58 protein-coding genes (2 of these 58 running past the window's edge) are annotated in these 55,195 nt (G+C 64.3%); 32 read left to right on the plus strand and 26 right to left on the minus strand.

Features of this window, described 5'->3' with window-relative positions; all coding sequences use genetic code 11:
- Both K5H97_RS09500 and K5H97_RS09505 read right to left on the minus strand, forming a co-directional pair.
- Positions 1-895 carry the 5' portion of a carboxyl transferase domain-containing protein gene (locus tag K5H97_RS09500; protein WP_028692513.1) on the minus strand. It extends 713 nt beyond the left edge of the window, so only the first 895 of its 1,608 coding nucleotides appear in the window; it begins with the start codon at positions 893-895; its stop codon lies off the left edge, out of view.
- 19 nt (positions 896-914) lie between these two features.
- Positions 915-2,078 (minus strand): isovaleryl-CoA dehydrogenase, encoded by a 1,164-nt coding sequence (locus K5H97_RS09505; RefSeq protein WP_028692512.1) that lies wholly within the window; start codon positions 2,076-2,078, stop codon positions 915-917.
- Positions 2,079-2,363: 285 nt separating this feature from the next.
- Between K5H97_RS09505 and K5H97_RS09510 the strand changes: the two genes are divergently transcribed.
- A complete protein-coding gene (locus K5H97_RS09510) occupies positions 2,364-4,034 on the plus strand; it encodes an AMP-binding protein (protein WP_028692511.1) in 1,671 nt (556 codons plus the stop codon).
- Here K5H97_RS09510 and K5H97_RS09515 read toward each other — a convergent pair.
- A complete protein-coding gene (locus K5H97_RS09515) occupies positions 4,009-4,269 on the minus strand; it encodes an acyl carrier protein (protein ID WP_036986668.1) in 261 nt (86 codons plus the stop codon). The genes K5H97_RS09510 and K5H97_RS09515 overlap by 26 nt on opposite strands.
- 223 nt (positions 4,270-4,492) lie before the next feature.
- Positions 4,493-4,654: a hypothetical protein gene (locus K5H97_RS09520; RefSeq protein WP_167388392.1), complete on the minus strand. Its 162-nt coding sequence runs from the start codon at positions 4,652-4,654 to the stop codon at positions 4,493-4,495.
- A gap of 138 nt (positions 4,655-4,792) precedes the next feature.
- Between K5H97_RS09520 and K5H97_RS09525 the strand changes: the two genes are divergently transcribed.
- The 7 genes from K5H97_RS09525 to K5H97_RS09555 all read left to right on the plus strand — a co-directional run bounded on the left by K5H97_RS09525 (position 4,793) and on the right by K5H97_RS09555 (position 15,888).
- A complete protein-coding gene (locus K5H97_RS09525; RefSeq protein ID WP_028692509.1) occupies positions 4,793-6,811 on the plus strand; it encodes an alpha-1,4-glucan--maltose-1-phosphate maltosyltransferase in 2,019 nt (672 codons plus the stop codon).
- Between the two features lie 158 nt (positions 6,812-6,969).
- The gene (treS, locus tag K5H97_RS09530) at positions 6,970-10,287 is read left to right on the plus strand and encodes a maltose alpha-D-glucosyltransferase (protein ID WP_028692508.1); all 3,318 of its coding nucleotides are present in this window, start codon (positions 6,970-6,972) and stop codon (positions 10,285-10,287) included.
- Positions 10,288-12,498 carry a 1,4-alpha-glucan branching protein GlgB gene (gene glgB / locus K5H97_RS09535; protein ID WP_028692507.1) on the plus strand — a complete coding sequence of 737 codons (2,211 nt, stop codon included), beginning with the start codon at positions 10,288-10,290 and terminating at the stop codon, positions 12,496-12,498. It begins immediately after the preceding gene.
- A gap of 130 nt (positions 12,499-12,628) precedes the next feature.
- Positions 12,629-12,949, plus strand: a complete 321-nt coding sequence (locus K5H97_RS09540; protein WP_028692506.1) for a hypothetical protein — start codon at positions 12,629-12,631, stop codon at positions 12,947-12,949.
- A gap of 21 nt (positions 12,950-12,970) precedes the next feature.
- Positions 12,971-14,119, plus strand: coding sequence for a PQQ-dependent sugar dehydrogenase (locus K5H97_RS09545; RefSeq protein ID WP_028692505.1), 1,149 nt, complete (start codon positions 12,971-12,973; stop codon positions 14,117-14,119).
- A gap of 72 nt (positions 14,120-14,191) precedes the next feature.
- A complete protein-coding gene (gene zapE / locus K5H97_RS09550) occupies positions 14,192-15,292 on the plus strand; it encodes a cell division protein ZapE (protein ID WP_028692504.1) in 1,101 nt (366 codons plus the stop codon).
- Positions 15,293-15,303: 11 nt separating this feature from the next.
- Positions 15,304-15,888, plus strand: a complete 585-nt coding sequence (locus K5H97_RS09555) for a DinB family protein (RefSeq protein ID WP_028692503.1) — start codon at positions 15,304-15,306, stop codon at positions 15,886-15,888.
- A 7-nt stretch (positions 15,889-15,895) separates the two neighbouring features.
- Here K5H97_RS09555 and K5H97_RS09560 read toward each other — a convergent pair whose 3' ends face one another.
- Positions 15,896-16,264: a CesT family type III secretion system chaperone gene (locus K5H97_RS09560; RefSeq protein ID WP_028692502.1), complete on the minus strand. Its 369-nt coding sequence runs from the start codon at positions 16,262-16,264 to the stop codon at positions 15,896-15,898.
- Positions 16,265-16,572: 308 nt separating this feature from the next.
- Between K5H97_RS09560 and K5H97_RS09565 the strand changes: the two genes are divergently transcribed.
- Genes K5H97_RS09565 through K5H97_RS09620 form a run of 12 tightly spaced genes read left to right on the plus strand, consistent with a single transcriptional unit; the run spans position 16,573 to position 23,538 of the window.
- The gene (locus tag K5H97_RS09565; protein ID WP_028692501.1) at positions 16,573-17,346 is read left to right on the plus strand and encodes a helix-turn-helix transcriptional regulator; all 774 of its coding nucleotides are present in this window, start codon (positions 16,573-16,575) and stop codon (positions 17,344-17,346) included.
- A 32-nt stretch (positions 17,347-17,378) separates the two neighbouring features.
- Complete coding sequence (locus tag K5H97_RS09570; protein WP_036986666.1) at positions 17,379-17,801, plus strand: CesT family type III secretion system chaperone; 423 nt, start codon at positions 17,379-17,381, stop codon at positions 17,799-17,801.
- Positions 17,798-19,309 carry a type III secretion system outer membrane ring subunit SctC gene (gene sctC, locus K5H97_RS09575; RefSeq protein ID WP_088851405.1) on the plus strand — a complete coding sequence of 504 codons (1,512 nt, stop codon included), beginning with the start codon at positions 17,798-17,800 and terminating at the stop codon, positions 19,307-19,309. The genes K5H97_RS09570 and sctC overlap by 4 nt, the downstream gene beginning before the upstream one ends.
- 1 nt (position 19,310) lies before the next feature.
- Entirely contained in the window at positions 19,311-20,210 is a 900-nt protein-coding gene (sctD, locus tag K5H97_RS29845) for a type III secretion system inner membrane ring subunit SctD (RefSeq protein ID WP_051555753.1), read from the plus strand.
- Positions 20,200-20,397 carry an EscE/YscE/SsaE family type III secretion system needle protein co-chaperone gene (locus K5H97_RS09585; protein ID WP_028692500.1) on the plus strand — a complete coding sequence of 66 codons (198 nt, stop codon included), beginning with the start codon at positions 20,200-20,202 and terminating at the stop codon, positions 20,395-20,397. The genes sctD and K5H97_RS09585 overlap by 11 nt, the downstream gene beginning before the upstream one ends.
- 1 nt (position 20,398) lies before the next feature.
- On the plus strand, positions 20,399-20,659 hold the full coding sequence (locus tag K5H97_RS09590; RefSeq protein WP_028692499.1) for an EscF/YscF/HrpA family type III secretion system needle major subunit: 261 nt from the start codon (positions 20,399-20,401) through the stop codon (positions 20,657-20,659).
- A 2-nt stretch (positions 20,660-20,661) separates the two neighbouring features.
- Complete coding sequence (locus tag K5H97_RS09595) at positions 20,662-21,012, plus strand: YscG family type III secretion system chaperone (protein ID WP_028692498.1); 351 nt, start codon at positions 20,662-20,664, stop codon at positions 21,010-21,012.
- On the plus strand, positions 21,009-21,230 hold the full coding sequence (locus K5H97_RS09600) for a hypothetical protein (RefSeq protein ID WP_028692497.1): 222 nt from the start codon (positions 21,009-21,011) through the stop codon (positions 21,228-21,230). Before K5H97_RS09595 ends, K5H97_RS09600 begins: the two co-directional genes overlap by 4 nt.
- Entirely contained in the window at positions 21,227-21,565 is a 339-nt protein-coding gene (sctI, locus tag K5H97_RS09605; protein ID WP_028692496.1) for a type III secretion system inner rod subunit SctI, read from the plus strand. Before K5H97_RS09600 ends, sctI begins: the two co-directional genes overlap by 4 nt.
- 7 nt (positions 21,566-21,572) lie before the next feature.
- Entirely contained in the window at positions 21,573-22,313 is a 741-nt protein-coding gene (sctJ, locus tag K5H97_RS09610; protein WP_155952724.1) for a type III secretion system inner membrane ring lipoprotein SctJ, read from the plus strand.
- Entirely contained in the window at positions 22,310-22,924 is a 615-nt protein-coding gene (locus tag K5H97_RS09615; RefSeq protein ID WP_036986665.1) for a SctK family type III secretion system sorting platform protein, read from the plus strand. The genes sctJ and K5H97_RS09615 overlap by 4 nt, the downstream gene beginning before the upstream one ends.
- A complete protein-coding gene (locus K5H97_RS09620; RefSeq protein WP_028692493.1) occupies positions 22,903-23,538 on the plus strand; it encodes an HrpE/YscL family type III secretion apparatus protein in 636 nt (211 codons plus the stop codon). Before K5H97_RS09615 ends, K5H97_RS09620 begins: the two co-directional genes overlap by 22 nt.
- A 409-nt stretch (positions 23,539-23,947) precedes the next feature.
- On the opposite strand, the gene sctU is transcribed toward K5H97_RS09620, so the two are convergent.
- Genes sctU through sctN form a run of 8 tightly spaced genes read right to left on the minus strand, consistent with a single transcriptional unit; the run spans position 23,948 to position 30,239 of the window.
- Positions 23,948-24,994, minus strand: a complete 1,047-nt coding sequence (gene sctU / locus K5H97_RS09625; protein WP_028692492.1) for a type III secretion system export apparatus subunit SctU — start codon at positions 24,992-24,994, stop codon at positions 23,948-23,950.
- The gene (gene sctT / locus K5H97_RS09630; RefSeq protein WP_028692491.1) at positions 24,991-25,779 is read right to left on the minus strand and encodes a type III secretion system export apparatus subunit SctT; all 789 of its coding nucleotides are present in this window, start codon (positions 25,777-25,779) and stop codon (positions 24,991-24,993) included. The genes sctU and sctT overlap by 4 nt, the downstream gene beginning before the upstream one ends.
- On the minus strand, positions 25,776-26,042 hold the full coding sequence (sctS, locus tag K5H97_RS09635) for a type III secretion system export apparatus subunit SctS (RefSeq protein ID WP_028692490.1): 267 nt from the start codon (positions 26,040-26,042) through the stop codon (positions 25,776-25,778). The genes sctT and sctS overlap by 4 nt, the downstream gene beginning before the upstream one ends.
- A gap of 1 nt (position 26,043) precedes the next feature.
- Positions 26,044-26,697, minus strand: a complete 654-nt coding sequence (sctR, locus tag K5H97_RS09640) for a type III secretion system export apparatus subunit SctR (RefSeq protein WP_028692489.1) — start codon at positions 26,695-26,697, stop codon at positions 26,044-26,046.
- Complete coding sequence (sctQ, locus tag K5H97_RS09645; RefSeq protein ID WP_028692488.1) at positions 26,694-27,617, minus strand: type III secretion system cytoplasmic ring protein SctQ; 924 nt, start codon at positions 27,615-27,617, stop codon at positions 26,694-26,696. The genes sctR and sctQ overlap by 4 nt, the downstream gene beginning before the upstream one ends.
- Complete coding sequence (locus K5H97_RS09650; RefSeq protein WP_081791638.1) at positions 27,614-28,456, minus strand: type III secretion system needle length determinant; 843 nt, start codon at positions 28,454-28,456, stop codon at positions 27,614-27,616. Before K5H97_RS09650 ends, sctQ begins: the two co-directional genes overlap by 4 nt.
- A complete protein-coding gene (sctO, locus tag K5H97_RS09655) occupies positions 28,450-28,920 on the minus strand; it encodes a type III secretion system stalk subunit SctO (protein ID WP_051555751.1) in 471 nt (156 codons plus the stop codon). The genes K5H97_RS09650 and sctO overlap by 7 nt, the downstream gene beginning before the upstream one ends.
- Positions 28,911-30,239: a type III secretion system ATPase SctN gene (gene sctN / locus K5H97_RS09660; RefSeq protein ID WP_028692486.1), complete on the minus strand. Its 1,329-nt coding sequence runs from the start codon at positions 30,237-30,239 to the stop codon at positions 28,911-28,913. Before sctN ends, sctO begins: the two co-directional genes overlap by 10 nt.
- 208 nt (positions 30,240-30,447) lie before the next feature.
- On the opposite strand from sctN, the gene K5H97_RS09665 reads away from it, so the two are divergent.
- The 11 genes from K5H97_RS09665 to K5H97_RS09715 all read left to right on the plus strand — a co-directional run bounded on the left by K5H97_RS09665 (position 30,448) and on the right by K5H97_RS09715 (position 39,808).
- Positions 30,448-31,290 (plus strand): HrpJ domain-containing protein, encoded by an 843-nt coding sequence (locus K5H97_RS09665; RefSeq protein WP_028692485.1) that lies wholly within the window; start codon positions 30,448-30,450, stop codon positions 31,288-31,290.
- Complete coding sequence (locus tag K5H97_RS09670; protein ID WP_028692484.1) at positions 31,271-31,555, plus strand: TyeA family type III secretion system gatekeeper subunit; 285 nt, start codon at positions 31,271-31,273, stop codon at positions 31,553-31,555. The genes K5H97_RS09665 and K5H97_RS09670 overlap by 20 nt, the downstream gene beginning before the upstream one ends.
- A 2-nt stretch (positions 31,556-31,557) precedes the next feature.
- Positions 31,558-31,929: a type III secretion system chaperone family protein gene (locus K5H97_RS09675; protein WP_051555750.1), complete on the plus strand. Its 372-nt coding sequence runs from the start codon at positions 31,558-31,560 to the stop codon at positions 31,927-31,929.
- Positions 31,926-32,282: a type III secretion apparatus assembly protein SctX gene (sctX, locus tag K5H97_RS09680; protein WP_028692482.1), complete on the plus strand. Its 357-nt coding sequence runs from the start codon at positions 31,926-31,928 to the stop codon at positions 32,280-32,282. The genes K5H97_RS09675 and sctX overlap by 4 nt, the downstream gene beginning before the upstream one ends.
- Positions 32,283-32,286: 4 nt before the next feature.
- Positions 32,287-32,616, plus strand: coding sequence for a type III secretion apparatus assembly chaperone SctY (gene sctY / locus K5H97_RS09685; protein WP_028692481.1), 330 nt, complete (start codon positions 32,287-32,289; stop codon positions 32,614-32,616).
- Complete coding sequence (gene sctV, locus K5H97_RS09690) at positions 32,613-34,712, plus strand: type III secretion system export apparatus subunit SctV (RefSeq protein WP_028692480.1); 2,100 nt, start codon at positions 32,613-32,615, stop codon at positions 34,710-34,712. The genes sctY and sctV overlap by 4 nt, the downstream gene beginning before the upstream one ends.
- Before the next feature lie 234 nt (positions 34,713-34,946).
- On the plus strand, positions 34,947-35,819 hold the full coding sequence (locus tag K5H97_RS09695; protein WP_028692479.1) for a virulence-associated V antigen: 873 nt from the start codon (positions 34,947-34,949) through the stop codon (positions 35,817-35,819).
- Positions 35,820-35,827: 8 nt separating this feature from the next.
- Positions 35,828-36,334: a SycD/LcrH family type III secretion system chaperone gene (locus K5H97_RS09700; RefSeq protein WP_081791636.1), complete on the plus strand. Its 507-nt coding sequence runs from the start codon at positions 35,828-35,830 to the stop codon at positions 36,332-36,334.
- Positions 36,324-37,484 carry a type III secretion system translocon subunit SctE gene (gene sctE / locus K5H97_RS09705; RefSeq protein WP_158216128.1) on the plus strand — a complete coding sequence of 387 codons (1,161 nt, stop codon included), beginning with the start codon at positions 36,324-36,326 and terminating at the stop codon, positions 37,482-37,484. The genes K5H97_RS09700 and sctE overlap by 11 nt, the downstream gene beginning before the upstream one ends.
- 14 nt (positions 37,485-37,498) lie before the next feature.
- On the plus strand, positions 37,499-38,320 hold the full coding sequence (locus K5H97_RS09710; protein ID WP_139121072.1) for a hypothetical protein: 822 nt from the start codon (positions 37,499-37,501) through the stop codon (positions 38,318-38,320).
- 255 nt (positions 38,321-38,575) lie between these two features.
- A complete protein-coding gene (locus K5H97_RS09715; RefSeq protein WP_028692476.1) occupies positions 38,576-39,808 on the plus strand; it encodes a hypothetical protein in 1,233 nt (410 codons plus the stop codon).
- Positions 39,809-39,862: 54 nt separating this feature from the next.
- Here K5H97_RS09715 and K5H97_RS09720 read toward each other — a convergent pair whose 3' ends face one another.
- The 5 genes from K5H97_RS09720 to trhP all read right to left on the minus strand — a co-directional run bounded on the left by K5H97_RS09720 (position 39,863) and on the right by trhP (position 44,843).
- Positions 39,863-40,300, minus strand: a complete 438-nt coding sequence (locus K5H97_RS09720) for a YqaA family protein (RefSeq protein ID WP_028692475.1) — start codon at positions 40,298-40,300, stop codon at positions 39,863-39,865.
- Positions 40,300-40,728, minus strand: coding sequence for a DUF411 domain-containing protein (locus K5H97_RS09725; RefSeq protein ID WP_028692474.1), 429 nt, complete (start codon positions 40,726-40,728; stop codon positions 40,300-40,302). Before K5H97_RS09725 ends, K5H97_RS09720 begins: the two co-directional genes overlap by 1 nt.
- A 66-nt stretch (positions 40,729-40,794) precedes the next feature.
- The gene (locus K5H97_RS09730; RefSeq protein ID WP_028692473.1) at positions 40,795-41,700 is read right to left on the minus strand and encodes a copper resistance protein B; all 906 of its coding nucleotides are present in this window, start codon (positions 41,698-41,700) and stop codon (positions 40,795-40,797) included.
- The gene (locus K5H97_RS09735) at positions 41,693-43,429 is read right to left on the minus strand and encodes a copper resistance system multicopper oxidase (RefSeq protein ID WP_028692472.1); all 1,737 of its coding nucleotides are present in this window, start codon (positions 43,427-43,429) and stop codon (positions 41,693-41,695) included. Before K5H97_RS09735 ends, K5H97_RS09730 begins: the two co-directional genes overlap by 8 nt.
- A gap of 79 nt (positions 43,430-43,508) precedes the next feature.
- Positions 43,509-44,843 carry a prephenate-dependent tRNA uridine(34) hydroxylase TrhP gene (trhP, locus tag K5H97_RS09740; protein ID WP_028692471.1) on the minus strand — a complete coding sequence of 445 codons (1,335 nt, stop codon included), beginning with the start codon at positions 44,841-44,843 and terminating at the stop codon, positions 43,509-43,511.
- A 124-nt stretch (positions 44,844-44,967) separates the two neighbouring features.
- Between trhP and K5H97_RS09745 the strand changes: the two genes are divergently transcribed.
- Positions 44,968-46,032 (plus strand): AI-2E family transporter, encoded by a 1,065-nt coding sequence (locus K5H97_RS09745; protein WP_028692470.1) that lies wholly within the window; start codon positions 44,968-44,970, stop codon positions 46,030-46,032.
- A gap of 44 nt (positions 46,033-46,076) precedes the next feature.
- On the opposite strand, the gene K5H97_RS09750 is transcribed toward K5H97_RS09745, so the two are convergent.
- From K5H97_RS09750 to nuoH, 8 genes are all read right to left on the minus strand, one after another.
- Positions 46,077-48,128: a TonB-dependent receptor family protein gene (locus tag K5H97_RS09750; RefSeq protein ID WP_028692469.1), complete on the minus strand. Its 2,052-nt coding sequence runs from the start codon at positions 48,126-48,128 to the stop codon at positions 46,077-46,079.
- A 151-nt stretch (positions 48,129-48,279) separates the two neighbouring features.
- On the minus strand, positions 48,280-49,749 hold the full coding sequence (gene nuoN, locus K5H97_RS09755; RefSeq protein ID WP_028692468.1) for an NADH-quinone oxidoreductase subunit NuoN: 1,470 nt from the start codon (positions 49,747-49,749) through the stop codon (positions 48,280-48,282).
- Between the two features lie 7 nt (positions 49,750-49,756).
- The gene (gene nuoM / locus K5H97_RS09760; RefSeq protein WP_028692467.1) at positions 49,757-51,289 is read right to left on the minus strand and encodes an NADH-quinone oxidoreductase subunit M; all 1,533 of its coding nucleotides are present in this window, start codon (positions 51,287-51,289) and stop codon (positions 49,757-49,759) included.
- A gap of 40 nt (positions 51,290-51,329) precedes the next feature.
- On the minus strand, positions 51,330-53,183 hold the full coding sequence (gene nuoL / locus K5H97_RS09765) for an NADH-quinone oxidoreductase subunit L (protein WP_028692466.1): 1,854 nt from the start codon (positions 53,181-53,183) through the stop codon (positions 51,330-51,332).
- Entirely contained in the window at positions 53,180-53,488 is a 309-nt protein-coding gene (gene nuoK / locus K5H97_RS09770; protein ID WP_008096201.1) for an NADH-quinone oxidoreductase subunit NuoK, read from the minus strand. The genes nuoL and nuoK overlap by 4 nt, the downstream gene beginning before the upstream one ends.
- 3 nt (positions 53,489-53,491) lie before the next feature.
- The gene (gene nuoJ, locus K5H97_RS09775) at positions 53,492-53,992 is read right to left on the minus strand and encodes an NADH-quinone oxidoreductase subunit J (protein WP_023631348.1); all 501 of its coding nucleotides are present in this window, start codon (positions 53,990-53,992) and stop codon (positions 53,492-53,494) included.
- Positions 53,993-54,002: 10 nt separating this feature from the next.
- The gene (gene nuoI / locus K5H97_RS09780) at positions 54,003-54,551 is read right to left on the minus strand and encodes an NADH-quinone oxidoreductase subunit NuoI (RefSeq protein WP_003251442.1); all 549 of its coding nucleotides are present in this window, start codon (positions 54,549-54,551) and stop codon (positions 54,003-54,005) included.
- Between the two features lie 11 nt (positions 54,552-54,562).
- A protein-coding gene (gene nuoH / locus K5H97_RS09785; RefSeq protein WP_028692465.1) for an NADH-quinone oxidoreductase subunit NuoH crosses the window boundary here: on the minus strand, positions 54,563-55,195 show its 3' portion. The gene runs 375 nt beyond the window's last position; 633 of the gene's 1,008 nt are visible here — the last part of the coding sequence; the start codon falls outside the window, past its right edge — the gene reads right to left on this strand; it ends in the stop codon at positions 54,563-54,565.

Here is a 55,195-nt window from a genome sequence, read left to right on the forward strand (position 1 = left end):
GCTTGGCGTCGGCCGGGACCACGCCGTACAGCTCCTCGGCGTTGTACAACGGCGCGATCGGCGCCTGGCACTGCAGCTTGCCCTGCTTGTGCCAGTTGAGGTTGGCGACGCTGCGCCGGGCGATGGCCAGGGCGTGCTCGTCGTTGTCGGCATAATGGTCGGCCACGCCGCTGGTGCGGCAGTGCACGTCGGCGCCACCGAGGTCCTCGGCGCTGACCACTTCACCGGTCGCGGCCTTCACCAGCGGTGGGCCTGCCAGGAAGATGGTCGCCTGCTGGCGCACCATGATCGCCTCGTCGGCCATGGCCGGCACATAGGCGCCACCGGCGGTGCAGGAGCCCATCACCACGGCGATCTGCGGGATCCCCAGGGCACTCATGTTGGCCTGGTTGAAGAAGATCCGCCCGAAGTGCTCGCGGTCGGGGAACACTTCGTCCTGGCGCGGCAGGTTGGCGCCCCCGGAGTCCACCAGGTAGATGCACGGCAGGCGGTTCTGCAGGGCGATGGTCTGGGCGCGCAGGTGCTTTTTCACCGTCAGCGGGTAGTAGGAGCCGCCTTTGACCGTGGCGTCGTTGGCCACGATCATGCACTCCACGCCTTCGACCCGGCCGATGCCGGCGATCACGCCGGCGGCCGGCACGTCTTCGCCATAGACTTCATGGGCGGCCAGCTGGCCGATCTCGAGAAACGCCGAGCCTGGGTCGAGCAGGCGGTCGATACGCTCGCGGGGCAGCAGCTTGCCGCGCGAGGTGTGCCGCTCCTGGGCCTTCGGCCCGCCGCCCTGACTGACCTGGGCGAGCAGGCCGCGCAGGGCCTGGACCTGTTCGAGCATGGCCGCGCTGTTGGCGGCGAATTCCGCCGAGCGTGGGTTGATCTGGGTATGCAAGGTAGCCATGGACGCCGGTTCCTTGTGCTCAGCGGGTTTCGTTGAACAGTTCGCGGCCGATCAGCATCCGGCGGATCTCGCTGGTGCCGGCGCCGATCTCGTACAGCTTGGCGTCGCGCAACAGGCGCCCAGCCGGGAATTCATTGATGTAGCCGTTGCCGCCAAGGATCTGGATGGCCTCCAGGGCCATCTGCGTGGCGCGCTCGGCGGTGTAGAGGATCACCCCGGCGGCGTCCTTGCGGGTTGTTTCGGCGCGGTCGCAGGCCTGGGCCACGGCGTAAAGGTAGGCGCGGCTGGCGTTGAGCTGGGTGTACATGTCGGCGATCTTGCCCTGGATCAGCTGAAACTCGCCGATGCTCTGGCCGAACTGCTTGCGATCATGAATGTAGGGCACCACTAGGTCCATGCAGCTCTGCATGATGCCGGTGGGGCCGCCGGCGAGCACCACGCGCTCGTAGTCCAGGCCGCTCATCAGCACGCGCACGCCGCCGTTGAGCTGGCCGAGGATGTTTTCTTCCGGCACTTCGACGCCGTCGAAGAACAGCTCGCAGGTGTTGGAGCCGCGCATGCCGAGCTTGTCGAACTTGTTGCTGCGGCTGAAGCCTTTCCAGTCGCGCTCGACGATGAACGCGGTGATGCCGTGGGGGCCCTTGTCCAGGTCGGTCTTGGCGTAGATCACGTAGGTGTTGGCGTCGGGGCCGTTGGTGATCCAGGTCTTGCTGCCGTTGAGCACGTAGTGGTCGCCGCGTTTTTCGGCGCGCAGCTTCATCGATACCACATCAGAGCCGGCGTTGGGCTCGCTCATGGCCAGGGCGCCAATGTGTTCGCCGCTGATCAGCTTGGGCAGGTATTTGAGCTTCTGCTCGTGGGTGCCGTTGCGGTTGATCTGGTTGACGCACAGGTTGGAGTGGGCGCCGTACGACAGGGCCACCGAGGCCGAGGCGCGGCTGATCTCTTCCATCGACACCACGTGGGCCAGGTAGCCCAGGCCGGCGCCGCCGTATTCTTCCGGCACGGTGATACCCAGCAGGCCCATGTCGCCGAACTTGCGCCACATGTCGGCGGGGAACAGGTTGTCGTGGTCGATCTGCGCGGCACGCGGCGCCAGTTCGGCGGCGACGAAGGTGCGCACCTGGTCGCGGAGCATGTCGATGGTCTCGCCCAGGGCGAAGTTCAGGCTGGGGTAATGCATGTGCGGGCACCTTCTTGTTCTTGAAATGGGAGCGGTTGCTGCGGCGTTGTGGGAGCGGGCTTGCCCAGCGATGCCCGTCAGAACGGCCAGCGGTATTGCCTGGTCCGGCCTCATCGCGGGGCAAGCCCGCTCCCACAACGCCGTCATGTCTGCAGTTGACGTTAACGTAAACCTGCCTTCCGGGACTGTCAATCGCAACGTCACCTTTACGTAAACGTAAATCTGCGCCAGAGTAACTACCGCCTGCTTCAGTCATGCCCAGAACAACCACAAGAAGGGACAACCATGCCTCAACCAAGCTACACGCGCGGCCGTCAAGACAAACCCTTGCTCACCCTGACCATCGGCCAGGCCTTCGATGCCACCGTCGCCCTTCACGGCGAGCGCGAGGCGTTGGTGGTGCGCCACCAGGGAGTGCGCTACAGCTGGCGCGAGCTGGCCGCCGAGGTCGATGTGCACGCCCGGGCCTTGATGGCGCTGGGCGTGGAGGTGGGCGAGCGGGTCGGCATCTGGGCGCCCAACTGCGCCCAGTGGTGCATTCTGCAACTGGCCAGCGCCAAGGTCGGCGCCATCCTGGTCAACATCAATCCGGCCTATCGCGTGGGCGAGCTTGAATACGTGCTGCGCCAGTCCGGCTGCCGTTGGCTGGTGTGCGCCGATGCCTTCAAGTCTTCCAACTACCACGCGATGGTGCAGGCGTTGGTACCTGAGCTGGCGCTACATGCCGTGGGCGAGTTGGCCAGTGAGCGCCTGCCCGACCTGCGCGGGGTGATCAGCCTGGCCGCCGAGCCGCCCATGGGCTTCGTGCCCTGGACCGCGCTGGCTGGGCGGGCAGGGCAGGTGGAACCCGCCGTCTACGAAGCCCGGCAGCAGGGCCTGCAGTTCGACCAGCCGGTGAACATCCAGTACACCTCCGGCACCACTGGCGCGCCCAAGGGCGCGACCCTGAGCCACTACAACCTGCTCAACAACGGCTACATGGTCGGCGAGAGCCTGGGCCTGACCGAGCAGGACCGCATGGTGATCCCGGTGCCGCTGTACCACTGTTTCGGCATGGTCATGGGCAATCTCGGCTGCATCACCCACGGCAGCACCCTGATCTACCCCAACGACGCCTTCGACGCCGAACTCACCCTGCGCGCAGTGGCCGAGGAGCGCGCCAGCATCCTCTATGGCGTGCCGACCATGTTCATCGCCATGCTCGATCACCCCAGCCGCCCCGTGCTGGACCTGTCCACACTGCGCAGCGGCATCATGGCCGGCGCCACCTGCCCGATCGAGGTGATGCGCAAGGTCATCGAGCAGATGCACATGGCCGAGGTGCAGATCGCCTACGGCATGACCGAGACCAGCCCGGTGTCGCTGCAGACCGGCCCGGACGATGGCCTGGAGCTGCGCGTGACCACCGTGGGCCGCACCCAGCCGCAGCTGGAGACCAAGCTGGTGGACGCTGAAGGGCGCATCGTTGCCCGGGGCGAGATCGGCGAGCTGTGCACCCGGGGCTACAGCGTGATGCTCGGCTACTGGGACAACCTGCAGGCCACCCATGACGCCATCGACCCGGCCGGGTGGATGCACACCGGCGACCTGGCGGTGATGGACGACGAAGGCTACGTGCGCATCGTCGGGCGCAACAAGGACATGATCATTCGCGGTGGCGAGAACATCTATCCGCGCGAGCTTGAGGAGTTCTTCCACACCCACCCGGCGGTGGCCGAGGCGCAGGTGGTGGGGATTCCGTGCAGCAAGTATGGCGAGGAGGTGGTGGCGTGGATTCGCCTGCATCCTGGGCACAGTGCCACGGCGGACGAGTTGCAGCAGTGGTGCAAGGCGCGGCTGGCGCATTTCAAGACGCCACGGCATTTCCGTTTTGTCGATGAATTTCCGATGACGGTGACGGGGAAGGTGCAGAAGTTCCGGATGCGTGAGATCAGCGTGGAGGAGCTGGGGGGCTAGGCATCGCCTTGTAGACCAGGTCGACCAGCTCGGCAAAGGTGGTGTAGGTCTGGACTTGATCGGGGATGAAGATGCCGAATGTTTCCTCCACGATGGCTTGCAGTTCCACCACGTCGAAACTGTCGGCGCCCAGTTCGTCCATGGCGATGTTCGGCCGGATCCGGTGCAGGCTCTGTTCGAGGAGGCCAGCGAGGATCCATTGCAGGTGGAAGGCGATGTAGAGGCGCGAGCGCATGCCGGAGGTGACCGTCAGAGGGTGGTGCTTCTCTGTACTTGGCTTCGTGATCGGGCGCCACTGGCAGAAATACCAGGTGTATCGGGCGCGGCTTTGTGCTTGTCAGGACCGGCCTCATCGCGGTGCACACCCGCTCCCACGCAGGCGACACGGCACTTGTGGGAGCGGGCTTGCCCGCGAGGGGCCGGTTCAGGCGGTCAACCTCTCACAACCTTGTCTATCCTCAAGCTTTCACTGGCGGCTCCTGGCTCGGCGGATCGCCCACGGTCGGCGGCACGGTTGGCTTGATCGGCAGCTCGTCCGGATCCTCCTCGGGCACCGGCGGCGGCAAGGTCGGGTCGTCGATGTTCGGGTCGGGTGTCTCCGGTGGAATGGGAATGTTCATGGGCCTGGCCTCGCGGGATGAATGAAGCGTTGTCGCAGGCTTTGACCCAGGCCTGCGCCCGACGCTCATTTTTTTTGAACCCCCGCGCGCCAACAGGGCTCTGAACCCTTACCGCCACCAGCCCATGGGAGCAGGTCGATGTCTGGTAAAGAGCCGTTCGAAAGCGTGGCCATGGCTAACGATCACCCGGACCAGGCCATCAGCCTGGCCCAGGCGCTGCTGGCCCCGCGCATCGTGATCGAGGACGCAAGCCCGGTGCTCGACGGCGGCACCTTCGCCGCCAAGGCGGTGCGCGGGCACAAGGTCGAGGTGAGCGCCAAGGTCTATACCGACGGCCATGACCGCCTGGCGGTGAGCCTGAACTGGCGCCAGGCCCACAGCAGGCGCTGGCACTGCGTGGCAATGCACTCGCCGGGCAACGATCTTTGGCAGGCAGAGTTCACCCCCGCCGATCTGGGCTTGCACCTGTTCAGCATCGAGGCCTGGATCGACCCGTTCGCCACCTTCTGCCACGACCTGGAGAAGAAGTACGCCGCCGGTGTGGACGTGAAGCTCGAACTGGAGGAGGGCCGGCTGCTGCTGGGCCAGGGCATCGAGCGCAGCGACGGGCTGTTGCGCGAGCAGCTTGAACGGTTGCAACAGCGCCTGCCGGATTTGCTGGTGGATGACCAGGTGGCGTTGCTGTTGCATCCTGATGCCGCCCAGCTGATGGCCGAGGCCGAGCACCGCAGTTACCTCACCCGAAGCCGCGAATTTGCCGTGGACGTGGACCGCGAGGCGGCGCTGTTCGCCAGCTGGTACGAGCTGTTCCCGCGCTCTGTCACCGACGATCCTGAACGTCATGGCACGTTCAATGACGTGCACCAGCGCCTGCCGATGGTCCGCGACATGGGCTTCGACGTGCTGTACTTCCCGCCGATCCACCCCATCGGCATGAAGCACCGCAAGGGCCGCAACAATGCCTTGCAGGCCGAGCCCGGTGACCCCGGCAGTCCCTACGCCATCGGCAGCCCCGAGGGTGGGCACGATGCCATCCACCCGCAGCTGGGCAGCCGCGAGGACTTCCGCCGGCTGGTCGCCGCCGCCGCCGAGCATGGGCTGGAGATCGCCCTGGATTTCGCCATCCAGTGCTCCCAGGACCACCCCTGGCTCACGCAGCACCCCGGCTGGTTCAGCTGGCGGCCCGATGGCAGCATCCGCTACGCCGAGAACCCGCCGAAGAAGTACCAGGACATCGTCAACGTCGACTTCTACGCCCCTGAATCGGTGCCGAGCCTGTGGCTGGCCTTGCGCGACGTGGTGGTCGGCTGGGTGGAGGAGGGCGTGAAGACCTTCCGTGTCGACAACCCGCACACCAAGCCGCTGCCGTTCTGGCAATGGCTGATCGCCAATGTGCGTAGCCAGTACCCCGAGGTGATCTTCCTCGCCGAGGCCTTCACGCGCCCGGCGATGATGGCGCGCCTGGGCAAGGTGGGCTACGCGCAGAGCTACACCTACTTCACCTGGCGCAATACCAAGCAAGAGCTTCGTGAATACGTCGAGGAGCTCAACCAGCCGCCGTGGAGCCAGTGCTACCGGCCCAACTTCTTCGTCAACACGCCGGATATCAATCCGTTCTTCCTGCAGACCTCGGGCCGTGCCGGCTTTCTTATCCGCGCCGCGCTGGCGACCATGGGCTCGGGCCTCTGGGGCATGTACTCGGGTTTCGAGCTGTGTGAAGGCACGCCGCTGCCGGGCAAGGAGGAGTACCTGGATTCGGAGAAGTACGAGATCCGCCCGCGCGAATTCACCCAGCCCGGCAACATTGTCGCCGAGATCGCCCAGCTCAACCGCATCCGTCGGCAGAACCGCGCCCTGCAGACCCACCTGGGGGTGGTGTTCCTCAACTGCTGGAACGACAACATTCTCTACTTCGCCAAGCGCACGCCCGAGCGTGACAACTTCATCCTCGTGGCCATCAGCCTCGACCCGCACAATGCCCAGGAGGCCAGCTTCGAGTTGCCGCTATGGGAGCTGGGGCTGGACGATAACGCCGATACCCAGGGCGAGGATCTGATGAATGGCCACCGTTGGACCTGGCATGGCAAGACCCAGTGGATGCGCATCGAGCCGTGGCACCAGCCGTTTGGTATCTGGCGCATAGAAAAGCTGCGCTAATCCCCTGTAGGCGCGGCCTTGTGTCGCGAAAAGGCTGCAAAGCAGCCCCGGCAATATCTGCAGCGTCGCTGAAATCCTGGGGCCGCTTCGCGCCCCTTTCGCGACACAAGGCCGCTCCTACAGGGTGCGTGTCGAACCGGAAATGAAAGGAGTCCCCAATGGCCAAGCGTTCCCGCCCGGCAGCCTTCATCGACGATCCGCTGTGGTACAAGGACGCAGTGATCTACCAACTGCACGTAAAATCGTTCTTCGACGCGAACAACGACGGCATCGGCGATTTCGCAGGCCTGATCGGCAAGCTCGACTACATCGCCGAACTGGGCGTCAACACCCTCTGGCTGCTGCCGTTCTATCCCTCGCCACGGCGCGACGACGGCTATGACATCGCCGAGTACAAGGCCGTGCACCCCGACTACGGCAGCATGGCCGACGCCAGGCGCTTCATCGCCGAGGCGCACAAGCGCGGCCTGCGGGTGATCACTGAGCTGGTCATCAACCACACCTCCGACCAGCACCCCTGGTTCCAGCGCGCCCGGCATGCCAAGCGTGGGAGCAAGGCCCGGGACTTCTACGTGTGGTCGGACGATGACCAGAAGTACGATGGCACGCGGATCATTTTCCTCGACACCGAGAAATCCAACTGGACCTGGGACCCGGTGGCCGGCCAGTACTTCTGGCACCGCTTCTACTCGCACCAGCCGGACCTCAATTTCGACAACCCGCAAGTGCTCAAGGCAGTAATCGGGGTGATGCGCTTCTGGCTCGACATCGGCGTCGATGGCCTGCGCCTGGACGCCATCCCCTACCTGATCGAGCGCGACGGCACCAATAACGAGAACCTCCCCGAAACCCACACCGTGCTCAAGGCCATCCGCGCCGAGATTGATGCCAACTACCCCGACCGCATGCTCCTGGCCGAGGCCAACCAGTGGCCCGAGGACACCCGCCCGTACTTCGGCGAGGGCGACGGCGACGAATGCCACATGGCCTTCCACTTCCCGTTGATGCCGCGCATGTACATGGCCCTGGCCATGGAAGACCGCTTCCCGATCACCGACATCCTGCGCCAGACCCCGGAGATCCCGGCCAACTGCCAGTGGGCGATCTTCCTGCGCAACCACGATGAGCTGACCCTGGAGATGGTCACCGACCGCGAGCGCGACTACCTGTGGAACTACTACGCCGAGGACCGCCGCGCACGCATCAACTTAGGAATTCGCCGGCGCTTGGCACCGCTGCTGCAACGCGACCGGCGGCGCATCGAGCTGCTCACCAGCCTGCTGCTGTCGATGCCCGGCACCCCGACCCTGTACTACGGCGACGAACTGGGCATGGGCGACAACATCTACCTGGGCGACCGCGATGGCGTGCGCACCCCCATGCAGTGGTCGCCGGACCGCAACGGCGGTTTCTCCCGGGCCGATCCGCAGCGCCTGGTGTTGCCGCCGATCATGGACCCGCTGTACGGTTACCAGACCATCAACGTCGAAGCCCAGGCCCACGACCCGCATTCGCTGCTCAATTGGAACCGCCGGCTGCTGGCGGTGCGCAAGCAGCAGAAGGCCTTTGGCCGTGGCAGTCTGAAGATGCTCACGCCGAGCAATCGCCGGGTGCTGGCGTACATCCGCGAATACACCGATACCGACGGCAACAGCGAAATCGTGCTGTGCGTGGCCAACGTCTCGCGGGCGGCCCAGGCGGCGGAGTTGGAACTGTCGCAGTACGCCGACAAGGTGCCGGTGGAGATGCTTGGCGGCAGCGCCTTCCCGCCCATCGGCCAGCTGCCGTTCCTGTTGACCCTGCCGCCCTATGGCTTCTACTGGTTCGTGCTGGCCAGTCACGACCGCATGCCCAGCTGGCATGTCCAGCCTGCCGAGGGGCTGCCCGAGCTGACCACCCTGGTGCTGCGCAAGCGCATGGAGGAACTGCTCGAGTCGCCCTCCCGCGAAACCTTGCAGGCGTCGATCCTGCCGCAGTACCTGCCCAAGCGTCGCTGGTTCGCCGGCAAGGAAGGGCCGATCGACCAGGTGCGCCTGCGCTATGGCGTGCGCTTCGCCACCCCGGCGCTGCCGGTGCTGCTTGGCGAGCTGGAGGTGCACAGCGAAGGCGTGGTCACCCACTACCAACTGCCCTTCGGCCTGTTGCCAGAGGAGCAGATCAATGCCGCGCTGCCTCAGCAGCTGGCGCTGTCGCGGGTACGCCGCGGCCGCCAGGTGGGGCTGATCACCGATGCGTTCGTGCTTGAACCCTTCATCCGCGCCGTGCTCCAGGGCTGCCAGGACGGCCTGCGGCTGGGCTGTGGCGATGGCCTGGGCGAGTTGCGCTTCCACAGCACCGAGCAGTTGGCCGCGCTGCAGCTCGATGCGCAGAGCGAGGTGCGCTACCTGGGCGCCGAGCAATCCAACAGTTCGGTGGTGGTCGGTGGCAGCCTGGTGCTCAAGTTGATCCGTCGGGTCAATCCGGGCACTCACCCGGAGCTGGAGATGAGCGCCTACCTGACCGCCGCCGGCTTTGCCAATATCTCCCCGTTGCTGGCCTGGGTCAGTCGCGTGGATGAGAGCGAGCAGCCGCACCTGCTGATGATCGCCCAGGGCTACCTGAGCAATCAGGGTGATGCCTGGGACTGGACGCAGAACACCCTGGAGCGGGCGATCCGCGACCAGATGGAGCCCGGCAACGTCGAGCCGGAGGCGCATACCGATGCCCTGGCCGAGCTGACGGGGTTTGCCGCCTTGCTCGGCCAACGTCTGGGCGAGATGCACCTGCTGCTGGCTGCGCCGAGCGACGACACAGCGTTCCAGTCCCGCCCGAGCGATGCCAGGGACAGCGAGCGCTGGAGCCGGCAGATCAGCGCCGAACTGACCCGCGCCCTCGACCTGCTGGCCCAGCACCGTGACACCCTTGACCGCGACAGCCAGGCGCTGGTCGACGATCTGCAGCAACAGCGCGACGGCCTGCGTCAGCACGTCGACAACCTCGCCCGTCAAGCCCAGGGCGGCTTGCTGATGCGCGTGCACGGCGACCTGCACCTGGGCCAGGTACTGGTGGTGCAGGGCGATGCCTACCTGATCGATTTCGAGGGCGAGCCGGCGCGCCCGCTCGACGAGCGTCGGGCGAAGCACAGCCCGTACAAGGATGTCAGCGGCGTGCTGCGCTCCTTCGACTATGCTGCTGCGATGATCCTGCGCAGCGCCTCGGCGGTAGACCTCTCCGAGGCGGCGCGCCAGGCCCGCCAGCGGGTCGCCCGGCAGTACCTGCACCAGTCGCGTCACGCTTTCGTCGAGGCCTACGGGCTGGCCACCGCCGCCATGCCCCACGCCTGGCAGCAGGCCGAGGGCGAGCGCGCCGCGCTGGAACTGTTCTGCCTGGAGAAAGCCGCCTACGAAATCACCTATGAAGCCGAAAACCGGCCCAACTGGCTGGCCGTGCCTTTGCATGGCCTGCATGGACTGATCAGTACCTGGGGAGAGTCTTAAATGAATGCAACCACGCGTGACAACGGCGGCCTTCGGCAACGGGACCTCGATGCCCTGGCCCGCGCCGAGCACGCCGATCCATTCGCCGTGCTGGGTCCCCATGACGATGGGGCGGGCGGCCTGTTCGTCCGCGCTTTCCTGCCCAATGCCCTGAATGCACGCCTGCTGGCGCGCCATGACGGGCAGGTGCTTGCCGAAATGGTGCAGGGCAGCGTGCCGGGGCTGTTCACCGCGCACCTCGATGAGGCACGGGCCTACCTGCTGCAGATCGGCTGGGCCGGTGGCGAGCAGGTTACCGAGGATCCTTACAGCTTTGGTCCGCAACTGGGCGACATGGACCTCTACCTGTTCGCCGAAGGCAATCACCGCGACCTGTCCGGGCGTTTCGGCGCCCAGCCGACCGTGGTCGACGGTGTCGCGGGCGTGTGCTTTTCGGTGTGGGCGCCCAATGCCCGGCGGGTCTCGGTGGTCGGCGACTTCAACAACTGGGATGGCCGCCGTCACCCCATGCGCCTGCGCCACAGTGCCGGGGTGTGGGAACTGTTCGTGCCCAGGCTCGGCGTGGGCGAGACCTACAAGTTCGAGGTGCTGGGCGCGGACGGCGTGCTGCCGCTCAAGGCCGACCCCCTGGCCCGCGCCACTGAGCTGCCGCCGAGCACCGCCTCGAAGGTGGCCGGCGCCCTGGCCCACGACTGGCGCGACGGCCAGTGGATGGAGCAGCGTGCCCAGCGCCACGCCTACAGCGCGCCGCTGTCGATCTACGAATTGCACGCCGGCTCCTGGCGTTGCGAGCTGGACGATGCCGGCGAAGTCGCGCGCTTCTACAACTGGCGCGAGCTGGCCGAGCGCCTGGTGCCCTACGTGCAGGAGCTGGGCTTCACCCATATCGAACTGATGCCGATCATGGAACACCCTTTCGGCGGCTCCTGGGGTTACCAGCCGCTGTCGCTGTTCGCGCCGACTTCGCGCTATGGCAGCGCCGAGGACTTCGCCTTCTTCGTCGATGCCTGCCACCAGGGTGGCATCGGCGTGATCCTCGATTGGGTGCCGGCGCATTTTCCCACCGACGAGCATGGCCTGGCGCGTTTCGACGGCACCGCCCTGTACGAGTACGACAACCCGCTGGAAGGCTTCCACCAGGACTGGAACACGTTGATCTACAACCTTGGGCGCAACGAGGTGCGCGGCTTCATGCTTGCCTCGGCGCTGCACTGGCTCAAGCACTTCCACATCGACGGCCTGCGCGTGGACGCAGTGGCCTCGATGCTCTACCGCGACTATTCGCGCAAGGCCGGCGAGTGGGTGCCCAACCGCCACGGCGGGCGCGAGAACCTCGAAGCCATCGACTTCATCCGCCACCTCAATGGTGTCGCCGCCCACGAAGCGCCGGGCGCGCTGATCATCGCCGAGGAATCCACCGCCTGGCCCGGGGTCAGCCAGCCGGTGCAGCAGGGCGGACTGGGTTTTGCCTACAAGTGGAACATGGGCTGGATGCACGACACCTTGCACTACATCCAGAACGACCCGGTGCACCGCACCTATCATCACAACGAGATGAGCTTCGGGCTGATCTACGCCTATTCCGAGCATTTCATCCTGCCGATTTCCCACGACGAAGTGGTTCACGGCAAGCACTCGCTGATCGACAAGATGCCCGGCGATCGCTGGCAGAAGTTCGCCAACCTGCGGGCGTACCTGGCGTTCATGTGGACCCACCCGGGCAAGAAGCTGCTGTTCATGGGCTGCGAGTTCGGCCAGTGGCGCGAGTGGAACCACGACCAGCAACTGGACTGGTACCTGCTGCAGTACTCCGAGCACCAGGGCGTGCAGAAGCTGGTGGCCGACCTCAACCGGCTGTACCGTGAACGGCCGGCGCTGCACGAACAGGACTGCCGGGCCCAGGGCTTCCAGTGGCTGATCGGCGACGATGCGCACAACAGTGTGTACGCCTGGTTGCGCTGGAGCAGCCAGGGCGAGCCTCTGTTGGTGGTGGCCAACTTCACCCCGGTGCCGCGGGAGGGCTACCGGATCGGCGTGCCGTTCGGTGAACGCTGGCAGGAGCTGCTCAACAGCGATGCCGGGCTGTATGCCGGATCGAATGTGGGGAATCTCGGCGGGGTGGCCAGCGAGGCGATCGCCAGCCATGGCCAGCCGTTATCGCTGGCGCTGAACCTGCCGCCATTGGGGGTATTGGTGATGAGCCCCGCCTGATGGCGGCGTCGCCAGTAGAGAGAGGGGCCATACTGAAACATCAGGACCCAAATTCATCCTTTTGCCATCAGGCCGGCGCGTCCTAGGCTAACCCACCTAGGCGCGCGACCTTTCCTACCAGAGGTGAAGCATGAATCCCACCTTGCCAATGCTGGGCCTTGGCTGGTTGCTGGCCCTGCCGCTGCAGGCGGCGCCCCTGCCAGGGCCGTTGCTGGCCGCCAATGACAGCAACAATCCATACAACAGCCCGATCATGCGCGCCAACCCCAACAGCCGCCAGGGCAGCGTGCCCGCCACGCCACCGGTGCGCGGCCCCTCCACGCAACCCAATCCGCGCCCGCCGACCCTGGACAACCGCGGTATCGGCAATGGCGACAACCTGCGGCGCGAGCAGCAAACCCCGAATCTGGAACCCACCCGGCCACCACGTGACACCCAGCGCGTGCCGTGAGCCCCTTCGAAGGAGTCGAGCATGACGCCACGCATCTTGATGATCTCCCTGGCGGCCGCCAGTCTGTTTCCCGTATTGGCCCAGGCGGCCGCCGAGCAGCAGTTTCCCAGCGAGGAGGGGCAACTGACCGTCAGTACCGTCGCCGACGGCCTGCGCAATCCGTGGGCCCTGGCCTTCCTGCCGGGTGGCAAGGACATGCTGGTCAGCGAGCGCCCCGGCAACCTGCGTATTGTCAGCGCCGAGGGCAAGGTGGGCCCACCGCTCTCTGGCGTGCCCAAGGTGTGGGCCGAAGGGCAGGGTGGCCTGCTCGATGTGGTGTTGTCGCCGGACTTCGCCAAGGATCGAACGGTCTATCTGTCGTTCGCCGAGGAAGGCCCCGACGGCAAGGCCGGGACTGCGGTCGGCCGTGGCCAGCTGTCGCAGGACCGGGCGCGTCTGGAAAACTTCACGGTGATTTTCCGCCAGCAGCCCAAGCTCTCAGAAGGCAATCACTTCGGTTCGCGGCTGGTGTTCGACCGTGACGGCTACCTGTTCATCGCCCTGGGCGAGAACAACCAGCGGCCCACCGCCCAGGACCTGGACAAGCTGCAGGGCAAGGTCGTGCGTATCCTGCCCGATGGCGAAGTGCCCAATGACAATCCCTTCGTCGGCCGCGACAACGTGCGCCCGCAGATCTGGTCGTTCGGCCACCGCAACCAGCAGGGCGCGGCCCTGAATCCCTGGACCGGGCAACTGTGGACCCACGAGCACGGCCCCCGTGGCGGCGACGAGATCAACATCCCGCGGCCAGGCAAGAACTACGGTTGGCCGATCGCCACCCACGGCATCAACTACTCGCTGTTGCCGATCCCGGAGGCCAAGGGCAAGCATGTCGAGGGCATGGTAGACCCGCACCATGTGTGGGAGAAATCGCCGGGCATCAGCGGCATGGCGTTCTATGACAGCCCGACCTTCAAGGCGTGGGACCACAACCTGTTCATCGGCGCGCTGGCGACCCGGGAGTTGATCCGCCTGCAGCTTGATGGCGACAAGATCGTGCATGAAGAGCGCTTGCTGGGCGACCTCAAGGCGCGGATCCGTGACGTGCGGGTTGGGCCGGATGGCTATGTGTATGTGCTGACCGATGCCAAGGATGGGGCATTGCTGAAGGTGGGGTTGAAAGACGATTGATGCCGGTGAGGGCCTGTCGCGTGGCAGCAGGCGCGCCCGCGACAAGGCCGAAAGTGTCGTACCATGGCGGGCATGACGCCCGAATCCCTCTACCAGCAAGCACTCATCGAACGCGGTTTCTTTCCTGATCCGGCTCAGGCGGTGGCCGTCACTGCATTGCAGGGCTGCTTCGATGCCCTGGTCCAGGGCAAGCCGACCCAGGGCCTTTACCTCTGGGGCCCGGTCGGCCGCGGCAAGACCTGGTTGATGGACCTGTTCCACCGGTGCCTGCCGCTACCCGCCCGGCGCCAGCATTTCCACCACTTCATGGCCTGGGTCCACCAGCGCCTGTTCCAGCTCAACGGCACCGCCGACCCGCTCAAGGCCTTGGCTCGAGCGTTGGCCGGCGAGATCCGCGTCTTGTGTTTCGACGAGCTGTTCGTCAGCGATATCGGTGACGCGATCATCCTCGGACGGCTGTTCCAGGAGCTGTTCGACGAGGGCGTGGTGATCGTCGCCACGTCCAACCAGCCCCCCGATCAGTTGTATCGCGACGGTTTCAACCGTGAACGCTTCCTGCCGGCCATCGCCGCCATCGAGCGGCACATGCGGGTGCTGTCGGTGACTGGCGAGCAGGACCATCGCCTGCATCCAGGAGCATGGCGGCAGCGCTACTGGGTGGCGCCGGCGGGAGCTGGCGGGGCGCTGGCTGCGGTGTTCGAACAGTTGAGCCCGGATGATCCCGGCAGCGAGCAGACCGTGCAGATCGGTTCGCGCCATGTGCGGGTCATGCGCCACAGCCACCGGGCGCTCTGGTGCCGATTCGCCGATCTGTGCGAGCAGCCCCTGGCCGCCATGGACTTCATGGCATTGTGCGACCGTTTTCCGGCCATTCTGGTAAGTGACGTGCCGGCCCTGGGCGGCGTGCAACAGGCCGGGCGTATCGCCCGTGGCACCGAGGATGGCGCGGCCCGGGTCGAGGCCGGCGATCGCCAGCTGCCGACCCTGGCGCCCAAGGATGACAGCGTGCGCCGTTTCATCGCGCTGGTCGACGAGTGCTACGACCGTCGGGTGGCGTTGTACCTGGAGGCCGAGGTCCCGCTGGAAGCGCTCTACACTCAAGGATATCTGGCGTTCCCGTACCAACGGACCCTGAGCCGGCTACGGGAGATGCAACTGCAACGCTTCGCCTGAAGGAGCCGACCATGGAGCCGCTGTCGCATCATCTGCTGACCCAGGCCTACAACAATGGCTGGGCCAACCACCGCCTGTACAAGGCTTGCCTGCAACTGACCCAGGACGAGTTCGTCGCCCCCCGTTGCAGCTTCTTTCCCTCGATCAAGGCTACCCTCAACCACCTGTTGACGGTGGACTGGTTCTACCTGGATGCCCTGGAGTGCGAGCAGCGCGGTGAAGCTCCCGATCCGGATGGCGAGCGTTTCTTTGTGCCTGAGCAACCCTTTGCCACCTGCACCGACCTGCAAGCTCAGCAGGTTCAGGCCGATCAGCGACTGATCACCTATTGCCGGCAATTGCGTGACGACCAGCTCGGACGTTATGTCAGCATCGTGCGGCCAGAACGGATGCAGCATGAGTCGCGTCTGCGCTTGCTGTCGCACCTGTTCGAGCACCAGATCCACCACCGTGGCCAGGTCCACGCGATGCTCAGCGACACGGCGGTAAGGCCTCCGCAACTCGACGAGTTCTTCTGCGAGGAGGAGGCGTCGCTGCGCGCCGAGGACTTTGCCGCTCTGGGATGGAGCGAGGCGCAGATCTGGGCGCAGCGCTGAACGCTGCTCAGGGCGTTTCGCTGTCGGCCAGGTCGTGGGCGCCCTGAACCAATTGTTCCAATTGGTGATGCACCATGGCGCGGTCCATTTTTACCAGGGGCTGGCGGTTCCATAGCACATGCATGCCCGTGAGCGGATCGACTCCGAGCATGGGCTTGCAGAGTTCCTGGCAGAACAGGTTCTGCTGACCCCAACATACGCCATCGATGGCGGGAAGTTCGATGAACATCAGTAACTGGTCGGCAGGGTGCTCGGTCACGTTGCACACATGGGGGCCTACCCGCAGGCTGATCACGGGCTCGAAGGCCACAGGGGGCTCCAGTTTCAAGGCCGCGTACAGCTGGGTCAGTGCATAGTCATAGTTCTTGCCTGGCATGGCGAGTTCTCGTTGGAGGGGGCCGCCACGGTAACGATCATGCCGCATGCTCGACTATCGGAGGCTGTCGTCGTTTTTTAGCTGTTGGCTTGCGTCCGCCTTCTGCCGTGCGCCAGGTTCCGTGAACTTCCTACAAGCAATGGCGAAATACCTCCACCCATACGAGGACAATCCCTGCGTTCAAGCATGGGAGGGCATCGTAGCCTATGGCCATGTCTACACCCGTTGAGCTTCGACGTGGTGTGTAAAGGGCTCTACGGGAAGTAAGGCCTGGTGCGAGAGGGATTTCTCCAGTTGAGGACTGGTGAGTGCAAGGGCGGCAGTTGGATGTTGTCGGGGCGGGTTTTGCATCCCAAGGGCAGGAAGGCTTCTACGCGATCATGACCGGTGAGCTGGCCGTACGCGAAAAAGACAATGTCATCGATCTACAGGCCGGCGAACTGCTATTCGTCAAGCGCGGCACCTACCTGGTGGCGATCCGATGGCAGGCGTGCCAAGTCCTGTGGCTGCCGCTGGATGTGAATTTCGTGCAGGCGTTCATGCAGCGTCACGGTAAGGAATTGAGCCATCTCGAGCGCTACGATAAACCCTGTGTGAATGCCCTGCGCCTTCAGCCCTGCAGCATGGCGCGGGAGTGCGTGACCCGTCTGGCGGCGCTCGGTGGCGAAGGGCCTGCGTCGATGCTGGCAATGCTGCGTCTTGAGGAGCTGCTGCTGTTGCTGGTGTTCGGGGCGCAAGGTCGGACGCTGCTGGCGGCTCTGCGCCAACAGGGCAATCGCCATGTTGATCGGCTGCACGCCTTCATGGAGCAGAACTACCTGCGCGAGTGGCGCCTGGACCAGTACGCCGAGGCCTTCGGGCTGGGCCTGACGGCGTTCAAGAGCCTGTTCTGCTCCTTCTACAACTGCTCGCCACGCGCCTGGATCACCGAACGTAGGATCGTCCATGCGCATCACCTGTTGCTTAACACGCGCATGAGCATTGTCGACATCGCCATGGAAAGCGGCTTTTCCAGCCAGTCGTATTTCAGCCAGAGCTACCGTCGGCGCTTCGGTTGCACGCCCAGCGACGCCCGTCGCTAGACGCCCCCCGACCTCGCATGGACAAGACCCGCATGAACAGACTTCCAATGCAGTTGGCCCGCCGCCTGGGCATGGCGCCCTGGCTGGCCGATGACGCTGGCAGCTACCACCTGTGCATCGATGGCCATGGCCTGTGGCTTGAACCGCGGGGCGTACAGCTGATGGTCCGCAGCTCGCTATCGTCGGTGGTCGGGCATGGCGCCAGTCTCGATCATCAGGCGCTGAGCCGCCTGATGGGCATGGTCACTGCCTGGGCTGCGCATTGCCCACAGCGGTTGGCGCTGACGCCTGACTCAGAGCTCATGCTCGAGGCTTGGATCGACGTGTCACAGGGCGATGTCGACACCCTCGAGCAGGTGCTTGGGGTTCAGGTCGCCCTGCTGAATGTCCTGTGCGTGCAACGCTGCAGCCAAACACCTGTGATTGTCCGAGGGCCCAGCGTATGGCTGCCATGAGATCGCTTGCCACCGGTTTGGCAGTCCTGCTGGTCAGTTTATTCGCCGAGGGCGAGCCGCTGGATTGGGCTGACGAGCCGTTCCACTATATCGCTCAGGGCGAGAGTCTGCGTGACGTGCTGACCAATTTTGCCGCCAACTACCAGGGTTCGGTGGTGGTCAGTGACAAGGTCAGGGACCAGGTGAGCGCCACGTTCGAGCAGCCGGATCCGCAGGCGTTTCTCGAGCAGGTCGCGGTGCTCTACAACCTGGCCTGGTACTACGACGGCGCGGTGCTGCATGTCGACAAATCGAGCGAAGTCCAGACACGGCTGATCCACCTGGACAAGGTGCGCGAGCCGCAACTGCGCGTCGCGCTCCAAGAAGGTGGTGGCTGGACCTCGCGCTTTGCCTGGCGCGCCGCAGCAAGTGGACGGCTGGTGTACGCGTCAGGACCGCCCCGCTATCTGGACCGGGTCGAGCAGACGGTCAAGGCCCTGGAGCAGCAGGCGAGTCTGCAGGACGAACTGGGCGGCAACCTCAGCGTCGAGGTGATCCCGCTCAGGCATGCGATGGCCGAGGATCGTGAGATCGACTATCGCGACCAGAAGGTGGCGGTGCCTGGCGTGGCCACGATCCTCTCCCGGGTGCTGGCCGATGCCAATGTGGTGTCGGTGGAAGGCCAATCCATGGGGGAGGGGGCACAGGTTCGCGCAGGTCGGGCCGTGGTCCAGGCCGAGCCGTCGCTCAATGCCATCATCGTGCGTGATCACGCCGAGCGCCTGCCCATGTATCGACGGCTGGTGATGGCGTTGGACCGGCCTGCTGCTCGGATCGAGGTAGGCCTGACAATCCTCGATATCAACGCTGAACACCTGGATGAGCTGGGCGTGGAGTGGCAGTTCGGTATCGGCAAGCATCAGCTGGTGGACCTTCGTACCCGAGCGGGCGTATCGGAAACCACGTTGACCGGCAGCCTGGTAGATAGTCGGGGCTTGAACCGGCTGTTGGCCAAGGTGACCCTGATGCAGGGCGAGGGCCATGCCCAGGTGGTGTCGCGACCGACCTTGCTGACCCAGGAAAATACCCTGGCGGTGATTGATCACAGTGAAACCTACTATGTACGGGTGATGGGTGAACGCGTTGCCGAGCTCAAGGCGATCACCTACGGCACCTTGCTGAAGATGACGCCACGTCTGATCCGCAGTGCGGACCGGCCGGAAATCAGCCTTAGCCTGCATATCGAGGACGGTAGCCAGAAGCCCAACAGCACCGGGCCCGACGGCATCCCCACCATCAGCCGCACGGTCATCGACACGCTGGCCCGGGTCGATCTCGGACAGAGCCTGATGATCGGCGGCATCCATCGCGACGAGACCAGCGAAAGCATCCGCAAGGTCCCGCTGCTGGGTGACATTCCCTTCCTGGGCGCCTTGTTCCGTTATCAGTCGAGCAACACCCGTCGTTCGGTCCGGCTGTTCCTGATCGAGCCGAGGCTGATTGATTCCGGGCTTGGCGAGCGTGCCTGAAATGACCTGGAAATTGCGGATCTACAGTGGTCTGAATGCCGGCGCCGAGGTGTCCTTGATGTCGGGGCGGGTGGTCATCGGTGCCGATCCTGCCCTGGCCGACCTGGTCCTGGTGGATACAGGCATCGCTGCCGTGCACCTGGTGCTGATGGTCGAGCCCCATGGCGTGCGCCTGCTGGAGTGGGGGTCGGCTGAACCACCTACCCAGGACGGGCGGGAGGTGGCTGCGGATGTCGAGCTGCAGGCCTTGGCGATTCAAGGTTGTGGTCCGTTGCGCTGGGCATTTGGCAACCAGGACGAAGTGTTCAGCGAGCGGCTTGTGGTGCAGGCCCCTGCGCCCTGGATAGGGCGCGGCTGGTTCATGGTGCCCGGCGCCGGTCTGATCTTACTGCTCGTTTTGCTTACCCGATTGTTGGTGCCCGAGGCAGAGGCACAGGACACGCCGGCAGCAGTGATTGCCCCAGTCGAGCAACCCGCTCAACCCCAGGAGCAAGCCCGGACGCGGCTGGCGCAGCTGCTGCGCGACTGGCGACTGGAGGATGCCTTGAGCGTGTCGGACCAGGGGCACGCCCTGGTGTTGCGCGGGGCGCTGCGCGAGCGCCAGCTTCAGGACTACCAGAACCTTCAGCGACAGTACCGCGAGGTATTTGGCGACTACCCGTCGTTGCGGTTGGTCGACGAGGGCAGGGCACCTTCCGCGAAACTCGATTTCCCTGTTCGAGGCGTTTCACTGGGGCGGTTGCCTTACGTGACGCTGACCGACAACCGCCGTTATCCAGTGGGGGCACTGATGCCCTCCGGCATTCGCATCCTGGCCATCGATGGGCAGGCGATCACGCTGAGCAAGGGCGGTCGGGACTATGTGATCAACCTGAAGGAGAGACCGGCGGATGATGGATGAACTCATGCGGGAGGTGCGTGACCGACGCAAGCAGGCACGCATGTTCTCCGTGCTGGAGCACGCACGGCAGGCCTGCGCCAGGCAGCTGTCTGAGCCGCTGCCACCCCCTGCGTTCCAGCGCTTGCACCACCAACTGGCAGCCCTTGACGCAGCCTTGAAGATACTCGAAAAACTGGAGGAATACTGAAATGACAACGATCAGCAGCGGGTTCCACGACGGTACCAGCAACACCATGGACATGGTCCACGAGGGCATGGTCAAGCAGGCAAGGCAGGCCAACAAGGCGGTTCTCGACTCCCTGCAGAAGCTCAACGAGAAAAGTGACGATCCCGCTTTGCTGGCTGATATGCGTCATCGCTCGAACATCTGGTCGAACGTGTTCCAGGTCGACGCGACCCTGGGCCAGACCTTCAAGAACACCATCAGCAGCATTCTGCAGAAGTTCTGAGCATGAACCATTCCGTGAACAATCTGCTGGCCCGCCTGGGCCTGCTGGGTGTCGAGCATCGTCACCATGAAGAGGCGCTTTGCATCGCGCAGTGGCTGGCCCGGGAGCCTGAGACAATGGAAGCTGCCTGTGCGATACGTACTGCCTGCCTGATGGGGCTGGGGCGTTGCGAAGAAGCCTTGGCGCAGGGCAACCAGGCGCCTTGGCCATCGCTGGGGCCTTGGTTGGCGCTGTGTGAGCGTCAGTTGGGCTATATGGCAGCCCTCGAGCGGCGGCTTGAGGGCATGGCGCAGAGCGGTAATCCTGATCTGGTTCACTTTGCCCAGGGCATGCGCGCCCAGGTGGTGGCATGAGTCCGCTGGCCTCGACGCTTGTGTTTGCTGGACAAGGTGCACAGATCGCGATGCACGTGCACAGCGATCAGGATGCTGCCGAGTTCCAGGCAAGCCTTGTTGAACATCAACCTCACGAGCAGGTGTATTCGGAACTGACACAGCAAACGAGGCTGCAAGTGTTCGCCATGGCGATGGACCTGCTGAATGATTCCCTCACGGTGGAGGGAGGCTCATGAGTGGTATCACCGAGGTGACCCAGATGGTCACCGATCTGCAGTCGCTGGCGGCACCGGCTGCCGACTCCCGGCAGGTGGCCGAGTTCGAGCAAGCGCTATCCGGCGCCTCCGGCAGCCCCGGGGATGGACTGCTGCACCAGATAGGTCAGCTCCACCAGCAGCATGCAGAAGCCCGGCTGAGCGCGCAGGCCAGTCTGGTCTCGCGCACGGGGGATCCCGTGGCACTGATGGATGCTCACTGGGCACTGATTCGCACAAACCTGCAGGTGGAGTTGATCGCCAAGGGCGTGGGGCGCACCACGCAGAACATCGAAACTCTCATGAAAGCCCAATAGGTGCCCTGTGAAAAGATCATGGCAGTGCGTGCTGCTTCTGGCGGTGCTGGCGCTGGGGGGATGCAGGGTCGAGCTTTACCTCGGCCTCGGCCAGCGCGAGGCCAACGAGATGCTCGCGGTGTTGGACAGCGAGGGCATCGACGCGGTGAAGGCCCAGGACAAGGATGGCAAGGTGAAGATCCTAATCGACGAAGCCGACATCGGCCACGCGGTGGCGGCGCTCAAGCGTCAAGGCTATCCGCGGGAAATGTTTTCCACGGTCAATGATGTGTTCCCCCGCGACAGTCTGATCTCCTCGCCGTTGGAAGAGCAGGCGCGGCTGACCTATGTGAAGTCCCAGGAGCTGTCGCGGACCCTGTCGGAGATCGATGGCGTGTTGGTGGCCCGGGTGCATGTGGTGCTTCCGGAGCCCCGTGATGGACTGCGCACGCAGAACGGAGCGGCGTCGGCGTCCATCTTTATCAAGCACGCGGCGGATGCGGCGCTGGGGATGTACATCGGGCAGATGAAGCAGCTGTTGAGCAACAGTATCGAAGGCCTGGACTACGAGCGCATCAGCGTGGTGCTGGTACCGTCTACCCAGGCGCGTCAACCACTGGCGGGCCCGCGCCATGTCACGCTGTTGTCGATTCAGGTTCTGGAAGGCTCGCGCTGGCGCTTGCTCACGCTGCTGGGTGTGCTGCTGGGGATACTGGTGCTGAGCAACCTGGCGCAGTACCTGTGGTGGCATCAGCGGGCACGCACATGACCGAATTCCAGCTTCGCTATTGCCCGGCGAATTACTTGCACTTGAACCATTGTCCTGGAGCCCTGAGCCAGGTAGCCCCGGCATTGCCGCTTTGGCGGGAGAGTTGCGCGCTCAACGGTTGGCTGATGTCTGTGCTGGGACTGTCCGAGCCTTTCGACGTGCCAGAACGGCTCGGTAAGCTGGCTTATTATCCGCAGCCGGTGTTTGAGCGGGTGCTGTCAAGTTTGGGGGGACTGCTGCATGGTCGGGCCATCAAGCAGCTGCTCGACCCTGAAGGTCAGACGCGGTTGCGCCAGGCGCTCGACCTGCAAGACCTTCGCTATTGCCTGGAAAAGTGGCCTCTGGTCATCGGCCCTTGGCCTGCCGGCTGGCAACAGGTATTGCCAGCCGGCGACCTGGATGCGTACCTGCCCGGTTGTGGCTTGGCATTCTGGCTGCAGGCATGCGGCGAGGTCGATCCAGGGTTCGCTCGGCGCATGGCCCTGCGCCTGCCAGGCATGACTGCTGTGCCAACTTGGCCGATGGACGCTGAGCAACGCGACTTGGCCCGCACCCTTTGCCTGAAAGTGGCCCGAGACAGGAGCCCGGAATGTTGCCATTTATTGAATTGAATGAGGCCCGGCCGATGATCGACCCGAGCCTGAACGTATTGCGCAGCGCTGACTATCAGCAGTACCTCGATGCCCGCGGACTGACCGACAACGCATGTCAGCGTGCCCGTGATATCGATGCCCGGGCCGATGCGGTGCTTGAGGAGCATCAGCGGCTCGGACGGGAGGTCGGGCTGGAAATGGCCGCCATCGAGCAGGCGGCGTTGCTGCACGGGACACGTTTGCACTGCGACGCGTTCTATCGCCAGGTCGACCGGCAGATGAGCGAGGTGGTGCGCCAGGCCGTGTGCAAGGTGCTGGGGGAATACCCTGATATCGAGCTTACATTGGCTGCGACCCGTCAGGCGCTGGCGCAGGTTCAGCCACGGGAAGCACTGTTGCTGCACGTAAGGCCCGATCAGTTGTCCGAGGTTAGCCAGCGTTTGGATGAAGTGCTCGCGCTATATCCCGAGGTCGGGTCTGTCGAGGTATGCGCCGATGCCAGGCTTGCGCGAGGCGGATGTCGTCTGGAGACCGCAGGCTGCGTGATCAATGCCAGTATCGAAGGGCAGTTGGCCGCGTTGCAGCGGGCGCTGACGCAACGGAACCTTGATGATGAGGCTGGAGCGCCATGAACGAAGCCGTGCTGGCCGCAGCCGCGCGGGCGCTCCATGATGATCAGGAGCGTGATGCGTTACTCCAGGTGTTTTGGAAACAGCTTCGCCAGCCTGCTCGGAATCTGGCGAGGGAGAGAGCAGAAGCCATGCCTGTTCGCCGGCCACTGCCTCAGCGAGGGATCCTGATCTAGTGTGGTGTATCACAAATAGTGACCATAACTCGCGGCGCTTTTTGCGCTCATGCGGGGTTGAAAACAGGCTCGGAATGTTCATTTACAACCCGTGAAATCGAGCACGACTTCGGCCGTTTCTCGCCTGTTTTCGCCTTGTCTGATCGCCACTCGGCTACTTTTCGTACAAACCCCGGGCTTCCAACTCCGATTGTCCTGGACCTGTGGGATAGGGGTTGCCAGTGGTTTGCGGTTATCTATGCAATCTTCTCTTGCGCCTGCAACCAGCGAATCACCTCAGCGACCGGCTGGATCAAGTCACCTGGAATGTACTGCTCCACCAGGCTATCCGCGAACAGCGCCCGGGCCAGGGGAATACGTTCGAGCACCGGTATCCCTTCCTCTTCGGCGACCCGCCGGACCAGCAGGGCCTGTTCGTCGGTGTACTTGAGGGTGACCAACGGCAGGGGCGTTTCCCCGGGCCTGTAGCGCAGGCCCACGGCGATATGGGTCGGGTTGGCGACGATGACCGACGAGCGCCTGACGTCCGCGCGCAGCGTGCCGTTGTGTATCTCGCGATGGCGCTTGCGACGCTCGCGCTTGAGCTCCGGGGCACCCTCCATCTCCTTGTGCTCGCGCTTGACCTCTTCCTTGCTCATGCGCAGCTGTTTCAGATGTTGCCAGCGTTCAAGACCATAGTCGGCCGCCGAGATCGCCAGGAAGCCCACGGCACAGACCCCGATAAGGTTGCCCATCAGGCTGCCCAGCAACGGCAGGATGCACTCGATGCCGCACGACGGCACCCGCAGCAGCGTGCGCAGCTGATCGCTGAGCAGGCCAATCACCAGCGCGCCGAGCAGCAGGACCTTGAGCGCCGACTTGAGAAAATCGAGCAGGTTCCTGATCGAGAAGATCCGCGTCACCCCCTCCAGCGGGCTGACTTTTTTCAGGTCAGGTGTGAGCGATTGGCTGCTGAAGACGAAACCGATCTGCAGCAGGTTGCCGGCGATGGCGGCCAGCACCGCGGTCAAAAGGAACGGCAGGGTGAGCCATAGCAACTCATGCAGCAGTTGCTTCAGCATCAGCTCCAGCGCTTGGCGAAAGGGCAGATGGAGCAGGGGGGCGGGCAGCATCATCAGCTCACCAAGATGCCCGAGAAAGTAGTCGGGAAAGCCCATGGGCAACGCGACCAGGCTCAGGATGAGTACAGTGGAGACCAGCTCCTTGCTCTTGGCCACCTGGCCGTTGCGGCGCGCATCGCGCAATTTCGCTTGTGTGGGTTGTTCGGTCTTTTCGGTGCTCATGGCTGCTCCAGCAAAGGGCCGAGCAGGCGTACCTTGGACAGTGCGATGAAAACCTGGCTTTCGGCCTGCGTCATCAGCAGGAACAGGTACGGCACCAGCAGCGCGCTGCAGACCAGGCTTTTGATCGGCATGGACAGGATGAACACGTTCAGTGACGGTGCGAAGCGGCTGACCAGGGCGAGGCCGAATTCGGCGAGGAACATGGCAATCAGCAATGGCGCGGCGAACAGCACGCAGAGGCTCAGCAGGTAGTCGAACTGGGCCAGGAAGAACGTATTCCACTGGTCGCCGATGTACGGGTAGAAGCTTGCCACCGGCCAGCTGGCATAGCTGCCCAGCAGCGCCCCTAGCAGCCCCAGGAAGGCGCCGCCGGTGAAGAACAAGGTAACGAGCGTCTGCGCCAGGAAGGCGCCGGTGGGGCTGGTCTGGCTGCCCAGAAGCGGGTTGAGGGTGGAGGCCAGGGTGGCGCCGCGCTGGTTGTCGATGAGAAAGCCGCAGGCCTCCAGGGCCCAGAACGGGATGGCCACCACGAAGCCCAGCAGCAGGCCGAGCAGCACTTCCTTGCCGATCAGCAGCCCCAGCTGTAATCCGTCCAGCGCAACGGGTAGGGTACCGGCCACGCTGGGGTAGATGAACAGGGCCAGCGAACAGGCCACGCCATTGCGCACCAGCGCGCCGCCCAGTACCTGCTTGCCGAGGATCGGCAGCAGCAGAAAACAGCCGAACAACCGGGGCAGGATCAGGCTGAAGCCCAGCAGCATCTGTTCAAGCGTCTGGACCGTCATCGTGCCGAGGAAATTCGGTTGAGCACCAGATCGGTGTAGCGGTACAACTCGCTGCCCATCCAGTCGGCAGTGACGAACAGGGTGACGACCACCGCCACCAGCTTGGCGACAAAACCTAGGGTCTGCTCCTGTACCTGGGTCAACGCCTGTACCAGGGAAACCAGGGTACCGACCAGCGCGGCCATCAGCACCGTCGGCAGCGACAGGACCAGCACCAGCCACAGCGACTGGGTGGCGAAGTGCAGAACTTCGGTATTGCCCATGTCAGCCTCCGTAGCTCAGCACCAGGCCATGGGAAAGTCGCCCCCAGCCGTCGAGCAGGACGAACAGCAGCAGCTTGAAGGGCAGTGAAATGGTCACGGGCGACACCATCATCATGCCCATGGCCAGGAGGATGTTGGAGATGATCAGGTCGATGGCGATGAAGGGCAGGTAGATCAGGAAACCTACCTCGAAGGCCCGGCTCAGCTCGCTGATGGTGAACGCCGGCAGCAGCACCAGCAGGCTGTTGCCGTCGACCCGCTCGGCATAGTGCTGGGGCCAGAGTTGGCGGGTGCTGTCGAGGAAGAAAGCGCGTTCGCGCTCGTTGACCTGGCTGTCGAGAAAAGCGCGAAACGGCGCCATGCCTTCGTCGAGAAAGCGCTCGACCGAACGGGCATCGCCGAGGGTGGTCTCATGGGCGTTCAGGTAGTCGTAGGTGGCCATGCCCACCGGGGCCATGACATAGAGGCTGAGGATGATCGCCAGGCCATACAAGGCCATGTTTGGCGGGATCTGCTGGACACCCAGGGCATTGCGCAGCAACGAGAAGACCACGGCCATCTTCAGGAACGAGGTGGCCATGACCGCGATGAACGGCACCAGCGACAGCAGCGCCAGACCGAGGATCAGGCTCAGTTCGTCCGGCAGCTGGATCATGTCGGTTGCTGCTCCAGCAGGCGGTCGACTCGCACCCCGAGGCGGCCGTCGATCTGCACCAACAGACCGGTGCCGATGCAGCGCTGGTTGGCGAGGATGCGCACCTTGGCATCCACAGGGCTATGCAGTTCAATCAGCGCTCCAGGTTGCAGGGTCGACAGTGTGTGCAGGTCGAGGGTCTGGCGACCGACTTCGAAGCTGACCGGGATGGGCAGTTGCTCCAGCGCTTGCAGCGTAGTGTCGGCCACAGGGGGGGTATCGTGCATGCGGACTAGCTCCAGATGTGTGTCTTCGAGTTGCAGCTCGGCCCAGGGGTGGCCATCGAGCACGCCCAGCAGTCGCGGGGAACTTGGCGTACCGGCAGGCAGAAGCAGGATGTCGCCCGAGCCCAGGTCGCGCAGGTCGTGCAACGTCAATTCGAGGGCGCGCCACTGTAGCGAGAGGTTGAGCTGGATGTTCAGGCGTTCGCGTAGTGGACGCCGTGGCAAGGCCGCCAGCATGTGCTCGCTGTCGCCTTGTACCCAGCAGGGCAGCAGGCCCTGCGCGCTTCTCAGCGTCACCTGCAGACCGGGTGTGCGGTCGATGCTGCCTGCCGGCTCGATGCCCAGGCATTGCAGGCCGGGTAGGCGAGGGGTGTCCCGTTGCAGCACCGCCAGCTGCAGTGCGCTGGGGAGGCTGGCGAAGTCGGCTGCCTGTAACTGTGGTGCGAGCCATTGCGCCAGCTGCTGCCGACGACACAGCAGGCGAGCCGGCACGCCGTGCCAATCGATTAGCACGGTCAGGTCCAGGTCATCGCCTGGAGTGCTGACGCTCAGCGAGACCTGCCCTTGATCGTCGGCATAATGGGGTTGGCGATGGCTCAGTGACTGCTGCAAGCGCAGTTCCTGAGTGTGGGCGACAGGCAAGTTCGATGTACTCATGGTTCAGGCCAGCCTTCGTCCTCTACATGGCGCTTGTTGCGCGAGCCTTGATGGTTGTCGCCCTTTGCGCCAAAGCCGAGGCTGACCGGCTGTGCGGGATCGAGTCGTTGCAGGCGCTCAAGCAGGTCCGTACCGGCCACCTGCAATTGCCGCAGGGCGGCCGGCGCAGCCTGGATCTCCACCTGCAGGCCAGCGCTCGCAGGGTTCATGCGTACTTCGACATGGCCCAGCTGAGGTAACTGCACCTGCAACAGGGCCTGTTCGCGTTTGCCAGTCCTGCTGGCGAACAGTTGCAGTTGCAGGCGCTCAACAAGCGTCTGCAGATCCTGGATGGGGGCAGCGACAGTTGATGACAGGCCCTTGTCGATCAGGGGGCGCTCGCTCGATGGGATGGGGGGGGCAAGGATTGGGTCGATATCGCGGAGTAGCAGACGATCCGGCACGTTGTTGGTATTGTCGTGGACATTTTGAGGGCCCGCCTCGGCTCGACTTGCTTCGGTCAATGAGGTTGGCTCGACTGCATCAGGTATCGCTGGCATGGGCTCCGGAAGGGGACGTTCGATGACGTCCTCGAGCAGCGCAGGTCGTTCTGCTGCGCAGGCGCGCGGGCACTTTGCGATCAAGTCAGCCATGTTCAGGACCACTTGGGTGACAGGGCGTTCAGGGCAGGCTTCGTCCTGGGTGGGTCGATGGCCAGTCTCCTGCGGCGCCCTGCGCTTTATCCGTGGATCTTCCAGCAGGTGTTCGAACAACCGTCGCTGCTCGTTGCATGGCCTAAGTCCAGGCGTTTCAGACAATGGGTTGTCCGGCAGCGCAGGGACAGGCTGGGTGTTCAGCATGGAGAACCTCCCTGGCCATGGCGCTCCTGCACTTCGAGCTCCTGGCTGTGCTCTGTACGCCGAGCGGTTTGCCGGGAAGCTTGCTCGTGCAGCTGCTTGAAACTGTCCAGCTGTTGTCTGGCCTTGGCGAGCTTCGTTTGCGCCTGCTGGCGTGCCGAGTGCTGGCGCATCAGCGCGTCCTCGCAGGCCACGACCTGTCCACGCAGGCTCGCTTCGCGCTCACCGAGCAGACCGACCTGTCGACGCCAGTGCTCCAGGCCATGGAGGTTGGTCAGGCGGCCCATCTGCGCATCGAACAGACGCTGTTCCTCCTCGAGGGCCCAGCGCCGATAAGTCAGATGCACTTCGAGCGATTGCGCCTGGTCCGCCTGGGCTGCCTGCAAGCGGACCTGTTGAGTGTGCGCTTCGCGCTCGGCCCGTTGCAGCCGGCGTTGCATGATGGATAACAGGGCGGTCAAGGACACCGGGCGATCTCCAGCAGTTGTTCGAGGCTCTGTTGCAGCGAACTGCGCTCATGCGGCGCCTGGCACAGCCAGGCGCGAATGGCATCGCGCTTGTCGATGGCCTGATCCACGGCAGGGTCCTGGCCTCGGGTGTATTCGCCGACTCGCAGCAGCAGCTCGACTTCTTCATAGCACGCCATCCACTGGCGCAACTGGCTGGCGGCGGCGCGGTGGGCAGGGCTGACCACCTGGTGCATCACCCGGCTGACCGAGCGCAGCACGTCGATGGCCGGGTAGTGGTTGGCCGCCCCCAGTGCCTGGGACAGCACGATATGGCCATCGAGGATCGAGCGGGTTTCCTCGGCGATCGGTTCGTTCAGGTCATCGCCTTCCACCAGCACGGTGTAGAGCGCGGTGATCGAGCCCTTGTCCGCGTGCCCGGCACGTTCGAGCAGGCGTGGCAACTGGGCAAACACCGACGGCGGAAAGCCGCGTCGAGTCGGCGGTTCGCCCGCGGCCAGGCCGATCTCCCGCTGGGCCCGGGCGAAGCGGGTCAGCGAGTCCATCAGCAACAGGACCTTGCGGCCCTGATCACGGAAATACTCGGCCACGGTGGTGGCGACGAAGCCCGCACGGGCCCGCTCCATCGCCGGACGGTCGGAGGTCGCGACCACCAGCACCGCACGGCGCAGGCCCTGTTCGCCGAGCTCATGGTGAATGAACTCGCGCACTTCTCGGCCGCGTTCGCCGATCAAGGCGAGGACGATCACGTCTGCCTGTGCGTTGCGCAGCAGTGAGGCCAGCAGCGTGCTCTTGCCGCCGCCGGCGGGTGCGAAGATGCCGACGCGCTGCCCTTCAGCGCAGGTGAGCAGGCCATCGATGCAACGGATGCCCAGGCTCAAGGGTGTGTCGACCAGCTTGCGGCTCAAGGGAGCCGGCGCATCCCGATGTACCGGGTACCAGGCTTGCGGCGCGGTCTGTACGCTGCCGTCGAGCGTGTTGCCCAGGCCGTCGAGTACCATTCCCAGCAGATGATCACCCACACCGACGCGATGCTGGCTACCGGTGGGGCAGACCTCGGTGCGCGTGCAAAGCCCCTGTATGTCGCCCAACGGGGCGAGCAATGCCTGGTCCTGTTGCAGGCCGATGACCTCGGCCAGCAGTTCCTGCTCATGGTCCGGCCTACGCAGCCGGCACAGTTCGCCGACCCGCACCCCAGGCGCCAGTGCACGGATCAGGGTGCCGGTGACCTGGGTGACCTTGCCGTTGACCTGGACCAGGGTGACGTCGTTCACGGCGGCTTTCAGGGCCTGGGGAATCTGGAGCAGCGATGGCGACATGGGAAGGGTGCTGGTGCGCAAAGGAAGGACGCCATTCTAGGAGGCTTGCCATGGGGCGGATTTCACTGTGAGTCGCATGTTTTTAGATTTCGGCCGCCCTCTTTGACGCTTGCCGAAAGGCTAAAAAGAAGCGCCCGGCAATGACAGTAAGGCTCATGGCAGGCCTCTAGCATGCCGCTCATTCATGTAGTTCGATAATGAGGTGGGCATGAGCGTAGGCATCGGCTTAGCGCAGGTTGAATCGGCGGTGGCCGTGGGGGGCGGATGGGAAGGGCAGGCAACCATCCAGGTGCGGCAGGTAACCCCGATGGGGCAGCAGGTCGAGATGGCGGAAGAGGTGTCGATGGCGTTCTCGTCGTTGGCCAATGCCCGGCTCGGTGCCCGTAGCCGCATCACCGATGCGCGCCAGCATGGCTTGCAGGCAGGCCAGGCGGCCGAGGAGATGCTGGCCAAGGTACCGGATGTGCAGCGTCGTGCCCTGGATGAACTCGTGGCCTGGTTGCGCCAGCATCCCGATCTGACGCCGGGAGAGTTGCAAGCACGGCTGGATGGCTTTTCCGGCGAAGCCTGCCATCGCTACCTGGCCTTGGCCTATGCCCGTGCCGCATTGGGCAATATGGCTGATGACAGCGGCTTGCCTGGGAAGCTAGATCAGGCCATGGCGGGCATGGCGCAGGCGCAGGGCCGGATGATCGAGCTGGGAATCGAGATCGGTCCGCTGGCCCAGGCTACCCAGGAACAGGGGGTCGCCGAAGTGGCCGCGCTGCGTGGGGTGTACTGCGATTTTTTGTGTGGTTATCGCGGTCTCAAGCACGCCTGGGACGAGCTGCGCGCACGCTTCGGTGACGCGGCCATCGGCGATGTCGCCCAGTTCATGCTCAACGGCCTGGCCAGTCATATCAGCGGGCCGTCCTCGCACCTGGACAGCAATCAGCTGCAGCAGGTCATCGGCGACATGAAACTGGTGCAGGCCCTGAAGAAACTGGAAAGCGACACTACCGCGCTGTTCCGCCAGCTTGCCGGAGAGCCCAGTGGCGTACGGGCCTTCTGATCTGGTCAGCGACCTCTTGGCGCTGATCGACAAACGCTGGGCCGGCGAGCAGGACATCCTGCGCCTGCTGGCCGTGCTGCCGCTTGCTCCTGGCGGGCAACGCATCCACTGCCTGCGTGAACTGCAGCGCATCTTCCGGCTGTTGCCTCTGCAGGTTTTCAGCGATGAGACCCAGCGCGAGCACCTGCTGATGGTCTGTCAGTTGACCATGGACCGGCTCATCGAAGATGAGGAAGCGTCGCTGCGTGGCGTGCGGGAGGAATGAGCATGGACCCTTGTAGCGAGGCCATCGTCCGGTTCTGCCGCGATCAAGGCGTGGTACTGGCGCATCTGCCGGAAACACGGCTACGCCTGGATCTTCCGGATATCGGTGTCCTGCAGTTCGAGCGGCTGGCGGGCCAGGTGACGCTTTGGCTGAGCTTTGCCGTGCAGGGCGCATTGTTCGAGCATGCCATGTCGAGTGCGCTCAGGCATGTCCAGGACCACCAGGTACCTGGGCAGCTGTTGCGATGCGGCCTGCTGCCTGACGAACGTCTGGTGTTGCTGGTCAGTCTCGATGAACGTCGCGTGACGAAACAGGTATTGCACGAGGCTTACCAGTTGCTGTCGCGGATGCGCGTCGAAGTGCTTGCGGCATGAGCCTGATAGAACGAGGCGGGCAGCTCCATGCCCCGTGGCTGCAATCCTTGGCAGCCGACACCGTGTTCCCCCGATCGGTTGGCGAACCGCTGCCGATGCCTGGGCAACCTGTGCAGGCACACCTGCGTGAGCTGTACCCGCAGTATCGGATGGCAAGCCTGCGGCTGTCGTACGCCAGTCCCGAACAGGAGCTGCGTGCCCTGTACGACCCACATCGCTTCGCCATGACGCTGGGCTCCCTGGCAAAGCAACTGCTGAGCGCCAAGGAGCGCCAGGCGGCGGTACTGCTGCAAGCGTTGCTGGCCGACCGGCACGCGCTGGCGTGCTACGCGAACCTTCTGCTCAAGGTATGAACAGATGCAATTGACGATCGAACAGTGTGATGTCCTGCAACTGTTGGCCTGGCTTCATCTGCGATGTGGACGACCTGACGGTGCGCAAACATTGCTGGAGGTGCTATTGCGGGTTGATCCCGATCACCTCGCCGGGCGGCGCGCTTCGGTAGTGGCCGCCCTCGAGCTGGGCGACTGGGCGCGCGCCGAGCAGCAGTGCCTGACGCTGCGTGACGCCGGCGAGCAGCAGGCATCCTTATGGCTGTGCTTGAGCCAGGCGCAGCAGATGGCGGGCCGCCTGGAGCAGGCGCAGGCCACCTTCGCCGAGTACCTGCGACTCAAGGATCAGTCATGAACACCTTGACCCGGATGCTCGGCCATGTCGGCGCGCGCAAGGACCTGATGCTGGCGGTGATGCTGCTGGCAGTGGTGTTCATGATGATCCTGCCGTTGCCGCCGCTGTTGCTGGACCTGCTGATCGCCCTGAACATTACCATCGCCGTGGTGTTGATGATGATGTCGGTGTACGTTGTCTCGCCGCTACATTTCTCGGTGTTCCCGTCGGTGCTGCTGGTCACCACGCTGTTTCGCCTGGCGCTGTCGATCAGCACCACGCGGATGATCCTGCTGGAGGCCGACGCCGGGCAGATCGTGCAGACCTTTGGCGACTTCGTGGTCGGCGGCAACCTGGTGGTGGGCTGCATCCTGTTCCTGATCATCACCATCGTGCAGTTCCTGGTGATCACCAAGGGTGCCGAGCGGGTGGCGGAGGTCAGCGCGCGGTTTTCCCTCGATGCCATGCCGGGCAAGCAGATGAGCATCGACGGCGACCTGCGCGCCGGGGTCATCGACGTCAACGAGGCCCGTTCGCGCCGTGGCGAAGTGGAAAAGGCCAGCCAGATGTACGGGGCCATGGACGGGGCGATGAAGTTCGTCAAGGGCGATGCCATCGCCGGTTTGGTGATCATCGTGGTCAACTTGCTGGCTGGGCTGGCCATCGGCGTGATGCAGAAGGGCATGACGGCGGCCGACGCCTTGCAGCTCTACGCGGTACTCACCGTGGGCGACGGCATGGTCAGCCAAGTGCCGGCGCTGCTCATCGCCATCACCGCGGGCATCATCGTCACCCGCGACGGTGAAGGTGCCCGCGACCTGGGGGCGAACATCGGCAGCCAGGTGATGGCGCAGCCCAAGGCCTTATTGATCGGCGGCGCGCTGCTGGCATTGTTCGGTATTATCCCAGGGTTTCCGACGTTTACTTTCTTCAGCCTGGCGCTGTTGGTTGGCGGCGGTGGCTGGTGGGTAATCCGCCAGCGACGCATCGAGGAGGACGGCCGGCAGCAGAGCGGTGGCCTGCCGGCGCTGTTGGCCAACGGCGCCGGCGCGCCTACGCTCAAACCAACCGGCAGGGCGAAGTTGGCCGGTGATACACAAGCTTTTGCTCTGACCGTGCCCTTGCTCATCGATGTGGACAGTGGCCTGCAAGCCGCCCTTGAAGCCGTCTCGCTGAACGACGAGCTGGCGCGGGTGCGCCAGGCGCTGTACCTGGATCATGGCGTGCCGTTTCCCGGCATCCGCCTGCGTTTTACCAGCGCGCTTGGCCCCGGCGAGTACCGCATCCTGTTGCAGGAAGTGCCGGTGGCGCGTGGGCGGCTCATGCCGGAACGGCTACTGGTGCAGGAAAAACCCAGCCAGTTGGCGCTTGTCGGCGTGTCCTATGAGGAAGGCGAAGCCCTGCAGCCGGGGCGTGTGGCGCTATGGGTGGAGCAGGCGCAGCGTGAGCGCCTGGAGCGCGCCGGGTGCGCCTTCCTGGCGATCGACCAGGTGCTCGCCTGGCATCTTTCGCAGGTTTTGTGCGAGTACGCCGGGGATTTCATCGGCATCCAGGAGACCCGCTACCTGCTGGAGCAGATGGAGCAGGGCTATGGGGAACTGGTCAAGGAGGTGCAGCGCATCCTGCCGTTGCAGCGCATCACCGAGGTCTTCCAGCGGCTGGTGGGCGAGGGCATCTCGATCCGCAACATGCGCTCGATTCTCGAGGCTCTCGTGGAGTGGGGGCAGAAGGAAAAGGATGTGGTGCAGTTGGCCGAATACGTGCGCAGCAGCCTCAAGCGCTACATCTGCTACAAGTACGCCAGCGGCCACAACCTGCTGCCGGCCTATCTGCTGGACCCTGCGGTCGAGGAGATGATCCGCAGTGGCATCCGCCAGACCAGCGCCGGCAGCTACCTGGCGTTGGAGCCGGCGCAGAGCGACGCCTTTCTCGCCCAGGTGAAAGCCGTGGTGGGCGACCTGCAGGATGTTCAAGCCAGGCCCGTGCTGGTGGTGTCGATGGATATCCGCCGCTATGTACGCAAGCTGGTCGAGGGCATCTATTTCGAGCTGCCGGTGCTGTCGTTCCAGGAGCTCACCACGCAGATCAACATCCAGCCGCTGGGGCGAATCGGCTGACGCTCATCGGGTGTCAGAAAGCGTTATCCGGAAACTACAAAATCGCGGCCGGGCCTGACGGAGCGGTTGTTCGCCCTTCAATAGACTCATCTGCATGTACCCCAAGAAGGGTACCTGGCCAACCGGATACAGATGATGAGCAGTTCTATTGAAGCAAGTAGTCGCCCTGTCCCATTGCCGTATGTAGACCGTGTCGCGCCGCCGGACACCTGGCAAGACATAAGGCGCCTGGAGGTGATCCTGGATCAACACGGGATCATGGCCATGGGCGGCCAGGGGCAGCCGCTGGACCTGGTACATCGAGCGCAGGCCATCGAGCAGTTGTTGGGCCCCGAGGGGCAGGCGCGCCTGGCGCAGAGTCGTCCCTATTTCGAGGGGTTGCTGGCGCGACCGCTGCCTGAGCAGCATGTCGATGCGCTTTGCCAGTTGCTCGAGGCTTATGCCGGCTGGTTGCCGGGAGCTCCCTTGCAGTTGCAGAACCTGGGTGAGCGCTTGCGCATGGACGAGCTGGTGATGGCGGCGATGGGCCTGCGCATGCGCAAGCAGAAGGCCGAACGCACCGAGCTTAGCGAGCAGCTCAGGTGCCTCACGGCGGAGCTGAAGATCTTCAGCGTGATCCAGTCGAAGGTCAACGTGGTGATGGCTGACAAGGGCACCTTCAAGCTGGAAGACGGTAGTTTCAACCTCTTCGACCGCAAGCTCTATGACCTCGATGCGGACAGTTGGGAGAAGAGTTTCGAGCGCCGACTGCTCTCGAGCCTGGACACGTTCAAGCCCACCTTCAACGGCTCTGGGGTCGTCACGGTGCGGCATTTTCTCGAGGGCACGCAATCCGTCACTGCGTCGAGTGCAAGCGGTAGCCGCCTGCACAAGGTCAGTGGGCCGATGACCGATCTGAAAGCGCAGTACGCCTGGGACAAGGACAACAACCCGTTGGCCAATTTCTCCCAGGCATTGAGCGACCGCACCCGCATCGTCAACGACAAGGTGACCGAACAGACCACCCTGCTCAACGACGTGGGTTCGCGCTACACCACCTCCACCGAGGTGATGATGAAGTTCGTCGAGACCTGGTTCTCGATGCTGTCCAAGATTCTGCAGAACTGAGGTAGGAGATGACAGTAGTACAACAGATGGCCGGCGGCGATGCTGATGCCAACAACGTCGATGCGATCGAGCGCTTCTTCGGCGATGGCGGCACATTCGCCATGCTGCGCGGGGTTTGCGTGGCACAACTGGAAACGCTTTATGCCCAAGCGTTCAACTTCTACCAGGCGGGACGGCTGGAGGATGCGCTGACGATGTTCAAGGGGCTGGCGGCACTCAACCACTACGATCCCCGGGCGTTTCTGGGCGTGGCAGGTGCCTACCAGGCCCTTGAGCGCTACCAGGATGCATTGCCGGCCTATGCCTATGGCGCGATGCTCGCGCCGCAGGACCCGCGTTTCACCTTCCATGCCGCTCAATGCCACCAGCACCTGGGCGACCTTGCCTCGGCGCGCAGCGGTTACGAACAGGCGCAGATCCTGGCGGTGGACAGCGAACATGCCGGTCTGGCAGGTCAGGCACAGGTGCTGCTTGAGGCCCTGCAGCAGAAGGAGGGCGCACGTCATGCGAGCTGAACTTCTTCCTGTGGAGCAGCCGCTCCTGATGCCGGCTGAAATCGAATCGGAACCGCGTCTGCCGGGTGCGGCGATCCAGTTGCCCGGCGAGACCGGCACACCGTCCAGAATCGCAACGATCAAGCAGGACATGAATGTCCGGCTGGATCCTCCGGCGCCACTGGCGACGGGACAGCTACAGGGGCAGGTAGTCGACAAGCTGTTCGACGCCGAAGGCCTCATGCAACCGGTGCTGGTCGCGGTACCCGATGTCGGGGCACTGATACTTGGGCAGCTCGCCGGGGACATCTCCGACGCTGAGTTGGATATTCGCCTCACCGAACTGCTGAGCCAGTTGGGTGCTCGGCAGACCGAGCTGAATCTGCAGCAGGTACGTCAGCTCACCGAGCAGAACCGCCAGCAGATGGCGCTCAACGCGCAAAAGATGGAGGAGGTGGCCCAGCGACACCGGGATGCTGGCACGGCGAGCGTGTTCGCCAAGGTTTTTGGCTGGGCCGCCGCCATCGTCTCCATCGTGGTGGGGACCGTCATGGTCGCCACCGGCCTGGGCGCCGTCGCGGGCGCGCTGATGATCGCCGGTGGCGTCATGGGCGTGGTGTCCATGTCGTTGAACCAGGCCGCCGAGGACGGGCACATCTCCAAGGAGGTAATGAAGTACCTCGGGCCGGTGCTGATGGCGGTGGAAGTCGCCCTGGCGCTGGCCTCGGTGGTGCTGACCTGCGGCGGTAGCCTCGCGGTGGTCGCTGCCCGGGTGGCCGGCAAGGTGAGTGGCAAGGTCGCTCAGGCGGTCCTGTCGGTGGGCCAGAAGATCCAGAGCGTCGCCTCCACCGGTGTCATCTCGACCGCCAGCGCGGGCACCCAGGCCAAGCTACAGATGACCCTGACAGGCGCCAGCATGGCGACCACCACGCTGTCCAGCGCCGGGCAGGCGGCCAGTTCGATCATGCAGGGGCTGGCGTTGCGCAGCGAGGCCCAGCTGGCGGAGATGCGCCTGCTGCTGGACCAGGGACACAGTTTTCTCGAGCAGTTGGCCAAGGCGCTGGAACAACTGCTCGCGGGGAAGGAGCAACGCTTCGAACAACTGCTGGAACTGTTGAACAACCGCAGCAAAGCCTGCGCCGATATTGCTTGCCGAAACGTCATTGCCTGATCAAGGAGTCAATCATGAGTCTGTCTATTTCCACTATTGATCATTCGTCCCACGTGAATGCCCAACTGCCGGTCACCGAGGGGCAGAAGGTTGGGCAGCCGCTGTGGGCGATGCTGGCCATGCCCGGTGCAGCGACGAGCGCGGCATTTGCCGAGAAGCAAGGGCGGGTAAGCCTGGATACGCCGCAGGCTACGCCCTGCAGCCAGGACCTGGAGAGCCTGCTGGCGATTCTCCGAGCCGCCATGCAGGTGCGCGATGGCAATGCGCAGGGGCGCAGGACCCAGGCCGAAGTCAGCGTGCTGGCGAGCAAGGAACAGATCGGCTGGATGAGAACCGCCAGCAATGCGCTGTTCGCCTCGGCGGCTGTCAGCGGTGCATTGGGTATGTTCACCCTGGTCAGCGGTACCACCGGGATGCTCAAAAATCTGGGGGATGCGCGGACTATCAAGGGAGTGGAGCAAGCCAGTCATGCTGCCGAGTTTGCCAAGCCCGGTGAGGTGACGATGGCCTCAAAGAAGCTGATCGCCGAGAACCGTATCGAGGTCAAGCATCTGCAGAACGGCATCGACACCCGCAATACCACATTGCACACGCTCAATGGCGTGGCCCAGAGTGGCGCAGCCTTCGGCACGGGCATCGCCCATGCCATCAAGTCGTTGCAGGATGTCTGGGCCAAGGAGCAGGAGCTTGAGGCGGCGGTTGCCGGTAACCAGAAGGAGTTGTTCCAGCGCTGTACCGATGATTTGGCGAAGATGATCGACCAGGTGCGTCAGCTGATCCAGGAAATCCTGCGCAATGACAACCAGGGGCTCAGGGCTGCTGGCATCATGGCCTGAGAAGACCCGGTTTCTTGAAGGATGTTAGACGCCGCAAGGGTCCAGGCTCTTGCGGCTTTTTCATGCTTGCGTATCAACCAATACCGTGCCATCACACCAACGCCGAAAAGTGCAAAAAAGGCGATAAGGGCTGATGGGGCCTGATGTGCAGCGCCAGTATCGTTTGCTCAGCTTCCACCATGCTGGAGGCAAATTACTGCGGAGAAGACTTTTGTTCTTGCTGGAGTGAGAGCGGTCTTTTCCACAAGTTAAACGATGCTGCAAGAAGAGGTTTGCACGATGATTGAATCGGTTTCAACCAGTTGGGTGTGTGGCGCCGACCTGGACCCCGTCAACGCGGGCAGTGACTGCAAAGAGGTAAAAACCAGCGAAACGGCGCAGCGCCTGGCACGTCACGAGGAACCGCAGAAGCATGGCATCCTGATGCGCCTATTCATCGCGATTGCCGAGTTCCTCGGCTTTCGTTCCAGTGTGGCGACGGGGGGCGCGCAGGCCGCGGATTCGACGTCGGACGTGATGCGCTCTTTGAACGAGCAGGTGGCCAAGGGGCTGCCGGATGTCATGAGGTCGCAGGCCAACGGGATACTGGCGAAGCAGGAGCATCTGCCCACCGAGCAGTTCATGACCAGTTACACGGAACAGCTCACGGGTAGCAATATCATGCGTAACGCCAACTGCCTGTTGTCGAATATCGACATGCTGGGCAAGCTTGTGCCTGAGCTTAAGGTCGAGACAAGTATTAACAAGGTCGATATTGTCGGTGGGTACACCCTGATTGCAGCCCAGTCTCCGGACAGTATCGCGCTTATGCAGAACGACTCGATGGCTGCCGCCAAGGTGCTCGATGCGTTAATTTTCCTGGCCTCGCGATTTGCCGAGTTTCCGGATCCCGAGCAAGTGGGGGCTGAAGCGGTGGTGGAGTTTGTCAAAGAGGTCGATGCCGAGTTCATCGAACGGTTCGCCCAGAAGCCTGATCCAGTGGCGCCAGTTGTCGTGGGGGATGCAAGCGACCATACCCATCCGGTGGTGGCCGGCACATTAGCCCAAGCGAGCGCGGCACGGCCTGTGGAGCCTGAAGTGGCTTATCACGCGACGACCATCGAACAGTCTGATCCGGTAACGTCGCTCCAGGCCGTCAAGCTCGACTTTGTCAAGATTGATGATGAGGTCGCTCTGCCTACGCGTAATGACTTCAACGCGACCATCCATTCGCTACAGCGGCCGGCTAGTCCGCTCTCGCAGTCGTTCGAGCACCTGGAGCATCTTGCCGAAAAGGGCAGTGCTGCCGAAAAGGCAATTGCTTCAATGGTCCTGGACCACACGGCGGTGGGGCAGTCCCACTCCTTCGGCGACCTCTTCGGGCAGCGTAAACTGGAGCCCAATCTGTTGCAGTTCCACACCGCGCAATCGTTCATGGACACGTTGCAGAATAAGCTGGACAAGGCAGGGCGCCTACTTGGCAACCTGCAGGCTGCCAACGCGGCTTGAGCGTAACACTGGCTGAGGCCTTCGGGCTTCAGCCAGCCCTTCGAATCCCTCCGATCACCCTGTGTGAAACCCGCCCAGGGTGATCATTGCCACCACGATATAGCGCCCGCCCTTGGCCAGGGTGACCAGCAGTACGAAACGCCAGAACGGCTCGCGCATGATCCCGGCGATCAAAGTCAGCGGGTCGCCGATCACCGGCATCCAGCTCAGCAGCAGCGACCACTGGCCCCAGCGCTGGTAGCGTTGCTGGGCGCGTTCCAGCTGGCTGGCGCTGAACGGAAACCAGCGGCGTTCGCGCAGGTGATCGACGGCCCGGCCCAGCAGCCAGTTGACGATGGAACCGAGCACATTGCCGAGGGTGGCCACCAGCAGCAGAGTTGCCCAGGCACTCGGTTCGCGAATCAGCAGTCCGACCAGCACCGCTTCGGACTGCAGCGGCAACAAGGTGGCGGCGCCGAAGGCGCTGAGGAACAGCGCCCCAAGGCTGAGCATCAGTAGCTGGCGACCACGGTATCCTGGCCATCCAGGGTCACGCCGATGACTTGGTAGGCGTCCTTATGGTCACCCATCTCCATGCCCGGCGAACCCATGGGCATGCCCGGTACCGCGATACCCTTGAGGTCGTTGCGCCTGGCCAGCAGGCGTACCTGTTCGGCCGGCACATGGCCTTCGACGAACTTGCCGTCGATCACCCCGGTGTGGCACGACGCCAGGCGTGGCTCGACGCCCAGGCGTTGCTTGACCGCGCTCATGTTCGGTTCGACATGGTCGTTGACGGTGAAACCGTTGTCGCTCAGGTGCTTGATCCATTCCTTGCAGCAACCGCAGTTGGGATCGCGGTAGACATCGATGGTCTCGGCGGCCTGGGCCAGGCCGGTGACGGCCAGCAGGCCGAGGGTGAGCAGGTGTTTGCGCAGCATGGTGGAGCTCCTGTGAAACAGCATGATTCATTGGCCAGGTGGCGGCCTGGTGGGAGCGCCTGTGCTTCAGAAGCGCAGGCGTAACCCCACCACCAGCCGAGTCTGGCCGATGTCCTCGCCATTCTCCCGGGCCTGGTCGGCACGGTCGCCGTGCAGGCGGTTGAAGCTGACGCCGACATAGGGCGCGAACGCGCGGGTGATCTCGTAGCGCAGGCGCAGGCCCACTTCGCTTTCGGCCAGCCCCGAGCCTTGCTCGCGCCCGGCATCATTGCGCCCGAAGAAGTTGGCTTCGACGGTCGGTTCGAGGATCCAGCGATTGGTCAGCAGCATAGCGTAACCGGCCTCCAGGCGCAGCGCGGTCTGCTGTCGCTCGCCGGCGTAGGCGGTGGCTTCCAGCTCCAGGCCGTAGAGCGGCGTGCCCTGGATGCCGAAGGCGGCCCAGCCCTGGCCGCTGGCGGGCTGGAAGTCCTGGCGTACACCGCCGACCAGTTCCCACCAGGGGCTGATGGCATGGCCCCAGAGGGCCTGCAGCTCGGCCTTGTGGGTCTTGCCTTGTTCCCGCTCACCCTCGGTGCGCAGCCATAGGCGGTCGATATCGCCGCCGACCCAGGCAGTGGCGTTCCAGTTCAGGGCGCCGCTGCTTTCGAAGTTCTGGTATTCCAGCTGGTCGACGATCACCGCCCAGTTGGTCGCCTGGTCGTGCACCTGATGCCCCGGAAGCGGCGGGAAAGCGGCACGGCGGTCGGCGTCGGTGATCACCGGAAGCGGTGTGCGCGGTTGGCTGGGGGGCGTCGCCGTGTGGTTCATCTGGCTGTGGTCCATGGGCATGCTGTCATGGTTCATTTGGCCGTGGTCCATCGGCATGGTGCCATGGTTCATGTGGTCCATGCCCGCGGCCAGGGCCCGTTCACTGGCCAGCAAGGCCATAAGCGCGACACCGGTGGCGATGTGGCGGTTGCGGTTCTCATTCATCGACCCGTACCTCGCGGAACATGCCGGTCTCCATGTGGTAGAGCAGGTGGCAGTGGTAAGCCCAACGGCCCAGGGCGTCGGCGCTGACGCGGTAGCTGCGCCGGCTTCCGGGTGGCATGTCGATGGTGTGCTTGCGCACCAGGAAGCGCCCTTGTTCATCCTCCAGGTCGCTCCACATGCCGTGCAGGTGGATGGGATGGGTCATCATGGTGTCGTTGACCAGGATGATGCGCACCCGCTCGCCGTATTTCAGGCGCAGGGGCTCGGCATCGCTGAACTTGATGCCGTCGAACGACCAGGCGAAGCGTTCCATGTGGCCAGTCAGGTGCAGCTCGATGTTGCGCGACGGTTCGCGCCCGTCCGGATCGGGGTAGGGGCTGCGCAGGTCGGCGTAGGTCAGCACTCGGCGGCCGTTGCCGCGCAGGCCAATACCAGGATCGGCCAGGTTGGCGCGGGGGGCCATGGTCTGCATGTCCACCAGCGGGTTGTCGATCTCGCTGGCGGGGTGGCCTTGCATCATGGCCATACCGGCCATGTTCGAGTGGTCCATGCCCGCCATGTTGGCGTGGTTCATCGCTGGCATATTCGAATGCTCCATCCCACCCATGTCGCCGTGCCCCATGTCGTCCATGGTCAGCACCGGGCGCGGGTCCGGCTCGGGTACGGGGGCCTGCAAGCCCGCTGCACGGGCCAGGGTGCCACGGGCGAAGCCGGTGCGGTCCATGCTCTGGGCGTACAGCGTGTAGGCGGGCAGGTCGCCCACGGTGACCAGCACGTCGTAGGTTTCGGCCACGGCGATGCGTAGCTCGTCCACGCTCACCGGTGTCACTGGCAGGCCGTCGGCGGCGATCAGCGTGAGTTTGAGGCCTGGAATGCGGAAGTCGAAGTAGGTCATCGCCGAGGCGTTGATCAGGCGCAGGCGCACGGTCTCGCCGGGCTGGAAAAGGCAGGTGAAGTTGCCGTCCGGGGGCTGGCCGTTGAGCAGGTAGGTGTAGCTGGCGGCGCTGATGTCGGCCAGGTCGGTCGGGCTCATGCGCATTTTCGCCCAGGTCCAGCGGTTGTCGACGGCCTTGCCCCAGCCGTTTTGCGCGACATCGTCGACGAAGTCGCCGACCGTGCGCTTGTGGTAGTTGAAGGCGTCGGACTGCTTCTTCAGGGTGGCCATCAGCGCTTCTGGCGCCTGGTCCGACCAGTCGCTGAACAGCAGCACATGGTCGCGCTGGTACTGATGCGGTTCAGGCTCGCGGGGCTCGATGACGATGGCGCCGTACACGCCGGCCTGCTCCTGCAGCCCGGAGTGGCTGTGGTACCAGTAGGTGCCGCTCTGGCGCAGGGTGAACTGGTAGAGGTAGTCGCCGCCGGGTTCGATGCCAGCGAAGCTCAGGCCCGGCACGCCGTCCATGTTGGCCGGCAGGATGATGCCGTGCCAATGGATCGAGGTGGGCTGGTCCAGGCGGTTGCGCACGCGCAGGGTCACGGTGTCGCCCTCGCGCCAGCGCAGCTGCGGGCCGGGCAGGCTGGCGTTGATGGTCTGCGCGGTGCGCGGCCGGCCTGTGATGTTGACCGGGGTCTGGCCGATGAACAGGTCGAACTGCTGGCCGCTCAGCTCGTGCAGCGGCAGGCGGCCCTCGGCGGCCTGGGCCAGCGGGCGCCAGAGGCCGAGGCCGGCCAGGGCGCTGGCGGCACCCAGGCCCTTGACGAAGGTGCGGCGGGTTGGAGTCGGTGGCATGGCGTGCTCTCGCTACGGAACTGCCACGATCCTCGCCGCCCGCGCCTGTCAGCCACCTGAGGCGCGGATTACAGATTTGTCAGGCAGCGGCCTCGCCACTCTCCAGGTCGCGCATCAACAGGCCGAACTCCAGCGAGACCTGCTCGGGAATCGGCAGGTACACCACATGGCCGTCGCCCGGCGCCACCTCGATGGCCTGCTGCTGGCGGTCGCACAGGCGGTGCAGGTCGAAGTGGTAATTGCCGCGCGGGGTCATCAGCTCCAGGTGGTCACCCACGGCGAAGCGGTTCTTCACCTTCACTTCGGCCAGGCCGTCCACGCGCACTCCGGTCAGTTCGCCGACGAACTGCTGGCGCTCGGACACCGAGTTGCCGCGCTGGTAGTTCTGGTACTCGTCGTGCACGTGGCGGCGCAGGAAACCTTCGGTGTAGCCGCGCTGGGCGAGGGACTCGAGGTTACTCATCAGGCCGCGGTCGAACGGCCGCCCGGCCACGGCGTCGTCGATGGCCTGGCGGTAGGACTGCACGGCGCGGGCACAGTAGAAGTGCGACTTGGTGCGGCCCTCGATCTTCAGCGAGTGCACGCCCATCCGGGCCAGGCGCTCGACGTGCTGGATGGCGCGCAGGTCCTTGGCGTTCATGATGTAGGTGCCGTGCTCGTCCTCGAAGGCCGGCATCTCTTCGCCGGGGCGGTTGGACTCCTGGAGCAGGAACACCTGCTCGGTCGGCGCGCCGAGGCCCAGGGTCGGCTCGCACTCACGGACGATATCGCCGGTGGCATTCTCGGTGGCCGGGGTAGCCTGGTACTTCCAGCGGCAGGCATTGGTGCAGGTGCCCTGGTTGGCGTCACGCTTGTTCATGTAGCCCGACAGCAGGCAGCGCCCGGAATAGGCCATGCACAACGCGCCGTGCACGAACACTTCCAGCTCCATCTCTGGCACCTGCTGGCGGATCTGCTCGATCTCTTCCAACGACAGCTCCCGCGACAGGATCACCCGGGTCAGTCCCAGGCCTTGCCAGAACTGCACGCTGGCCCAGTTCACCGTATTGGCCTGCACCGACAGGTGGATGGGCATCTGCGGGAAGTGCTGGCGTACCAGCATGATCAGTCCCGGGTCGGACATGATCAGTGCATCCGGGCCCATTTCGATCACCGGCGCCAAGTCCTTGAGGAAGGTCTTGAGCTTGGCGTTGTGCGGGGCGATGTTGACCACCACGTAGAAACGCTTGCCCTGGGCCTGGGCCTCCTGGATGCCGAGGGCCAGGTTGGCGTGGTCGAACTCGTTGTTGCGCACCCGCAGGCTGTAGCGCGGCTGGCCGGCGTAGACCGCGTCGGCGCCGTAGGCGAAGGCGTAGCGCATGGTCTTGAGGGTGCCGGCGGGGGCGAGCAGTTCGGGCTTGGCGAGAGGGGTCATGGTGCGCACCGGGGGTAAAAGGCGCGGATGCTAAGACGGAGGCGATGTTCAGGTATTGATCTGGATCAACGGCACTTTTGCCGGCGCGCGGGGCACTAAATTGTTGAGCCCTCGAGGAATGCCCATGAACGAAACCTTATTGCAGAATAAAGCCCTGACCGTGCTGCTGGCACTGGTGACCATCGCCTTCATCTGGATCCTGCTGCCGTACTCCGGCGCGATCTTCTGGGCGGTGATCCTCGGGATTCTTTTCGCGCCTCTGCAACGCCAGCTGTTGCTGCGCTTTGGTGGGCGGCGCAACCTGGCCACGGCGACGGCGCTGGTCACCTGCCTGCTGATCGCTGTATTGCCGGTGATCGTCATCGGCGCCCTGCTGGTGCAGGAGGGCGCGACGCTGTACCAGCGCATCGAAAGCGGCCAGCTGGATATCGCCGGCTATATCGAGCGCGGCAAGGACATGCTGCCGGCCTACGCCCAGCATTTCCTCGACCGCATGGGTATGGGCAACCTCGATGGCCTGCGTGACAAGATCACCAAGTGGGCGACCCAGGGCAGCCAGTTCCTCGCCGGACAGGCGTTCAGCTTCGGCCAGGGCACCTTCGAGTTCCTGGTGAGCTTCGGCATCATGCTCTATTTGCTGTTCTTCTTCCTGCGCGAGGGCGCGGAGGTGGCGCGCAAGGTGCGCCAGGCGGTGCCGCTGCCCGAGCAGCAGAAGCGCCGCCTGCAGTTGAAGTTCAAGCGCGTGGTACGGGCCACGGTCAAGGGCAACCTGCTGGTGGCGATCACCCAGGGTGCGCTGGGCGGGCTGATCTTCTGGGTGCTGGGCATTCCCAGCGTGCTGGTGTGGGCGGTGCTGATGGCGTTCCTGTCGTTGCTGCCGGCGGTGGGCGCGGGGATCGTCTGGGGGCCGGTGGCGTTGTACTTCCTGCTGACCGGGGCGATCTGGCAGGGGATCGTGCTGACCGCGTTCGGTGTGCTGGTGATCGGATTGGTGGACAACCTACTGCGGCCAATCCTGGTGGGCAAGGATACGCGGATGCCGGATTACCTGGTGCTGGTGTCGACACTCGGTGGGCTGGCGGTGTTCGGGCTCAATGGCTTCGTGATCGGGCCGTTGATCGCGGCGTTGTTCATCTCCAGCTGGGCGATCTTTGCCTCGACCAAGCCGCAGGTGCAGTTGCCTTCATGAGGACCATCGTGGGGCAAGTCGCATCGGCGCACCGCCATTGGCGATTATCGGAAGCTGTAGGAAACCCCCGCATACACCCCAAACCCTTCACCCGGCGTCGAGCGGGCGATGTCTTGCCCGGCATCGTTGTACCCCGGCGTCACCGTCGCCGCGTAACGTTTGTTGGTCAGGTTGCGCAGGTCGAGCCAGGTCTGCCAATCCCGTTTCGGCGAATCCCAGCCCAGGCGCGCGCCGAGCAGGGCGTAGGCGTCGGCGTGGTAGCTGTTGGCGTAGTCCACCTGCACCTTGGAGGCCATCTGCGTGTTAACCCCGGCATGGAAGCCGCTCGGCCAGTCGTAGCGCAGTTCGGCCTGGTAGTAGTGCATGGGGATGCCGGGCAGGCGGTTGTCGCCGAACGTGTCGTCGTCGCGGTAGTGGAAGTCGCTGAAGGTGTAGGCCTGGCGCAAGCTGAGCTTGCCGGTGCCCGGTTGTTCCCAGAGGAGGCTGTCCAGGCCGGCCTCGATGCCCTGGTGCACGGTGGGGCTGGCGTTGAACTCCTTGAACGGCAAGCCTTGCACGACTTCCACGTTTAACAGTTCGTGGCGTACCTGGGCGTAGTACCAGGCCAGGTCCCAGCGTCCCAGTGCCGAATCGCCGCGGGCGCCTAGTTCCAGGGTGGCGGCGGTCTGGTTCTGCATCTTCATGGGTTGGTTGGCGACTGGCGCACTCCAGACCAGCGACCACGGGTGCGGCGGCTCCACCGAGCGACTGAGGTTGCCGTAGACCTGCAGGTCCGGGCGGAGGTCGTAACGCAGGCCCAGGCGTGGGGCGTAGTCCCAGTCATGCTGACTGACCTTGCCGCCACTGGTTGGGTAGGTGACGTCGCTTTCGCGGCGGGTGTAGATCATCGCCAGGCCCGTGGTCAGCCACAGGTCCGGAATCAGCTCCAGGTCGTTGCCTGCATGCAGCACGGTGTCCGAACCCTGGTAGCTGAAATCGCGGGTGCGGGCACCGAAATTGTCGCCGCCGGGGCGAGCGAACTGCGAAGCGCCGCTGTTGGGCAGGTGCTTGGTGGTGCGCCAGCCGAGGGTGGTCTTGCTCTCATGACCGAACAGCGTGTCGCGACGCAAGTAGTTCAGCGTGCCACTGACATCGGTGTAGGCGACCTTAAGGCGCATCGGGCCTTCACGCAGGTCCATGGGGTAGTCGTGATAGACCAGCCCCGCCTCCAGGCGCGAATCGTCATCCAGGAAGAAGGTGGTCTTGTTGCCCACCCAGGTGCTGCCCGGTTGCGGGCGTCTGTCGTCGCGGGCCAGGTAGGCTGGATTGGCGGCACGGGGATGGTGCTTGATCTGGTCCTTGGTCAGGCGTCCGGCCAGGTCGTTCTCGGTTTCCCGGTAGCGCAGGTAGAAGCGCGTCTCCAGGTTCGGGTTGAAGCGGTAGCCGACGTTGGCGGCGATGCCCTTGGCGCTGCCGCTGCTGTGGTCCTGATAGCCGTCGTACTCGGCATCGGTCAGGGCCACGTAGTAGTCGAGGTTGCCCAGCACCTGTCCGGTACTGATGTGCCGGCGCTGGTAGCCACGGCTGCCGACTTCGTAGCGCACCTGCAAGGGCGCGGCATCGTGACCGGTGTGGGTCACGTAGTTGATCGCGCCACCCAGGGCCAGCGAGCCCTGGTCGAAGCCATTGGCGCCGCGCAGCACTTCGGCGCGGCTCAGCCACAGCGCTTCGAACAGTTCATAGGGCGTGCCGCCCGGGCCGGTCAGCGGCAGGCCGTCGAACATCGTGTACACGCCCGAGCCGTGGGCGCCCGGCGCGCGGTTGATGCCCGAACCACGGATCGACAGCTTGATGCCGTCGTTGCCCGCCGACTGGGCGAACACCCCCGGCTGATAGGCCAGCACGTCCTGGTTGCTGGCCACCCGGCCCTGGCCCACCTTGTCCATGTCCACCAGGTTGCTGGCGCCGGGGATTTCGCGCAGCTGGTCGGCGGCGGCTTCCAGTTCGGATTGCTGCCGGTCCTGGATCAGCACCTGGTCGAGTTCGACGCGATTGGCGGCCTGGGCGGTGCCGGCGACGAACAGGGCCAGCAGGGAGTAGGGGAGGGTGGGGCGCATGGGTACGGGGTTCCAGATCGAATGCGGGAGTCTGACGCTGCAAAGGGCAGACGAAGCACAGTGGTCGATCGGTAATGGCCGTGGGGCCGCAAAGCGGCCCCAAAAAAGAACACCCCGCCGAGGCGGGGTGTCTTGTGACGCAGTCAGCCGATCAGCCGATCAGTTGCAGACCCGCCTGCTGCACCATCTCCAGCAGCGGCTGCGGGTACACACCGAGCACGAAGGCGAGGATGGCGATGGCCAGCAGCATCACGCCGCCGGTGCGCTGTTCCCACTTCAGCGGAGCGTCGTGGCGACGCAGGTTCGGCTCGACCAGGTACAGGGTGACCATGACGCGCAGGTAGTAGTACACGCCGATGGCGCTGCCGATCACCAGGGCGCCGACCAGCCACCACAGGTGCGACTCGACGCCGGTGGCGATGATGTAGAACTTGCCGATGAAGCCCGCGGTCAGCGGGATACCGGCCAGCGACAGCATCATCACGGTCAGTACCGCGGTCAGGTACGGACGGCGCCAGAACAGACCGCGGTACTCGTACAGGGCGTCGGCGTCACGGCCGGCATACGGCGAGGACATCAGGGTGATCACGCCGAAGGCGCCCAGGCTGGTGATCACGTAGGTGACCAGGTACACGCCCATGGCTTCCAGGGCCAGGCCCTTGCTGGCGACCAGGGCGATGACCAGGTAGCCGAAGTGGGCGATGGACGAGTAACCGAGCAGACGCTTGAGGTTGCTCTGGGTCAGCGCCAGCAGGTTGCCAATGATGATCGAGGCAACCGCGATCACCGCCAGCACGGTGCTCAGCACGCCGCTGCTGGCGGCAGGGGAGAGCATGAACAGGCGCACGACCACGGCGAACACCGCGACCTTGCTGGCGGTGGCCAGGAACGCGGCGACCGGCGCCGGGGCGCCTTCGTACACGTCCGGGGTCCACAGGTGGAACGGCACCAGCGACAGCTTGAAGGCCAGACCGACCAGCATCATGCCCAGGCCCAGTTGCGCCAGCAGGCTCGGCATGCTGGTGGCGGCCAGGGCCTTGCCCAGCTGGTCGAAGGTCAAGCTGCCTGCGTCAGCGTACAGCAGCGCCATGCCGAACAGCAGGAAGGCGGAGCCGGCGGCCGACAGCACCATGTACTTGATGCCGGCTTCCAGCGAGCGCTTGTTGAAGAAGGCGTACGCCACCAGGCCGTAGACCGGCACCGACAGCAGCTCAAGGCCAATGAACAGGCCAGCCAGGTGGTTGGCGCTGACCAGCACCAGACCGCCCAGTGCCGACATCAGCAGCAGCAGGTACAGTTCTTCACGGTTGCCCGGGAAGCCCTTGGAGCCTTCGCCCAGGTAGGCGTGGGCGAGGGTGACGCAGGCCAGCGTCGCCACCAGGATGATCGCCATGTACAGGCAGGCGAACTTGTCGATGGTCACAAGCGAGGTGACTGCCAGCGGCGCGACCTTGAGCGCCGGCAGGATCGACAGCAGGGCCAGGTTCAGGCCCACGGTGGACAGCAGGAAGGTCTGCGAGTGGTTGCGCTTCCAGGCGATCGCCAGCATCACCACCACCGTGGTGAGCGTGGTGATCAGCATCGGCGCCAATGCGATGAAGTGTTGAGTGGTGAATTCCATAGCGCTCTTACCGGGCCGAAGCGAGTTGAGTGAAAGCGGAACCGAGCCACTGCTGCACACCGCTCATGGTGGCGGCAGAGGTGTCCAGGAACGGCTGCGGATACACGCCCAGCAGGATCAGCAGGCCCGCCAGGCCCAGCACCATGATCAGCTCGCGACCGTCCATGCCGGCCAGCACGGTGTCGGCCTTGGCCGGACCGAAGTAGGCACGGTGGATCATGATCAGCGAGTACACCGAGCCGAAGACCAGGCCGGTGGTGGCGATCACGGTGATCCATGGGACGTGGGCGAAGCTGCCGATCAGGATCAGGAATTCGCCGACGAAGTTGCCGGTGCCCGGCAGGCCCAGCGATGCGGCGGCGAAGAACAGGCTGATGGCCGGAAGATAAGCGATGCGGTGCCACAGGCCACCCATCTCGCGCATGTCGCGGGTGTGCAGGCGCTCGTACAGCTGGCCGGCCAGGATGAACAGCGCGGCGGCCGACAGGCCGTGGGCCAGCATCTGGATCACCGCGCCCTGCAGGGCCTGCTGGCTGCCGGAGTAGATGCCGATCAGCACGAAGCCCATGTGCGAGACGCTGGAGAACGCCACCAGGCGCTTGATGTCGGTCTGGGCGAAGGCCAGGAAGGCTCCGTAGAAGATGCCGATCAGGCCCAGGGTCATGGCGATCGGCGCGAACTCGGCCGAGGCGTTCGGGAACAGCGGCAGGGCGAAGCGCAGCAGGCCGTAGGCCGCGGTCTTCAGCAGGATGCCCGCCAGGTCCACGGAACCTGCGGTCGGCGCCTGGGCGTGAGCGTCAGGCAGCCAGGAGTGGAACGGCACCACCGGCAGCTTCACCGCGAAGGCGATGAAGAAGCCCAGCATCAGGAGGTACTCGACGCCGGCCGGCAGTTCGGCCTTGAGCAGGTCGCTGTAGTTGAAGGTGATCACGCCAGTGCTGTTGTAGTTGACCAGCACCAGGCCGAGGATCGCCACCAGCATGATCAGGCCGCTGGCCTGGGTGAAGATGAAGAACTTGGTCGCCGCGTAGATGCGGGTCTTCTTGCCGTCGGAGGAGCTGTGACCCCAGAGCGCGATGAGGAAGTACATCGGCACCAGCATCATTTCCCAGAAGAAGAAGAACAGGAACAGGTCCAGGGCCAGGAACACGCCGACCACGCCGCCAAGGATCCACATCAGGTTGAGGTGGAAGAAGCCGACGTGGCGCTGGATCTCTTTCCACGAGCACAGCACCGACAGCACGCCGAGCAGGCCGGTGAGCAGGATCATCAGCAGCGACAGGCCGTCGAGGGCCAGGTGGATGCTGATGCCGAAGCGCTTGATCCACTCGACCTTGTATTCGAGGGCCCAGGCGGGCTCCGCGCCAGGGGCGGGAGCCAGGGTGTAGTTGCCGTTCGCCCACAGCCACAGGCCGATACCAAGCAGCAGGGACATGGTCAGCAGCGCGATCCAGCGCGGCAGGGTGGCGCCGAAGCGCTCACCCAACCAGCACAGGAAGCCGCCGATGAAGGGGATCAGGATCAGCCAAGGCAAAATCATGACGGGTTGGTTTCCTTTGGCAAAGTCGCAAGATTCATAGTCATACCGCGGCCACTACCACGGCACCGAGCACCAGCACGGCACCCACGGCGATCGAGGCGGTGTACCAGCGCAGCTGGCCGGTCTCGGTCTTGCTCATGGCGACGTGACCGCCGCGAGCCAGGCGAGGAATGAGGCCGATGCTGCGGTCAACCGGGTCCTTGCGCAGGATGTGGCTGATCAGCAGGTAAGGTTTGACGAAGAGCTTGTCGTAGATCCAGTCGAAGCCCCAGGCGGCGAACCACCAGGCCGACAGGACGCGACCGATACCGCTGTTGGCAACTGCGGTGACGAAGCGGCGCTTGCCCAGGAACAGCAGGGCCGAGAGCAGGATACCGGCGATGGCGATGGCGCCCGAGGCGATCTCCAGCGAGTGCTTGGCTTCGCCACCGGCGTGGCCTGCGCTTTCAGGCAGCACGCCTGCCAGCGGCGGGTGGATCCAGGCGCCGATGAAGGTCGACAGCACGATCAGCACGCCCAGCGGCAGCCAGTGGCTGATGCCGTGGCCGGCGTGGGCTTCGGTCTTGGCTTCGCCGTGGAAGGCGATGAAGATCAGACGGAAAGTGTACAGCGAGGTCATGAACGCACCGACCAGGCCGGCGTACAGCAGGCCGCTGTTGCCGCTGGCGAAGGCTTCCCAGAGGATCTCGTCCTTGGAGTAGAAGCCCACGGTCAGGATCGGCAGGGCGGCCAGGGCGGCGCCACCGACCACGAAGCTGGCGTAGGCCAGCGGCAGTTTCTTCCACAGGCCGCCCATCTTGAAGATGTTCTGCTCGTGGTGGCAGGCGACGATCACCGCACCGGAGGCAAGGAACAGCAGGGCCTTGAAGAAGGCGTGGGTCATCAGGTGGAAGATCGCCGCGTCCCAGGCGCCGACGCCCAGGGCCAGGAACATGTAGCCGATCTGGCTCATGGTCGAGTAGGCGAGGATACGCTTGATATCGGTCTGTACCAGGGCGGCGAAGCCGGCCAGGACCAGGGTCACGCCACCCACGACGCCGACCAGGTGCAGGACGTCCGGCGCCAGCAGGAACAGGCCGTTGGTACGGGCGATCAGGTACACACCCGCAGTCACCATGGTGGCCGCGTGGATCAGTGCCGAAACCGGGGTCGGGCCGGCCATTGCGTCGGCCAGCCAGGTCTGCAGCGGCAGCTGGGCCGATTTACCGACCGCGCCACCCAGCAGCATCAGGGTGGCCAGTACCATCCAGGTGTCACCAGCCTGGAACTTCTGCGGTGCCAGCACCAGCAGTTCCTGCACGTTCAGGGTACCCAGCTGGACGAACAGGATGAACAGGCCGATGGCCATGAACACGTCGCCGATGCGGGTGACGATGAACGCCTTGAGCGCCGCGTTACCGTTGTTGCGGTTGCTGTAGTAGAAACCGATCAACAGGTACGAGCACAGGCCCACGCCTTCCCAGCCGAAGTAGATGAACAGCAGGTTGTCGCCCAGCACCAGGAACAGCATGCTGGCGATGAACAGGTTGGTGTACGAGAAGAAGCGCGAATAGCCGGCTTCGCCACGCATGTACCAGGAAGCGAACAGGTGGATCAGGAAGCCCACGCCGGTGACCACGCCCAGCATGGTGACCGACAGGCCATCCACATACAGGGTGAAGTTCGGCGCGAAGCCGTCCACCGACATCCACTGCCACAGCAGCTGGCTGTACGCGCCGCCTTCAGGCGGGGCGACGTTGAACTGCCAGATCACATAGGCGGCGGTGGCCGCCGACAGACCGACCGAGCCGACGCCGATCAGCGCCGACAGGTTCTCGGACCAGCGGCCGCGCGAGAACGACAGCAGCAGGAAGCCGATCAGGGGGAATACGAACGTCAGGAAGATAAGGTTCATCCGCGCATCTCACTGGCAGCATCGATGTCGAGAGTGTGGAAGCGGCGATACAGCTGCAGCAGGATCGCCAGGCCAATGCTGGCCTCGGCGGCTGCCAGGCTGATCACCAGAATGAACATCACCTGGCCGTCGGGCTGGACCCAACGGGCACCGGCGACGATGAACGCCAGTGCGGAGGCGTTCATCATGACTTCCAGGCTCATGAGCACGAAGAGGATGTTGCGGCGGACCATCAGGCCAACCAGACCTAAGCAGAACAGGATGCCGGCGACCGCCAGACCATGCTCGAGAGGGATAGCACCCATGATTTACTCCTTCGCCTCGTTGCGGCCCAGGTGGAAGGCGGTGACGGCTGCCGCGAGCAGCAGCATCGAGGCCAGTTCGACCACCAGCAGGTAAGGGCCGAACAGGCTGATGCCGACTTCCTTGGCGCTGACGGTGGTTCCGCTGATGGCGGCGCCCGACGGGGTGACGAACAGCACGTACAGCAGCTCCAGCAGCAGCAGGGCGGCGAGGATCACCGGCCCCGCCCAGATGCCGGGCTTGAGCCAGCCGCGCTCCTGGGCGACCGAAGCCGGTCCGAGGTTGAGCATCATCACCACGAACACGAACAGCACCATGATGGCGCCGGCGTAGGCGATCACTTCCAGGGCGCCGGCGAATGGCGCACCGAGGGAGAAGAAGATCATCGCCACGGAGATCAGCGAAATGATCAGGTAGAGCAGGGCGTGCACCGGGTTGGTGCCGGTCACCACGCGCAGCGTGGAGACGACGGCGACACCGGATGCGAAGTAGAAAGCGAATTCCATCTTTCTGTCCTTATGGGAGCAAGCTCTTCACGTTGATCGGCTCGGCTTCGTTCTGCGCAGAGCCTTTCGGCTTGCCAGCGATCGCCATGCCCGCAACACGGTAGAAGTTGTAGTCAGGGTTCTTGCCGGGGCCGGAGATCAGCAGATCTTCTTTCTCGTACACCAGGTCCTGACGCTTGAACTCGGCCATTTCGAAATCCGGAGTCAGCTGGATCGCGGTGGTCGGGCACGCCTCTTCGCACAGGCCGCAGAAGATGCAGCGCGAGAAGTTGATGCGGAAGAACTCGGGGTACCAACGGCCGTCCTCGGTCTCGGCCTTCTGCAGCGAGATACAGCCGACCGGGCAGGCCACCGCGCAGAGGTTGCACGCCACGCAGCGCTCCTCGCCGTCGGGGTCGCGGGTGAGGACGATGCGGCCACGGTAGCGCGGCGGCAGGTACACGGGTTCTTCGGGGTACTGCAGGGTGTCGCGCTTGCGGAACCCGTGGGAGAACACCATGGCCAGGCTGCGCAGCTGTGTGCCGGTGCCCTTAACGATGTCGCCGATATACTTGAACATGGGTCAAATCCTCACTGGGCCGCGACGGCTGGCGTGTTGTAGAGCACGATCGCAGCGGTCACCAGCAAATTGATCAGGGTCAGCGGCAGGCAGAACTTCCAGCTGAAGTCCATCACCTGGTCATAGCGTGGGCGCGGGATCGAGGCGCGCAGCAGGATGAACAGCATGATGAAGAACGCGGTCTTCAGGGCGAACCACAGGAACGGTACTTGCGGCAGGATACCGAACGGACCGTGCCAGCCACCGAAGAACAGGGTTACCAGCAGCGCCGAGATCAGGATGATGCCGATGTACTCACCCACGAAGAACATGCCCCATTTCATGCCGGCATATTCGATGTGGTAGCCGTCGGCCAGTTCCTGTTCCGCTTCCGGCTGGTCGAACGGGTGACGGTGAGTCACGGCGACGCCAGCGATGAAGAAGGTGCAGAAGCCGAAGAACTGCGGAATGATGAACCACAGGTTCTGGGCTTGATAATCAACGATGTCGCGCATGTTGAACGAGCCCACCTGCACCACCACGCCCATCAGCGCCAGGCCCAGGAACACTTCGTACGACACGGTCTGTGCCGAAGCCCGCAGGCTGCCCAGAAGGGCGTACTTGTTGTTCGACGACCAGCCGGCGAACAGCACGGCGTAGACCGA

The sequence above is a fragment of the Pseudomonas mosselii genome (genome assembly GCF_019823065.1).
GTDB classification, from domain to species: Bacteria; Pseudomonadota; Gammaproteobacteria; order Pseudomonadales; family Pseudomonadaceae; genus Aquipseudomonas; species Aquipseudomonas mosselii.

Bases quoted from the DNA above. Each gene is read 5' to 3' on its own strand.
- K5H97_RS09720 (WP_028692475.1), bottom strand. From the start codon at position 40,300: ATGCTCAGCCTTGGGGCGCTGTTCCTCAGCGCCTTCGGCGCCGCCACC.
- K5H97_RS09700 (WP_081791636.1), top strand. From the start codon at position 35,828: ATGACAGTAGTACAACAGATGGCCGGCGGCGATGCTGATGCCAACAAC.
- sctU (WP_028692492.1), bottom strand. From the start codon at position 24,994: ATGAGCACCGAAAAGACCGAACAACCCACACAAGCGAAATTGCGCGAT.
- K5H97_RS09560 (WP_028692502.1), bottom strand. From the start codon at position 16,264: ATGCCAGGCAAGAACTATGACTATGCACTGACCCAGCTGTACGCGGCC.
- K5H97_RS09505 (WP_028692512.1), bottom strand. From the start codon at position 2,078: ATGCATTACCCCAGCCTGAACTTCGCCCTGGGCGAGACCATCGACATG.
- K5H97_RS09615 (WP_036986665.1), top strand. From the start codon at position 22,310: ATGACCGAATTCCAGCTTCGCTATTGCCCGGCGAATTACTTGCACTTG.
- sctI (WP_028692496.1), top strand. From the start codon at position 21,227: ATGAGTGGTATCACCGAGGTGACCCAGATGGTCACCGATCTGCAGTCG.
- K5H97_RS09540 (WP_028692506.1), top strand. From the start codon at position 12,629: ATGAATCCCACCTTGCCAATGCTGGGCCTTGGCTGGTTGCTGGCCCTG.
- K5H97_RS09585 (WP_028692500.1), top strand. From the start codon at position 20,200: ATGATGGATGAACTCATGCGGGAGGTGCGTGACCGACGCAAGCAGGCA.
- sctV (WP_028692480.1), top strand. From the start codon at position 32,613: ATGAACACCTTGACCCGGATGCTCGGCCATGTCGGCGCGCGCAAGGAC.
- nuoL (WP_028692466.1), bottom strand. From the start codon at position 53,183: ATGAACCTTATCTTCCTGACGTTCGTATTCCCCCTGATCGGCTTCCTG.
- nuoN (WP_028692468.1), bottom strand. From the start codon at position 49,749: ATGGAATTCACCACTCAACACTTCATCGCATTGGCGCCGATGCTGATC.
- sctT (WP_028692491.1), bottom strand. From the start codon at position 25,779: ATGACGGTCCAGACGCTTGAACAGATGCTGCTGGGCTTCAGCCTGATC.
- K5H97_RS09665 (WP_028692485.1), top strand. From the start codon at position 30,448: ATGAGCGTAGGCATCGGCTTAGCGCAGGTTGAATCGGCGGTGGCCGTG.
- nuoI (WP_003251442.1), bottom strand. From the start codon at position 54,551: ATGTTCAAGTATATCGGCGACATCGTTAAGGGCACCGGCACACAGCTG.
- K5H97_RS09735 (WP_028692472.1), bottom strand. From the start codon at position 43,429: ATGCCACCGACTCCAACCCGCCGCACCTTCGTCAAGGGCCTGGGTGCC.
- zapE (WP_028692504.1), top strand. From the start codon at position 14,192: ATGACGCCCGAATCCCTCTACCAGCAAGCACTCATCGAACGCGGTTTC.
- K5H97_RS09525 (WP_028692509.1), top strand. From the start codon at position 4,793: ATGTCTGGTAAAGAGCCGTTCGAAAGCGTGGCCATGGCTAACGATCAC.
- K5H97_RS09515 (WP_036986668.1), bottom strand. From the start codon at position 4,269: ATGCGCTCGCGCCTCTACATCGCCTTCCACCTGCAATGGATCCTCGCT.
- sctE (WP_158216128.1), top strand. From the start codon at position 36,324: ATGCGAGCTGAACTTCTTCCTGTGGAGCAGCCGCTCCTGATGCCGGCT.
- K5H97_RS09710 (WP_139121072.1), top strand. From the start codon at position 37,499: ATGAGTCTGTCTATTTCCACTATTGATCATTCGTCCCACGTGAATGCC.
- K5H97_RS09715 (WP_028692476.1), top strand. From the start codon at position 38,576: ATGCTGCAAGAAGAGGTTTGCACGATGATTGAATCGGTTTCAACCAGT.
- K5H97_RS09725 (WP_028692474.1), bottom strand. From the start codon at position 40,728: ATGCTGCGCAAACACCTGCTCACCCTCGGCCTGCTGGCCGTCACCGGC.
- K5H97_RS09620 (WP_028692493.1), top strand. From the start codon at position 22,903: ATGTTGCCATTTATTGAATTGAATGAGGCCCGGCCGATGATCGACCCG.
- K5H97_RS09545 (WP_028692505.1), top strand. From the start codon at position 12,971: ATGACGCCACGCATCTTGATGATCTCCCTGGCGGCCGCCAGTCTGTTT.
- K5H97_RS09590 (WP_028692499.1), top strand. From the start codon at position 20,399: ATGACAACGATCAGCAGCGGGTTCCACGACGGTACCAGCAACACCATG.
- sctR (WP_028692489.1), bottom strand. From the start codon at position 26,697: ATGATCCAGCTGCCGGACGAACTGAGCCTGATCCTCGGTCTGGCGCTG.
- K5H97_RS09675 (WP_051555750.1), top strand. From the start codon at position 31,558: ATGGACCCTTGTAGCGAGGCCATCGTCCGGTTCTGCCGCGATCAAGGC.
- trhP (WP_028692471.1), bottom strand. From the start codon at position 44,843: ATGACCCCTCTCGCCAAGCCCGAACTGCTCGCCCCCGCCGGCACCCTC.
- sctD (WP_051555753.1), top strand. From the start codon at position 19,311: ATGACCTGGAAATTGCGGATCTACAGTGGTCTGAATGCCGGCGCCGAG.
- K5H97_RS09750 (WP_028692469.1), bottom strand. From the start codon at position 48,128: ATGCGCCCCACCCTCCCCTACTCCCTGCTGGCCCTGTTCGTCGCCGGC.
- K5H97_RS09745 (WP_028692470.1), top strand. From the start codon at position 44,968: ATGAACGAAACCTTATTGCAGAATAAAGCCCTGACCGTGCTGCTGGCA.
- K5H97_RS09595 (WP_028692498.1), top strand. From the start codon at position 20,662: ATGAACCATTCCGTGAACAATCTGCTGGCCCGCCTGGGCCTGCTGGGT.
- sctS (WP_028692490.1), bottom strand. From the start codon at position 26,042: ATGGGCAATACCGAAGTTCTGCACTTCGCCACCCAGTCGCTGTGGCTG.
- treS (WP_028692508.1), top strand. From the start codon at position 6,970: ATGGCCAAGCGTTCCCGCCCGGCAGCCTTCATCGACGATCCGCTGTGG.
- sctN (WP_028692486.1), bottom strand. From the start codon at position 30,239: ATGTCGCCATCGCTGCTCCAGATTCCCCAGGCCCTGAAAGCCGCCGTG.
- K5H97_RS09520 (WP_167388392.1), bottom strand. From the start codon at position 4,654: ATGAACATTCCCATTCCACCGGAGACACCCGACCCGAACATCGACGAC.
- K5H97_RS09600 (WP_028692497.1), top strand. From the start codon at position 21,009: ATGAGTCCGCTGGCCTCGACGCTTGTGTTTGCTGGACAAGGTGCACAG.
- sctQ (WP_028692488.1), bottom strand. From the start codon at position 27,617: ATGAGTACATCGAACTTGCCTGTCGCCCACACTCAGGAACTGCGCTTG.
- nuoK (WP_008096201.1), bottom strand. From the start codon at position 53,488: ATGGGTGCTATCCCTCTCGAGCATGGTCTGGCGGTCGCCGGCATCCTG.
- nuoJ (WP_023631348.1), bottom strand. From the start codon at position 53,992: ATGGAATTCGCTTTCTACTTCGCATCCGGTGTCGCCGTCGTCTCCACG.
- K5H97_RS09510 (WP_028692511.1), top strand. From the start codon at position 2,364: ATGCCTCAACCAAGCTACACGCGCGGCCGTCAAGACAAACCCTTGCTC.
- K5H97_RS09555 (WP_028692503.1), top strand. From the start codon at position 15,304: ATGGAGCCGCTGTCGCATCATCTGCTGACCCAGGCCTACAACAATGGC.
- glgB (WP_028692507.1), top strand. From the start codon at position 10,288: ATGAATGCAACCACGCGTGACAACGGCGGCCTTCGGCAACGGGACCTC.
- sctY (WP_028692481.1), top strand. From the start codon at position 32,287: ATGCAATTGACGATCGAACAGTGTGATGTCCTGCAACTGTTGGCCTGG.
- nuoM (WP_028692467.1), bottom strand. From the start codon at position 51,289: ATGATTTTGCCTTGGCTGATCCTGATCCCCTTCATCGGCGGCTTCCTG.
- sctX (WP_028692482.1), top strand. From the start codon at position 31,926: ATGAGCCTGATAGAACGAGGCGGGCAGCTCCATGCCCCGTGGCTGCAA.
- K5H97_RS09570 (WP_036986666.1), top strand. From the start codon at position 17,379: ATGAACAGACTTCCAATGCAGTTGGCCCGCCGCCTGGGCATGGCGCCC.
- K5H97_RS09650 (WP_081791638.1), bottom strand. From the start codon at position 28,456: ATGCTGAACACCCAGCCTGTCCCTGCGCTGCCGGACAACCCATTGTCT.
- sctC (WP_088851405.1), top strand. From the start codon at position 17,798: ATGAGATCGCTTGCCACCGGTTTGGCAGTCCTGCTGGTCAGTTTATTC.
- K5H97_RS09730 (WP_028692473.1), bottom strand. From the start codon at position 41,700: ATGAATGAGAACCGCAACCGCCACATCGCCACCGGTGTCGCGCTTATG.